Here is a 57,671-nt window from a genome sequence, read left to right as displayed (position 1 = left end):
GATGCTCGCACCCGGAAAACTCGAACAACACTACCGGCCCCTCGGCGGGCACGAAGGCATAGCGCGCCGGGTTGCGCGAGCTGTAGACCTGCATGTTTCTGGAACCGGTGGCATAGCGCACATGGGCCGGGTCAAACAGTACCGCGGCTGAAATGTCGCGCGACTTGAGCTGAGCCCGTACGCGAGCAAGCCGGTCAAGCAGGATCTGCGGGATCTCCTGCTGCGTCGGTTCACAGTCTTCGGGGCGATGGGTCGGGGGCAGGATGCCCATTGCGTCCAGATCCATATTCATCAGCGTTGCTCCCTGGGATTGAATGGCGAAGGGGCTCAGTCGAGCAGGCCATCGGCGCGTTCGGCCCGATCCTGTTCGGCCTGGATATGCAGCTCGGACACCCGGCCATACAGCTGGCGGGTGCGCTCGAGACGACCGACCACGCCAGGCGTCTTGGAATACGCAAAGATCGCCGTCAGTCGCGGCGTGTCACCCTCCACACGAGTCACGCGATGCAGGCTGAAGCGCCCCTTGAACAGCTGAAGATCACCGGGTTGCAGGTCCAGGCGACGCACGCCTTCACGTGTTTCGCCGCGAATCACCGCGCCGACTCCCTCGTAGTTCTCCTCCTGGGGCGTACGGATGTCCGGGCAGTACTCGAAGCTGCCGCCTTCTTCTGGCGCCTGGGTCATCATGGTGACGATGAATTCATTGGTGTCGTAGTGCCATGGCTGCTGGGTGCCGTCGGGCAGCACGTTGAGCACCAGCCCGGCATAGGGATCGGCATACTCATACACCTTGTCCTCGCCAAGGCAGCGGGCGACCAGCGACTTCATGCCTGGCGAAACGTACATGCGCTGCATGATGCGATCCGCCGTGATCATGTCGCGGGTCACGAAACCGCTGGTGCGGGTCATGAACAGCCGGCGAGGATCCTGCTCAGGCAACTCGGGATCGTCAGCGGTAAAGTAGGCGTTCACCTCACGGCTGTTGTAGAAGCTCTTCTGCGCCAGTTCATGGCACTCCTCGCGCATCTGCGCCAGTCGGTCCTGGCGCAGGAAACCGCGAAGCACCGCACAGCCCTCGCGATCAAGGTCCTTGCGGGCCGTGGCGATGGCCGACAGCAGGACAGGATCATCAGGACGATCGAGAGGATAGCGTTCGCTATCGACCAGGTCTGTCAGGTCATGGCGTTCGGCATCGGCCAGTTGCTGTGCAGTAAGCATCAGGGTTCTCCTCGGTGAGCCGGGGAAGGGACGACCAGTCGACGCTGGTCTCGTCTTGGGTTCAGCGGCATAGTGGGGAAACTTCAATCATCGAGGAAACGATTCGTTCCGATGCATTCCATCGACAAAACCGATGGGCATAGCCTGCCGATCCTGGACACCGAACTGCTCAGCGCCTTCGTGGCGGTGATCGAGAATGGGGGATTCACGGCGGCCGCCCGGCAGTTGCACAAGACGCAATCGACCATCAGCCAGCGCATTCGCACCCTGGAAGAGCGCGTAGGCAGTCCGCTGGTATATCGCACCAGCCGTCAACTCAGCCTGACCGAGGATGGCGAGATCTTTCTGGTCTACGCGCGCCGCCTGCTGCAGTTGCAGCGCGAAGCCATCAGCGCTCTCGGTCATGGGGATCGCGACGGGGTGATTCGTTTCGGACTGCCTGAAAACTACGCTGAGATCTGGCTGCCGCGACTGCTGGATCGCTTCGCTCAGCGCCATCCTCGTATTCGCCCGCATATCCACTGCCGCATGTCGAGCGAGCTGATCGAGGCACTCGAGGCCGGCGAACTCGACCTGGCGCTCACGGTGCGTCACGCCAATCATGGCAATGGGGACATCCTGGCCGCCGAATCCCTGGTGTGGGCCGCCCATCGCGACTTCGATCACGACCCTCAGGCAGCGCTACCGCTGGCGCTGTTCCCCGACCACTGCCCCTACCGGCAACGCGCCCTCGACAGCCTGACGCGCCAAGGTCGCCAGTGGTCGCTGCACTACACCAGCCAGAGCCCCACCGGCCTGCGCATGGCGGTGAACCAGCGCGACGCAGTGACCGTCGCTGATCGCCGCACCCTACCCGATGATTGGCGCATACTCGGCGACACCGATGGCCTCCCGCCGCTGCCACCGGCCGAGCTCGAGCTCCATCGTTCGCCAAGCTTCCAGCACCCCGCAGGGGACGATCTGATCATGCTGATCCGTGAACTGCTGACCTCTGACACAACGATCGGCTGAAGCGAATTGGCGCGTTTCCAGTGAGCATCGACGCCACACTCAGGCAGGTGGATCGCTGATCTCCTGGCGCAGCCAGCGACGAAACAGCGCCATGTTGGTGGAATCCTGCTGCTCTTGACGCGTCACCAGCCAGTAGGACTGATGGCCGGTGACCTCGACGTCCAGCAGTTGCACCAGATCCCCGCGCATCAATTCACGGCCGATCATGTGGCGATCGGCCACCGCCACCCCGATGCCATTGATGGCCGCCTGGATGGCGAGCTCGAGGACGTCGAAGGCCAGCCCCCCATCTGTCTCGACGCCTTCGATGCCTGCCGCTCGCAGCCAGTGCTGCCAGGTCTGGAAACGGTCATCGTCTCGAAGTACATGCAGCAGGGTATGACGAGTCAGATCCACCTCACGCCCTCGCCGCCCCTCCAGCAACTGCGGGGCACACACCGCCACATGGGATTCCTGCATCAGCAGCTCGGCGTCGAGCTCCGGCCATTCGCCGGCGCCGAAGCGAATCACGCCGTCCATCTCGGCATGATTCAACAGATCATCTTCGAATCGGGTGGTGATCGACAGGTCCAGCGAGGGGTGCAGCGCGTGCAGCCGACCGAGCCGCGGCACCAGCCAGCGACTGGCAAAGGTCGGCGGCACATTGATCCTCAAGTGGGATAACTGCTGCTGGTCCTCCAGCGCACCGACGGTCCAGGCGATCCGATCAAAGGACTGCCTGAGTACCGGCAGCAGCCGATTGCCTGCAGCGGTCAACCGCAATTGCCCGCCACTTCGGTCGAACAGCGCCACTCCGAGCTGCTCCTCGAGCAGCTTGACCTGGCGGCTCACGGCGCTCTGGGTCACACACAGGCGGGTCGCTGCCTGGGTAAAGCTCAGACACTGGGCGGCGGCCTCGAAGGCCTTGAGGGCGTTGAGTGGTGGTAGTGAACGCTGCATGGGCTCCCCTTAGAAAAACTCGTGACGAATCATCAATTCTGCACAAAACATCGAAGAATACCCCGATCTTCATGACTTTTACGAATGGTGCGACTGCAAAATGGTCGTTTGTTGCAGCGTCTGCTGCTGCCTAGGATGCCGACTACAGTTCATGACCTCGGGAGATTCACACGATGACAGAGCGCTCATTGACCGACTGGCAGCAACTGGCCAGTAGCCTGAGCCTGCCGCACCAGGCCTACCTGGGCGGTCAGTTCTGTGACGCGGCCGGTGGGGCGACCTTCACCGCCGAGAATCCCGCCACCGGCGAATCCCTCGTCGCCGTCGCCGCCTGCCAGGCAGAAGACGTCGATCGTGCCGTCACGATTGCCCGTGACACCTTCAATGCGGGGACCTGGCGCGACCTGCCACCCACCGAGCGCAAGGCTTATCTGCTGCGCTGGGCGCAATTGATCGAGCAACACACCGACGAAATTGCACTGCTCGAGACCCTCGAGACCGGCAAACCCATCTCTCAGACCACCAGCGTCGATATCCCTGGGCTGATCGGTGGTCTGCGCTACTACGCCGAGGCCCTCGACAAGCTCTACGGCGAGACCGCCCCGAATGGACCTTCCAGCGTGTGCATGATCGACCGGGAGCCGGTGGGCGTGGTCGCGGCGGTAGTGCCCTGGAACTACCCCTTGATCATCGCCGGCTGGAAGATCGGCCCGGCGCTGGGTGCAGGCAATTCCCTGATCCTGAAGCCCGCCGAGCAGTCCAGCCTGGCGACGTTGAAGGTTGCAGCGCTGGCCGCCGAGGCGGGTATTCCCGACGGTGCCTTCCAGGTCGTCACCGGACTCGGCCACGAGGCCGGTGAAGCCCTGGGGCGCCACATGGACGTCGATGCGGTTGGCTTCACCGGATCCACCGAGATCGGCAAGCGGTTTCTGGCCTACTCGGCGGAATCCAACATGAAGCGAGTCGGCCTGGAGTGCGGCGGCAAGAGCCCACATATCGTCACTCGTGACGTCGAGGATCTGGACAAGATCGCGATGTATGTCGCCTACGGCGTCTGGTACAACCAGGGCCAGACCTGCCACGCCGGCACGCGACTGATCGTCGACCGCGAGGTCAAGGAAGCCCTGCTGGAACGACTGGAAAGCTGGGCCGACAAGCTGGCACCCGGCGATCCCCTCGACCCCGCCAATCAGATCGGCGCCATGATCGAGCAGCCCCAGCTGGAAAAGGTCCAGCACTACCTGGCCGAGGGCCAGCGGGAAGGCGCGCGGCTACGCTTCGGTGGTGAACGGGTTCACCGTGACAGCGGCGGCTACTACCTGACACCGGCGGTGCTGGATGACGTCAGCAACGATATGCGTGTGGCCCGCGAGGAGATCTTTGGTCCCGTACTGGTGGTGCTCACCGTGGATTCACTCGATGAAGCCATCACCATTGCCAATGACACCGACTATGGTCTGGGCGCCGCTATCTGGACCGACAAATTGAGCGACGGCCATCGCGCCGCCAAGGCCTTGCGCGCCGGTACCGTGTGGGTCAACTGCTATGACCACACCTCCATCAACGCGCCCTTCGGCGGCTTCAAGCAGTCGGGACAGGGCCGCGACAAGTCGCTTCACGCCTTCGACAAGTACACCGAACTCAAGACCACCTGGATCGAGATCTGAGGAGCCCAGCATGCGACAGGACTACGCAAACGGCCGCCAGGCTCCCGTCTTCGCAGGCCCCGGCTGCCTATCTCGCCTCCCGGAACTGCGTCGACAGCACGCAGCCAAGCGCTACCTGCTGATTACCGACGCCGGACTCGAGGCCAGCGGTGTGCTCGCCCCCTTTGTGGCCGAACTGGAGCAGGATGCAGCGCTTAGCCGCTTCGTCGCTCCTCCTGGCGAGCCTACCGTGGCGACCGTCGACCAGGCGGCTCGGGTGGTCCGCGAGCTCGACGCTCCGCTGGTGATCGGCATCGGCGGCGGCACCGCACTGGACATCGCCAAGCTGGTGGCGGCTCTGGCGGGAAGCCCCGGACAAATGGATCAGTATCTGCTGGGCCGCAGCCCGTGGTGTGGCAGGGCACCGGCGGTGATGGTCCCCACCACCTCCGGAACCGGGAGTGAAGTCACCCGCACCTCGATACTGGCCGACGACACCGGACGCAAGATGTGGGCCTGGGGTGACGAGCTGCTGCCCGATGCCGTGCTGCTCGACCCGCGACTCACTTGCTCGCTGCCTGCCCCGCTGACCGCGGCGACGGGCCTGGACGCCTTCGTCCACGCCCTGGAGGCGACCACCGGCCGCAATCGCAACCGGCTGATCGAAAGCCAGGCACTGGCCGCCATTCGCCTGATTGGTGCCTCGTTGCCCGAGGCGGTGCATGACCCGCACAACCTCCAGGCTCGCCAACAGCTTCAGGAAGCCGCCTGCCTCGCCGGCATGGCCATCGACAACGGCGGCACCGGCATCGCCCACAACATCGGTCATGCCCTGGGCAGCCTCTACCATCTGCCCCACGGAGTGGCGGTGGCGATCGCCGTCGAGGCGACGCTTGGCTGGTCGGTCACCGGGCATGAAGCCATCTTCGCCCCCAGCGCCCATGCGCTGCTGCCTGGCAGCGGTGCCGAGGAGTTGCCGGCGCTGATCCGCGAACTCGCCGACGCCAGTGCCTTCGACCTGGCACTCGCGCCGTTTACCGGCGTCGAGATGGACGCCTCGCGATTGGCCGAGGAGATGCGCGACGAGGCCAACGCACCGATGGCCAACAACGCGGCACGCCGACCCGAAGGTGATGACTGGCAGACCCTGGCGGAACTCACCGTTACCAGCTTCCAGCGTCGCCGGCAGCGTCTGCAGCAGGGTTCGTCCGCCGAAGCGCAGGAGGCACTCGCATGACGACGCCGCGACTCAACGATATGCAGACCCCGCTCTTCACCGCCCCCGGCCAGGCGTGTCGAATTGCACGCATCGAAATCAGCCATCACCAGTTCGAGCTTGATCCCCCCTTTCCCGCAGCCTGGGACAGCCAACCGCGCCGTCGTTTCCCGGCGACCCTGGTGCGGGTGATCGACAGCGAAGGACGCGAAGGGATCGGCTCCGGGGATGTGATGTACGGCTTCGATGACTTTCGTCATCTGTTCATCGGCGAGGATCCACTCGATCTGGAGCGCCACGCTGGCGTGATCGATAACATCGGCTTCCACGCTGGCCGCTGCTGGCCCCTGGAGGTCGCCCTGTGGGACCTCGCCGGCAAGATCCTCGAGACCCCGGTCTGGCGCCTTATGGGCGGTGTCTCGAACCGTTTGCGTGCCTACGCCTCGAGCGGCACCCATCGTCCCCTCGACGAGGTGGTCGCTCTGGCAGAACAAGTGAAGGCGTCAGGCATTGCTGCCTTGAAGCTACGCTTCGGGCGTCCCCGTCTGGAAGAGGATCTGGCCGTGCTCGGCGCCGTTCGCAGTGCCGTCGGCGATGCACTGGAGCTGATGGTCGACTGCAACCAGGGATGGCGCATGCCCTGGGACGTCAAGGCACCCTGGCAGTTTTCCCAGGCGCTGGAAGTGGCCCGGGAGCTCGAGAACCAGGGCGTCTACTGGATGGAGGAACCTCTGTACCGCGGCGACTACGAGGGTATGGCCAGACTGAACGAGGCGACCTCGCTGCACATCGCCGGTGGCGAAATGACACGAGAACCCTACGAGTTCACTGAAATGCTGCGTCAGGGATGCCTCGATGTCTATCAGCCCGACGCCGTCTGCTCGGTGGGCATGCTGGGGTTGGCGCGCCTGGCCCGTCAGATCGTCGACGCCGGCAAGCTGTTCACGCCACATACCTGGGGCAACGGCATCGGCGTCATTGCCAACCTGCACCTGACCGCCGGTGCTGTCGGCCCGGCCGGCGCGCCCTATCTGGAGTATCCCTTCGACCCACCGGAATGGACACCGGAAAAGCGCGACTTCCCGCTGACAAGCCCACTACTGGCAGACAAGGAAGGATGGCTGACGCTGTCGGAGGCTCCCGGCCTCGGCCTTGACCTGGACGAAGAACGCCTGGCCGCCAACCGTGCCGACCAGGCCACCTACCAGTAGTTCGACCCACAGTCGTTCAACAAGGCTGGCACAGATCCAACTCGGCCGAGTTTGCACCACGCCGTCCTGCGTCGACGCCTGGCTTCCCCGCTCCACTGACTCTGGCAGGACGCCCCGTGGCGTCCTGCCAGGGCTTCGCCCTCGCCTCCACAATAAAAGGAGTCGCTATGTTCCATCGGATGCGACCTCTGGTCTTCTGGCCCCCCTTCATCCTGCTGATTCTGTCGCTCGCCGCCAGCATGCTCGATCTAGAGCGTTTTCTGGACGTCACCGGCGGCCTCAACAGCGCCATTCTCGACAACGTCGGCTGGCTGTTCTCCCTTACCTCACTGGTGATGGTGATGACTTGCCTGATCGTCTTCCTGTCCCCTCTGGGACGAACCCGGATCGGCGGCGAAAACGCCCTTCCCATCCTCTCGCCGTGGCGCTGGTTCTCGATCACCCTGTGCACCACGGTGGCGGTAGGCATCATGTTCTGGTCGACGGCCGAGCCGCTCTATCATCTGCATAACCCTCCGGCGTCGCTGGATATCACCGCCAATAGCCTGGATGCGACCCGCTTCTCGCTGTCGACCATGTTCCTGCACTGGTCGTTCACGCCCTATGCCATCTATACCGTTCCGGCAGTGATGTTCGCCATCGCCCACTACAACATGGGCAAGCCCTTCTCGCTGGGTTCCCTGTTCACCCCTATCCTGGGCGATCGCCTTATTGGTCGCCCCGGGCGCCTGCTGGATGCGCTGGCGCTGTTTGCACTGGTCTGTGGCATGGCGTCGTCACTCGGCACCGGCGCCATGACCCTGGCCGGTGGTGTCGACCGTTTCCTCGGCACGGGAACCGGGCCGCTGGCACTGGGCATCGTGACCCTGGCGATCGTGGCGGTGTTCACAGCCTCCGCCGCCAGCGGTCTGCAACGCGGTATCGCAATGCTGTCAGCCCTCAACGCTCGAGCCTTCTTCGCCTTCATGGCCTTCATCTTTCTGTTCGGGCCGACGCGTGACATCCTCGGTTACGGGGTGGAGTCCAGCGGTGCCTATCTCGGCCAGTTCATCGAAAAGAGTCTGTTTACCGGCGCCCTGGCCGATGACCCCTGGCCAAAGGACTGGAGCATCTTCTACTGGGCCAACTGGATGGCGTGGGCGCCCATCACGGCGCTGTTCCTCGGTCGCATTTCGCGAGGCTACACGGTGCGCCAATTCATGCTGATCAACCTGGTCGCCCCCGCACTGTTCGCCATTGCCTATGTTTCTGTCACCAGCGGCAGCATCCTGCACATGGATCTGACCTCGGGCGGCAGCATGCATGCCCTGCTTCAGGAAAGCGGTCCCGGGGCCATGGTCTACGCGCTCCTCGACGAGCTGCCGCTGGGTGGGCTCAGCGCCATCGCCTTTCTGACAATTGCCTTTCTCTCCTACGTCACCGCCGCAGATTCCAACACCGAGGCCATCAGCCAGCTATGCAGCAACGACAGCCAGGCCGCCCTCGCCGGCGATGGCAACGATGACAATGCCAGCTACCGTCTTCCGCTGAAGATCCTGTGGGGCTGCACCATCGGTGCGGTCGCCTGGATCATGACCAGCTTCGTCGGCGTTGATGGCATCAAGATGCTGTCCAACCTGGGCGGCTTCCCGGCACTGCTGATCGTCATCCTGGCCACGGCGTCATTGCTGCGCCTGGTCAGTATGGGTACCGCTGGCGCAGGCATGGAACGCACCCCCTCGCGCACCTACTCGCAGGAGGCCCACGAACGCTGGCAAAGACACCAGCAGCTCAACGAGGCCGTACCGCCCGATAACCAGTGAATCCTCTGTCCCGATTCTCAGGCAGGCCAAGGCAAGGCCTGCCCCATAAACTGAGAGCCTCGGCTCCCGCATCCTGTTCGGCAGGCAACCTCGATGCCGGGCGGCTCGACCCTTCACCGCCATCACGTCTTGTCTTTCTACGCCTAAAAAAATGGCCCGCTATTCGCGGGCCATGGTCGTCTCGGCGCGTCCGTCTTCAGGTTTCACAGAACTGCGCCACACCATCCCTGAACGACCAGTCGATGTCCTGGTTCTCGGTGATGGTGATCATGACGTTGTGCGGGGGGATGCCGGGGTTTTCGGCAAGTGACTCGACGACCCTGGCGTAGAACGCCTTCTTGTCGGCGTCCGGACGGCCACTTCGCATCACCAGGTGCATCATGACGCGATCAGAATCACGCCGTTGCAACTGCAGGTTCTCCGGCTCGCACTCATTGATCACCTGGTAGCGATCGTCGTCGGGGAAGCCCATGGTATCGATGACGGCGGCGTTGACCTGATCCGCCACGGCCCTGACGTAGTCTCTCGACTTCCCTTTCACTAGATTGATCGTCACAAACGGCATCCACCCCTCCTGTCCCGGTCAATGATTGACGCTCTGTATTCGACGCTGTTGGTCGTTTTTCGTCGCGAGCTCGGCCGACGTCTAGCGATGGCGAAAGACCGGCGCACGCTTCTTGACGAAGGCATTCATGCCTTCCTTCTGCCCCTCGGTGGCAAAGGCCGCCTGGAACAGCAGACGCTCCTGGCGCAGGCCTTCCGCCAGCGGGGTCTCGAAGGCCGCGTTGACCGCTCGCTTGGCCATCTTGACGGCTGGCGCGTTGTAGCCTGCGATGGTGTGCGCCGCCTCGAGGGCATTCTGCATCAGCTCATCCTTCGGCACGACTCGCGCCACCAGCCCGATCTCCTTGGCCTCCTGGGCGCCGATGTTGCGACCGGTCAGCACCAGGTCCATCGCCATCGCCTTGCCGACCGAACGTGCCAGTCGCTGGGAGCCACCGATGCCGGGCAGGATCCCCAGCTTGATCTCGGGTTGCCCGAACTGGGCGTCGTCGGAGGCGATGATCATGTCGCACAGCAGGGCCAGCTCGCAGCCGCCGCCCAGCGCAAAGCCGGCCACCGCAGCGATGATGGGCTTGGAAATCTGGCGCACCTCGTCCCAGGGGGCCAGGAAGTCATCCATGTAGAAATCGGTGAACGACTTCTCGGCCATCTCCTCGATATCGGCGCCGGCCGCAAAGGCTCTCGGGTTGCCGGTAATCACGATGGCACCGATGCCGGGGTCGGCGTCCAGCTCGCGCAGTACCGCGAGCGTTTCTTCCGCCAGTTGGCGATTGAGTGCGTTCAAGCTTTTCGGGCGATTCAGGATGATCAGCCCGACCCGTTCACGGCGTTCCACCACGATCATCTCTGGCTCACCGTTACCTGCCTCAAACGAAGCCTCCGAGGCGACATTCTGTGTTTGTTCTTCGACCTTCTTGTTCATCTCTTGTCTCCTGACGTTACCCGTAAACCAGCTGCGTATCGGTTCAATACGCTCCCACCTGCGGCCGCCACCTCGCCTGGTCGTGATGCGACCTGACAGCGCCGCGCCACACCGGATATTCACGACCCGGTATCGCCAAGCGGCGTACATCTGATGAAAAAACGCGTTTGACGACTATGGTTTTCCGACCCGCTTGCCCAGATCTCGAGCGGGTGCTTGACCCTGTTTGTCGGAGGCCGACTGGCCACCCTTTATCCGGGTGGCGGCGCTGCCACTCGCCTTGCGCGAGTCTTGCCTGGCCATCGCTGCTTGATCGCTCTGGGCTCCTTGACGTTGCCCCGAAGATGTCGCGCCGGCCTTGGCCGACCGCGCCTTGCCGGCTTGCCCTGGCGTGGAAGGCAGGCAATAGGAACCGTGACGCGCCATCAACTCATCGAGAATGGCCTGTCGATGTTGACCCAGGCCTGGCGCCACCAGCGGTGTGTCGCTGCCAAGGTCCACCCTGCCGGTCATCTTTATCGGGTTGCCCGCCGTCCTGAAGGGCTTCCCGGCGCTTCCCTGGACCTGGACGATCATGTTTCTCGCCTTCAACTGGGGATGATCGAGCAGTTTGTCGATGGTGTTGATCGGCGAGCAGGGAACGCCTTCCTCGTTGAGCAGGTCGACCCAGTGCTGCACGGGCCTGGTCGTCAGGATGCGTTCCATCTCCTCCACCAGTGCCGGGCGATTCTGGCAGCGAAGATCATTGGTGATGAACCGAGGATCGAAGGCCAGTCGCGAGGCGCCGATGGCATCGGCCATCAGCAGAAACAGGGTGTCGTTGCCGGCGGCGATGACCAGCTTGCCATCCTCGGCCTTGAAGCTTTCGAAAGGCGCCAGCGACGGGTGGCAATCACCGGTTCTATTCGGCACGACGCCTTCGATGTCGTAGCGTGCCAGCGCCGTTTCCATCATCGCCGCCTGGCAGTCCAGCATGCCGATATCGACACGGGTCCCCTGGGCGTCCTTGGTTCGGCTGTACAGCGAAGAAATGATGCCCACCGCCGCAAACAGGGCCGCGCTCAGGTCGCCAAAGCTGGTACCGACTCGGGCCGGTTCACCGTCCGGCCAACCGGTCAGACTCATCACGCCGCCCATGGCCTGCACCACCATGTCGTAGCCTGGCAACTCGCTGAACGGGCCGGTGTGACCGAAACCTGAAATCGAGGAATAGATCAGGTGAGGATGGGTCTGGGCGAGACGCTCCGGCCCATAGCCAAGACGCTCCATGACCCCGGGTCTGAAGTTCTCCACCAGCACATCGGCCTCGTCCAGCAGGCGCTCCAGCAACTCGCGATCACGCGGCGACTTGATGTCCAGTACGATGCTTTCCTTGTTTCTATTGAAGCAACTGAAGTAGGCACTTTCGTTTTCGACAAAGGGGCCGAACTCTCGTGTATCGTCACCGGTGCCGATCTTCTCGACCTTGATGACGCGGGCGCCAAGGTCCGCCAGGACCATGGTGCAGTAGGGCCCTGCAAGCACCCGCGAGAAGTCCAGTACCGTCACGCCGTCCAGAGGCCCTTTCTTTGGTTCGTCCAGTGGTGTGTTGGCCATCAACTTGTCTCCTGTGTTGTTGTATCGAGCGCCAGCGTCAGCTGGCGACTGGCCACACCGGAGGCACGGTGGCAGGCGTGCTGATGGCCCGGAGAGGCACGTTCACCGATCTGGCCAGCGACGAGATGGGAAGCGATAGCGGTCATGGGGATCGGCCCTTTATAAAATTTGTTTAATCTGCACCGAGGGGAATCGACCCTTGGCGGGGCTCCTTCTTGGTTATGCCTCAGAATATGGGGACCACAGACCAGTACAATTCAGTTATTCGCAACCCAGATATAAGTTTTGAAAATATCAAAACCCACTAAGTGAGAAGCCGATACGGTACTCACCGCCCGAGGCGCGCCAGCATCACGATGGTGTGCCCAGCCGATCGACATCACGACGACATCTCCCGCTGGTGAACATGTCCTGGCGTTGCATCTAAAGTTGAAGCCACAAACAACGACGCCCGGGGGACCGGGCGGTATTGGGCGTGCACGGGTTGGGGATGGTGTTCGAGCGCCGTTGCCTGGCCATCGGCGTGCAGGGGGCGGACAACTACCGCAAGGGGCTTGCCGTGGGGGCTGTTGAGCAGGCCGATGTGTCTTCATGGCCTGAAAACGGACGCGGACGGTCAGAGGAATCGCTTTCAGGCCCCAGCCGCGCCCTGTTGCAGATCTTAAATCGCCTGCCATGCCTCCGGCAGTTCCACATACCCACTCACTGCCGATCCGACAAAGGAGGCGGCAGCCTCGAGTCCGGCCAGCGCCATGGCGCCACCTTGCCAGCCGAAGATGCCGTCGCCCGAGGCACGAGAAGATTCAGCGCTGAAGGAAGCCTCGTCATCGAACAGGTTACCAAGGTGAAGGGCGTCGTCACGGGCCGCGGCCGAGAAGACGCTATCGCCGGCATCGGCAAGCGCGACCTCTTCCCTCGACCACTCGCCGCCTTGGCCTTCCTGAGGTGCATCGACGAAGGCAATATCGCGATCGAACCAATCGAATCGAAACTCGTCTTCCAGACGATCGTCTTCGATAACGTAGCGCAGGCCGGGACCGGCACCGCGAAAGCCGCCGCCATACTCGAACTCGATGCGCTCGATGCCGCTCGCCAGGGTCAGGGAATCATTGCCGGACACGCCAATCCGCCCATCATCCAGCCGGTAGACCTCGTAGTCGTCCGCCTCTCCCTCAAATAACAGGGTGTCGGTGCCCTGCCCCCCTTCGACCTGATTGGTGCCGGTCGAGACCCGGATCTGGTCGTCTCCGGCAAAGCCTTCGATGTAATCATCTGACGTGCCGTCACGCAGCAGGTCGTCAAAGACACTGCCGACAATAAAGGCCGGCTCGCCCGCGTGATTGGATGTCGGCGAGTCGACGTCGCCCACCCAGTGTATCGCGCGCCCAGCGGCACCAAGCGAGGACACCACCACTACGCTGTCCTGACTCATCAGCTCATAAAATGATGAGGAGACAATGCGCGCGACCGCGTCCGACGTGATGCCACCGAGATGCGCGCCCCAGGCGAAGGGATTCAGCCCGCTGTCGCTGGCCAACAGCCAGGGTGACTTGCTGTAGACAGCATCGAACAGCACCAGATTGTCCACGGAGCTTGAGTAGCTCTCATCGCTGTTCTCCAGAAAGCCATCGAAGCCCGCGAGCGCCGACTTCAGATCCTCGTGGTCACCGACGAAACGATGGATGACGTCGTTCTCGAAACCGATATTGAGCACATTGTCGGCTTCGAAGATCAGCGGTGACGCATGGCCAAGATAGTGACTGTCAGCGAAGAACCCGCCCGCCAACTGATCCGAGAAGCGCGCCTGGATATTGGCCAGCGCCCCACCCAGGCTATAGCCGGTAATGATGGCGTCATCACCCTCAAGCCCATGCTGGTCCATGAACGACGCCACCCCGGACAGCACGGGTGCCATGGTCTTCGCGATCTCCTTGCCGGAATTCAGAAAGGAGTAGTCGACGACATCTACCGGGGCATTGGTACCGGCATAGGCCACGCTGACGCGGCTGATGTTGCCCAGGGCGTCCTGCTCGGCCAGGACCTTGAGCTGCGGGCCACGGGAGACATTGCCGAGCAAGGGGCTCTGAAGCGTGATGTAGCCATCGACGTCCACCAGAGAGGATGGCAACCCCAGTTCGCTGGCCGAGACTTCTCGCCAGCCTCCCGGTAGGCCACTGGTGACCTGATTGGCTGAAAAGGTCCCCGGTCCTGCGATGTTGTCCAGGGTCACCAGCATCTGTCCAAGGGGTAGCCCGAGCGCACGGTCTGTCTGCGAGTAGGTCGCCAGCGCATGCGAGGTGACGGCGAGCTCGGCAGAGGCCGACGAGTCAAGTCCGGAGATCGTAAAAAGTGGCATAGAACATCCTCACCTGTGAACTTCCGCACAAGAAAAGACAACAGCCTAGCCCAGTTTCTACGCTTTCCGACCCCATCATTGCTTCACCGACTTTTCAGGCAAAGCTGCTGCGATAAAGCGTCGAAAAAAGAAGCGATATGGAAAGAAGATTCCTCCCATCCATCTTGTATTTTACGAGCTATCAAGACGGTGAGTTTTACCGGACCACCATGCCCGAACCAGTGTCGATCGCTGCGTAGATATGCCCGAACGGTGCCCTGGCAATGGCCCGCCAAGCACCTGGCCGGCTAGCGCTCACGGGCTATCGCGCTACCGGACCAGCTATGGTTCAGCCAAGGTTCAGCTAAAGTTCAGATAAAGTTCAGAAGAATGGAAATACATCGCTCTACGGGCGCACGAAGGGCGCAACTCTCACTCAGTCTTGGTCCGATGCCTCAAGCACGCGAGTAGCCCCTGAAGCGGATGTGGCAAGTGGGCGCCAGAAAACCGCCGAGCCTGGCAGCGACAGGAATAGCCGCTGGCCAACAGGCGTCCCTGATGATCCGGATCCTCGACTCGGGGCTGCCAGGATTGCGCATAGATAAGCGCAGACGTCTGGCGATGCTCCACTTCATGGCCGTAGGTGCCTGCCATGCCGCAACAGCCGCTTTGCAGCACCTCGAGCGACAGACCAAAGGCTTCGTACAGACGCTGCCAGTCCTTGGCCGCCCCGGACACATGGGTCGCCTCGGTGCAGTGAAGCAGCAACCGATAGTCCGGGTCCTTGACGACCGACGACCGTGCGGCTTGTTGCGCCGCTCGCGGCCTGCTCGTCAGCCACTGCGCCAGCCAGGAGCCCAGCAGTTGCACCAGGGGCACCGCAGCGGCGCCCAGTGCCTTCACGTACTCCTGGCGATAGGTCAGCGTCATGGCCGGGTCGATGCCGACCAGCGCCACCCCGGCCTCGGCCAGCGCCCGCAGGCGCTCGGCCTGCCGTGCGGCGGTGCGTTCGAAGGCTCCGAGAAAACCCTGGACATGCAGCGGCTTGCCGTTGGGGCCATGGGGGGCCACGAACACCCTCACTCCGAGCCCTTCCAACAACTCGACGGTATCCATCACCAGACGGGATTCGAAGTAGCTGGTGAAGGCGTCCTGTACCAGCACCACGCTGCGCGCCTTTTCCGCCTCGTCCAGGCGCTTGAGCGCCTCTGGCGTGGCCCGCTCGACCCCATGGCGATAGAGCCAACCATCAAGGCGCTCTGACGACAGCCGCGGACTGTCGACCACACCGAACACACTGGCCATCAGGCGCGAAACTCCTGGTATTCGCAGCGTGGCGTTGTACAGCGGCGCAAACCGCGAAAGTGTCGGCAGCATGACTTCCAGCCCGCCGACCAGGTAGTCCCGCGGCGCGCGCAGGTAACGGCTGTGATAGAGCTCGAGAAAACGCGCCCGGAAGCTCGGTACATCGACCTTGATCGGACACTGGCCGGCGCAGGACTTGCACGACAGACAGCCGGCCATGGCCTCATGCACCTGATGCGAGAAGTCTCGCTCGCCGCGACGGCGCCACAGGCTTCGCCCCAGCCTTGCGGGGAAGGCCTTGAGCGCCGCCCAGGCGCTGCGCTTGCGCAGCCGTCGGGACACGTCCAGCACATCGACACCCGCCAGTTGCTGCTGGCGTAGCCATTCACGCATCAGGCTGGCACGCCCCTTGGGTGAGTGGATGCGCTGCCGCGTCGCCTTCCACGAAGGGCACATGGCGTCGTCGGGATGATAGTTGTAGCAGGCGCCGTTGCCGTTGCAGTACACCGCCTCGCCGTAGGCCTGCCACACCCGCTCGTCGATCTGGCGATCGAACTGACCACGCAACGCCACCCCATCCACCGCGAGCAGCCCCGGGTCGCTCTCACGGCCCGTCGTCTGGTTGGCGTCGTCGAGTGGATCGGTGGGGGGATCAGTGAGCGGTGTCGCGATCTTGCCTGGGTTGAGCTGATTGCAGGGGTCGAAGGCGCCCTTGAGCCGTTGCAGGCTGGGGTAGAGCGGCCCGAAGAAGGCCGGGGCATATTCCGAGCGAATGCCCTTGCCATGCTCGCCCCACAACAGCCCGCCGTACTTGTGCGTCAGCTCGGCGACCTCATCGGTGATCTCGCGAATCAACGCCACCTGGGCGGGGTCCTTCATGTCCAGAGCCGGACGCACGTGCAGGACCCCGGCATCGACGTGCCCAAACATCCCGTACTCAAGCCCCCTGGCGTCGAGCAAGGCGCGAAATTCCGCGATGTAGTCCGCCAGGTGCTCGGGTGGCACGGCGGTGTCCTCGACAAAGGGCAGCGGACGCTTCTCGCCGGCCACATTGCCCAGCAACCCCACCGCGCGCTTGCGCATGGCATAAACCCGGGTAATCGCCTCGCGTCCCTGGGCCAGGGTGTGGCCCAGACGCCTGACACTCGAGTCTTCGTCCAGGTACCGGCAAAAGGCCTCGACCCGGCGTCCCAGCCGCGCCAGATCATCATCGTTGAACTCGACCAGGTTGATGCCCTGGGTCCGGATATCGCCGGTATCGGGGAAGAACTCGCTGACCGAGTCCCAGACATAGTCACCACGGGCCAGCTCCAGCACCCGCTCGTCCACCGTTTCGATGGAGGTGGGAGCAGCGTCGCTGGTCATCAACGCCCGAGCGTCACCCAGCGCCTCCATGAAACCGGCGTAGCGAACATTGACCAGGGTCGAGTGGGCCGGGATCGGCAGCACCCGGAGCACCGCCTCGCTGGTGATGGCCAGCGAACCCTCGGCGCCGCACAGCACGCTGTTGAGGTCGAAGCGGCCATCCGCCGTGGTCAGATGGGCAAGATCGTAACCGGTGAGGCAGCGATTAAGCGGCGGGAAGGTCTCGTCGATACGCTCACCTTCGCACTCGAGAATGTCGCGGACGACGCGGTGCACGCGGCCCACACCGTCCTTGCGAGCGCACAGCGCCGCCAGCTCGAACTCGTCCACTGGCCGGCTGACCAGGCGCTCGCCGCCCAGCAGAACGCTCTCAAGTTCCAGCACATGATCGCGGGTCTTGCCGTACTCGCAGCTGCCCTGGCCGCTGGCATCGGTGGCGATCATGCCCCCGAGGGTGGCGCGGTTGGAGGTGGACAGCTCAGGGGCAAAGAACAGTCCGTAGGGCTTGAGCGCGGCGTTGAGCTGATCCTTGACCACCCCGGCCTGCACGCGCACCCGGCGGCGTGCCACGTCGATCTCGAGTATGGCGTTCATGTGCCGCGACACATCCACGACCAGCCCATCGGTCAGGGATTGCCCGTTGGTGCCGGTGCCTCCTCCCCGGGGCGCCAGCACCACCTGGCGGAACGCTTCGCGCCCCGCCAGCTCGGCGATACGCACCAGATCCTCGGTCCCGCGAGGATAGAGCACCGCCTGGGGCAGGCGCTGGTAGATCGAATTGTCGGTGGCCAGCACCGTGCGATTGGCGTAGTCAGGGGCGACCTCCCCTTCGAAGCCCTGGCCCACCAGGGCTTCGAGAAAACGCCGATAGCTCGTGGCCACGTCCATCCCCGCATCATTCCAGGCGTGGTGGCGGGAGTCGTGGCGGGCGTCATCACGGAGGGCGATCCGGGCAATCATGGCGTGAGCGTCGCCAACGCGCGCTCCAGCCGCGCCATACCTTCTCTCAACACCTCAGGCTCTGCGGTCAGCGGGGCCAGCAGGCGCAGCACGTTGCGGCGACGCCCACTCGGCATCAACAGCACCCCCGCCTCGCGTCCGGCGGCCAGCAACGCGGCCAGGTGCTCGGCGCCGCTGGCCCCCGCGGTATCGTTGAACACGATGCCGCGCATGGCACCTACCCCGGTCAAGGCCCCCACCATCGGAAAGCGCTCCTTCAGGCGGGCGTGGGTCGCCACGATCAGTGACTCCTGGGCCTCGCTCCAGCCCGCCAAGCGCGCCTCGCTCATCACCTCCATCACCGTACGAGCCGCGGCACAAGCCACCGGGTTACCGGAGTAGGTCCCGCCGAGCCCACCCTTGGGCAGGGCATCCATGAATCGGGACTTGCCGGCCACCGCCGCCAGCGGCAGCCCCGCCGCCATGCTCTTGCCCATCAACAGCAGGTCAGGCTCGACGCCCAAATGGGTGAACGCAAAACGCCGACCGGTACGCCCGAATCCGGACTGAATCTCATCGAAGATCAGCGCCATGCCGTGGCGGTCGCAGAATTCGCGAAGGTGCGCGGCGAAGGTCGCATCGAGCAGGCGGAAGCCACCCTCGCCCTGCACCGGCTCGACGATGATCGCGGCGATCTCGTCAGCGGGCAGCTCGACCTCGAGCAGACGGTCGAGGGCGTGTATGGCCTGCTCGGTGCTGACATCGTTGTCCCGGCTCGGGAACGGCAAGTGATACACCGGCCCCGGCAGACTGCCGAGCCCGGTCTTGTAGGGCTTGACCTTGCCGTTGAGGTTGAGCGCCGCGAGGGTGCGGCCGTGAAAACCGTCATCGAAGGCGATGACCGCCTGACGACCGGTCGCCGCTCGCGCCACCTTGAGGGCATTCTCGGTCGCCTCGGCCCCGCAGTTGGTCAGCATGCACGACAGCGGGTAGGACACTGGCACGAAGGCATCGAGCGCCTGGGCCACCTCCAGATAGCCACGGTGGGGCAAGGCGTTAAAGGCGGAATGCATCAGCCGATCCACCTGGGCTTTCACCGCTTCCACCACCGCCGGATGTCCATGCCCCAGATTGAGCACGCCGATGCCGCCGATAAAGTCGACGTAGTGTCGACCGTCCTCGTCCCATAGCTCGGCGTTGCGCCCATGCTCCACACACAAGGGGTGAACGATGCCCAGCGAGGCGCTGACGTGAGGAAAGTCCATGTCCGGTACCTGTCGAATCGTCGAAAAATTCAGGACGACGATGTAACCAGCGGCACTGGAGCTCTTCAAACGAAAAAAAGCGTCTTATGCATTCCATAAATGAATACCAGGCGCGCCGATATCCTCTCGAAAAACTGCGGCATCGGCACGTAAATGAGCAAAAGGAATAGATCGAGTATTAGATTTCTTTTGTGGGTGATAAAGGCTCGTGGTAACAATGCCCGCCGCTCTGCTTGAGCCAGCAACAATAGCCAAAAAAACATGGCCAGAGAGCCACGACATCACCTCAACGACAGGAACGTCACATGACTCATCCCCTGAAGCCGGCCGCGATCGCCATCGCCGCATCCACTCTTCTCAGCGCCTGCAGCGACGGCGCCTCCTCTACCCCGAACGTCGCGATCGGCCCGCCCGCCAGCACCACCCAACTGGTGTCAAAGCTGCTGCTCGACGCCCACGGGGTGAAGGAAGATGACTACAGCGCCTATCAGGAAGGTTTCGGCGCGGCGCTCGACGGTGTCCAGGACGGCAATATTGACCTGTCGATCGGCATCCTCGGCTTGCCGTCCGGAAGCATCGAGAACCTTCAGGCAGCCGCCGGTGACGTTCGCATGATCGGCCTGAGCGACGACGCGGTGGACTATATCGAAGCCAATAGCGAGTACCGTCGCTTCGTCATCCCCCAGGACAGCTACGAGTTTCTTGACCAGGACGTGACCACGGTGACCGCCTACGCCGTGCTGGTGGGCAACACCCACAGCATCGACGAGGAGCTTGGCTATGAACTGGCTCGCCTGATGCACGAGAAGGCCGAAGAAAACACCCACGCCCAGTCCGCCTTCATGACCCTGGAGAACGCACTGAACGGCTCCGCTGGCATCCCGATCCATCCGGGTGCCAAACGCTACTACGAAGAGCAGGGACTGGAGGTGAGCAACCCGGTGGCTCAGCTCGAGATCCAGGGCGACAAGAGCGAGTACATCCTCGGTACCGGCAGCCAGGGCGGCACCTACTACCCGCTGGGTGGCGAGATGGCCACCATCTGGAACAACTATCTCGACGGGGCCAACTTCACCAACATCGAGACCGGCGCCTCCATCGAGAACCTCGTCAGCATACGTGACGACCGCATGGACCTGGGCATGACCGTGCATGCACCGGCCAAGGACGCGGTATCCGGCAACGGTGAGTTCGACGACAACGCCATCGGCAACGTCGCCTTTATCGGCCACATCTATCCGGAAGTCATCCAGATCGTGACCCGCGAAGACAGCGGTATCACCAGCCTCGACGACCTCGCCAAGTAAACCATGTCATCGTCAGGCGCCGGCGTGTCGGCGCCTGGCGATCATCGGGAGATTCACGCCATGGTCGAAAAAACAACGGCCGATGCCCCTCGGCAATTGCTCGAGAAGTACGACCGGGAGTCCAGCGTTCGCGCTCACCTGGGCCGCTGGGGCTGGGCGGTGTCGCTGCTCGGCATCGCGCTGACATCCTTTCACCTCTATACCGGCTACTTCGGTACCCTGCCATCGCAACAGCAAGGGGCGGTACACCTGGGCCTCGCGCTCGGGATGATCTTCCTGCTATTCCCCGCCTGTCGCGGCGAGCGCGCCCGCCGAGCGGTGCCCTGGTACGACGTGGTACTGGCCTTCACCGCCACCTTTGGCGCCTACTACAAGATCCTGTTCTACGACGAGGTGCTGCGCGCCCGCATCACCGGCTATTCCACCCTGGACCTGATCGTGGCCGGCGCCGGTGTGCTGTTCGTGCTGGAAGCGACGCGTCGCACCGTCGGCTTGCCCATCGTGATCGTGGCCCTGCTGGCGCTGGCCTATGCCCTGCTGGGCAACCATATTCCGACGGCGCTGCTGTCCCACCCCGGGTTCTCGCTCGAGCAGGTCGCTCCCTATCTGTGGTTCCGCGAAAGCGGCGTGTTCGGCACGCCCCTGCAGATCTCGGCGAAGTTCATCTTCCTGTTTCTGTTCTTCGGCGTGGTACTGATCCAGACCGGGGTCGGCCGCTTCTTCAATGACCTCGCCTTCGCCGCCACCGGTCGCTTCACCGGCGGGACCGCCAAGGCGGCGGTGATCGCAAGCTCGCTGCAGGGCATGATCTCGGGCAGCTCGGTCGGCAATACCGTGGCCTCGGGCTCTTTCACCATTCCGATGATGAAGAATGCCCGCTTCCGTCCCGAGGTCGCCGCCGCCACCGAGGCGTCGGCCTCCACCGGTGGGCAGATCATGCCGCCATTGATGGGCGCGGCCGCCTTCATCATGGTCGAGTACGTCGGCGTGTCCTATCGCGAGATCATGTACGCCGCACTGATACCGGCGCTGATGTACTTCACCGGTATCTTTATCGGCGTGCACTTCGAGGCCAAGCGCAGCCGTATCCTGGGCATCCCCAAGGACCAGCTTCCCAGCAAGCGCAAGCTGTTGATGCGTCAGGGGTACATGCTGCTTCCGCTGGCGGTGATCGTGACCACCGTCAGCGTCGGCTTCACCGCCCAGCGTGCCGCCCTGCTGGGCATCGCCGCAGCACTGGCGGTCAGCCTGCTGCGCAAGGAGACCCGACCGTCGCTTGCCGACCTGGTGCGCCTGCTGGACAAGGGCGCCAGGGTCGCGCTGCCGGTGATCGCCGCGGTGGCCACCGCCGGCATCATCGCCGGGGTGGTGGGCATGACCGGGCTGGGCGCCAAGTTCGCCGCTGGCATCATCAGCCTGGCCGACGGCACCCTGATCCTCGCCCTGATCTTCACCATGCTGGCCTGCATCGTGCTGGGCATGGGCCTGCCGACCACCGCCAATTACGTCGTCACCGCGACCATCGCCGCGCCGGCGCTGATCAACGAGTTCGGCCTGGCGCCCATGGCGGTGCACCTGTTCGTGTTCTACTTCGGGATCGTGGCCGACATCACGCCACCGGTCTGCCTGGCGGCCTACGCCGGCGCAGGGATTGCCGGGGCCAATCCGATGAAGACCGGAGTGACGGCGCTGAAACTGGCCATCGGCGCCTTCATCATCCCCTACGCGCTGATCTACAACCCGGCGCTGGTGATGATCGACGCCACACCGCTGGGCCTGGTACGCGATGTCGGCTTCCTGCTGGTGGGCCTGGTCGGCGTAAGCGCCGCTTTGATCGGCCACTTCGTGCGTGATGCCCTGATGTGGGAGCGGGCGGTGCTGCTGGCAGCGGGCCTGGCCATGGTGGCCCCGGCCCCCATCACCAGCAGCCTGGGGCTGGTGGCCCTGGCGCTGGTGGCATTGTGGCAGTCACGCCGCCCCGAGGCGCCGCTGGATACGGCAACGTCGGCCCAGCGCTGACGGCGACGGTGTCGATGAGCGCCAGTTCCCGGCGGCCCTGTTCCCGGTAGCCCAGTGGCCGCCGGGAACTTAAATGAGCACCTCAGCAGGAGGTCGTTTCGAAAAACGTACCGGCAACAGCGGTAGTCCCTCGGTTGGGGTAGAATGGCGGTTTTTTACGCTGGAGTCAGCGTTCGATGAAGGCCCGTCATCTCCCCTCGACCACCACGCTTCAGTGTTTCGAAGCCGCCGCCCGGCACCTGAGTTTCACCCGGGCGGCGGATGAGCTGAGCATCACCCAGAGCGCCATCAGCAAGCAGGTGGCCCAGCTCGAGGACTACCTTCAGCACAAGCTCTTCCGTCGACTCAGGCGCACCCTGGTGCTGACGCCGGAGGGCTCGCTGTACCTGACCGAGGTGCGCAAGATCCTGGCCCACCTCGAGATGTCGGCCAACGCCATCATGACCTACAGCGGCCACGGTGACGTGCTCAAGGTGGCCACGCTTCCCACCTTCGGCACGCGCTGGCTGTCGCTGCAGCTACCGGCCTTCTTCGAGGCTCACCCCGGTATCACCCTGCACCTGTCCGACCGCGTGGAGACCTTCGATCTGGAAAACGAAGGCATCGACATAGCGATCTTCCACGGCCACGGCAGCTGGCCCAACCTCGAATGTCACAAGCTGTTCGAGGAAGAGGTGATGGCGGTCGGCGCACCCGGCTATCTGGCGCGCCAGCGCATCGTCAGCCCCGCCGATCTGGCCAACTGCCGGCTGCTGCACCTGTCGACCCGCCCCGACGCGTGGCACCGCTGGTTCGACGAACAGGGCATTCGCACCGATCGCAGCTACCACGGTATCCGCTTCGAAACCTTTCAGACGCTGATTCGCACGGTCATGGCCGGCGGCGGCCTTGCCCTGATTCCACGCTTCATGATCGACCATGAACTGGAAGCCGGCGCCCTGGTCCCCGCCTGGCCCACCCTGTTGCGCGGTCCCGACGCCTACTACCTGGTCTATCCCGAGCACCTGGGAGAGCTCGCAAAGGTGCGCCAGTTCGTCGACCACCTCAAAGGCTGCGCCGCGCCACAGGCCCCAACCGAGTAGGCCCGGTCAAAGTAGTCCCCGCGCGAGTAATCCCCGTCCGAGCTAGCTCCGCCCGAGTAAGCCCCATCCGAGTAAGCCCCGCCCGAGTAGCTCCCAGGGGGGCAGCCGGCTGAGACCCTCCGTTTTCGGTGGCTCGGCGCATGGCCTGGCCCCTTCCCTGCTCCCGCACGAAAAGTTTTCTTCTGGTTGTAAGGTCCCGCTTTCAGATGCGACACAGCCTCCCACGGCGCTCGCCCATCGAGCGCCATCCCCTAGAAGACGACCAAGGAAGCTCAGATGCACACTGAAGGAAACGAGATGGCGGGCCTCAAGGGCGGGCTGCTGGCGATGCGTATCGGCATCTTTCTGGTACTGCTGGTCTGGACCCTGAGCAAGTTCATCAATCCAAGCCAGGGCAGCGGGATCATGGACAAGTACTTCGGCATCGCCGGCGTCGGCACCGCCGTCGTGGTGGCGCTAGGTGTGCTCGAACTGGTGCTGATCCTGGCCTTCGTCAGCGGCAGCTTCAAGCGCATAAGCTATGGTGGCGTGCTGCTGGTACACGGCGTCTCGACGCTGGTGACTATCCCGGCGATGGTGACCGATCCCTTCGGCCATATGCTGTTCTTCGCCGCCCTGCCGATGCTGGCCGCCTGCTACACCCTCTATCGACTGCGCGACCACGACACCCTGCTGACCCTGGAACGCCCGTCGCCCCTCGCCACCGCCTGAGGCGACGTCGCCAGAACAGACGCGCCCCCGATGAGCAACCACTTGCTCACCGGGGGCGCTTGATGTAGCGACTTCGGTAGCTCACTACTGGTCCAATGCGAGGCTCCAGACGCCTCTCGGGCTCACTGAGTGGTCACCCCAGGCACCCAAGTCTTCCGCTCGACCCAGCCAAGCAGGCTTGCCACACTGGACGTCAGCACAAGATAGATGATCCCCGCCCAGAGAAAGACGTGGAAAAAGTCCAATGTTCGCGAGCCGATATCCTGAGCAATTGCCGAAATCTCAACCACGCCGATGGTATAGGCAATGGAAGTGAACTTGAGCTCGATGATCGCTTCGTTGGACCACTGAGGTATCACCCTCCGTAACGCCTGCGGCAACATGACGTGTCGGATAGCCTGCCATTTGCTCATCCCGCACGCCCTTGCGGCGGTCAATTGCCCTGAAGGCACCGACAGGATCGAACCACGAAAGTACTCTGCCTGGTAGGCGGCACTGTTCAAGGTGATGGCGATCACCGCGGAGGTGAAAGCATCAAAGACAATGCCTACGTGGGGGAGACCCAGATAAATAAAGAACATCTGGACCAGCATCGGCGTCCCGCGAAAAAGCTCTATATATGCGGTACTGATCCAATACCAGACTCGCCCACCGTAGACACGCGCCCAACACAGCGCAAGCCCGAGAAAGAAACCGAGCGTGATCGCAATCACCCAGAGGGCGAGGGTGATCGGAACCCCTGTGAGGAGTTGCGGCAGCCACTCAAGGCCAAAGCTCAAAAAATCCATCATAGCGCTCACCCATGCTCTGCGATGACGTTGAGGAAAGCCCTGGTGCGCTCATTCTCTGCGCCTGTGAACAGGGTCTGCGGGTCACCCTGCTCAACGATATAGCCTTTCTCCATAAAGATGATCTCGTCGGCAGCCTGACGTGCAAAGCTCATCTCGTGAGTTACCACGACCATCGTCATCCCGTCACTGGCGAGTTGCTGCATGACTTTGACCACTTCCCCCGTCAACTCAGGGTCCAACGCTGATGTAGGCTCATCAAACAGCAGCACGTCAGGGTCCATCGCCAGCGCCCTTGCAATAGACACACGCTGCTGCTGACCACCCGAGAGTTCTGCCGGATAAGCATCTGCCCTGTCCGACAACCCCACTCGCTCCAACTCCTCATAGGCACGACGAGTCGCCTTATCTCGCTCGACTCCATTTACCCTGATTTGGCAAATTCGTACGTTGTCCAAGACGGTGAGATGGGAGAACAGGTTAAAATCCTGGAAAACAAAGCCGATCCGCGCCCGCATCTTGTCGATATTACTGTCGGTGACTTCTTCTCCCTTGAGGTAGACCTTTCCATCGTCGGGGTGAGTGAGATGGTTGATACTTCGCAAAAGCGTACTTTTTCCTGATCCGGATGGACCAATAAGAACTTTTGTTTCACCCCGATGAAGAGAAAAGCTGATACCTTTCAGGACCTCTACACCGCCATAGCTTTTCTTCACACCTTTTACATCGAGAACCAGATCGCTGTCCATAACATTATCTCTCATCTTATTTTTCGAACCCCGGAACCGACAATTTCCTTTCAAAAGCATAAAGGGCACTATTCCCGGCTCTATTTAGAATAAAATAGAGAAGAGCGACTACCGCAAATACGATGAGGACGTTTCCTTGGGTACTGGTAATTATATAGTGAGCTTGACGCGTCAGTTCGACAACACCGATCACGTACGCCAGCGACGTTTCCTTTATCTGAGATGAAAACTCGTTTGTCCAAGGCCCTATTGCGTGTCGTATGGCTTGAGGTAAAACGATATATGCAATCGCCTTGGAACTAGACATTCCCATCGCCCTCGCAGCCAGCATCTGGCCCTCAGGAACAGACTGGAAGGCACTACGAAAAATCTGAGATTGATAAGCAGCAGATCTTAGCCCCATTGCCAAAACTGCCGCAGCGAAAGCGGAGATATCGTATACACCAGATAATCCATAGAAAAAAATGAACAGCATTATAATGATTGGAATACCACGAAAAATTCGCTCGTAGACGATCAGCGGCCACTGAACAAAACGAGAACGTGGCCCGTACAGCTGTATCAAGCATATAGCCAGGCCAAGAAATAAACCTATAACCAAAAGACAGAACAAGAGGGCAATCGCGACCCCCAGCCCTTTCAAAAGAAAGGGAAAGTCTCTAATAAGCACATCATAGATATCCATGACATCTGCCCCGATGAAAAAAGGCGCTTCCGGTCGAGGAAGCGCCTACAGCAATATAACGCCAGATTTATTCGTTTCCGAGCTCGGGAAGTCCACTCACCGGCTTGTCATAGGTATCTACAAAACCCGGCATATGGCCAGGAATGGGAGGCGCCACAACCCCGGGGATATAGCTGCTTACGATTTCCTGCCACTCACCGGAGTCATAAATATTCATGATACCCTGGTTCAACTTTCCAAGGACCTCCTGCGAATCATCCTTGGTGACAGCCAGCGCCAAAGGAGCACGAATATAGATCTTGCCAGCCATTTTTACCGGTCGGCCAGAGTTGATATATTCCTGAGCGGACGTATCGTCCACAATGACCGATGAAATCCTGCCGATCGCCATGTCATCGACAGCGGTCACGTAGCTATCGTACTTGGAGAGAGAAACGTCAACATCGCTATTATTGATAACGTTCTCTTCCATCCATGCCTGCTGGGACGAACCACCTTGGACGCCGACACTAGCGCCGCAGCAGACTGCCGTAAAGACATTGGCGTCAGAATCTTCAGGAACCAACACAACATCGTTGGTTTCCCACCAGGGTATACTGAAATCGATGGCCTCTGCCCGCTCCTCTGTCACAGTCAGCCCAGTCGCCAATATATCAATCTTTTGAGCCGCCAGCGCTGGAATCAGAGAAGGGAACGGCATGTCCTGAAATTCAATCTCAAAGCCTTGATCTTCAGCGATAGCACTCATCGCATCGATGGCGATGCCCTTGAACTCACCACTTTCTACATATGCCCAAGGCGGAAAGGAGGCTTCAATACCCACCGTATATGGGTCTTGAGCCAATGCCGTCGAGGAAATTCCCGTTCCTGCAAGACCCACTGCTGCTAGAGAAAAATAGGTGACCCAGGATGGCTTCTTGTTATTCATAATTGCCTCATATTGTCTAACGAATTTATCGATTAACCAATTCAATATGGTGGCTATAAAGGCCGCATGTCAAGCCAGCGACCTTTCGTTAAAAATGAGTTTATGCATTATCGCGAATCAAACAAAAAAACCTTTGCTCTCCCGCTAAATACAGAAAAAATCCATACTCATTGCTGCTCCGACAAAAAAAATGGCAGGCTGGCGCTCCTTGCCATCTTCTTGGGCACTCACCCACGGTGACAGCCATACCCCGGAGCAGTTCACCATCCGGCATGCCCTGCCCTACCCCCGCCGTGCCGCCCTTTCCGCCAGCGTTGCCACCACCGAGCGCACCTGTTCGTAACCGGTCCTCAACAGGAAGGTGGGGGCACGGCCGTAGCTCTTGATGCCCAGGATATACAGCCCCTGCTCCGGATGGCGGAGCTCCTCGGCGCCGTGGGAGGGTACCGAGCCACAGCTGTGGACGTTGGGATCGATCAACGGCGCCAGACGAACCGGACTCTGGGTGGCCGGATCCAGCTCGAGGCGAAGCTCGGACAACAGCGACAGATCCGGCCGGAAGCCGGTAGCGACGATGACCTCGTCTACCGGCGGCAGGCTCTGACCTTCCCCGTGGATGAGCAGACCATCGGCCCCCTCCTCAAGTCGCTCGATCCTGACCCCGGGATAGACCTCGATCCTGCCATCGCTCACCAGGCGCTGAACCTCCAGCCCGAGCCGACCACGTTCCTCGAGAGGATCGTCGGCGCACCCGCAGAACATCCTGGCCAGTGAATCACCACGGATCGCCCACAGCACCCTGGTATCCGGGGCTGCCTCGCCAAGCTCGGCCAGATCGCGGAGTAGATTGAAGGCCGAATGCCCGGCGCCGACCACCAGCACACGACGGTTGGCGTAGCGATCGCGCCCCTCCTTCAGCACCGCCGGCAGACCGTAGGTCACTCGCTGTGCCCATCGCGCTTCCCCTAGCGCTGGCATGCCGTGGGCCCCCATCCAGTTGGGCTGGCCGAAGGTACCGGAGGCGTCGATGACCGCATCGGCCAAAAGGTCCCGATCGCCATCGGGGTCTTCGATCCTCAGGACGAACGGCGCCTCGCAGCGCCCCTTGTCCTTCAGCACATCGATACCAGCCCGGCTCACTCCCAGCACGCGGCTTTGCAAGTGCACGCGGTCTCGGAGCTCAGGCAAGTTCGCCAGCGGCTCCAGATAGTGCTCCACAAGCTCCTGGCCGGTCGGGCAAGCATTGCCGCCTGGTGGCTGCCAACCCCAAGCCTTCAACAGTGCGGCAGCGTGATGATCAAGATTGCATTCCCAGGGCGTAAACATTCGCACATGCCCCCACTGCCGCAGATGCTCACCGACGCCCGTACCCGCTTCGATGACTACCGGATCGAGTCCATGCGCTAGCGCATGGGCGCAGGCGGCGAGCCCGATGGGGCCACCTCCGATAATCGCGATCCTGCCGCTTGTCTGATTCATCTATCGCTCCTTCAATGAGTAGCATCTAGGCAGGAATGCCATCGCACCCGAACTTAGTTGCTAGTACCAACGAAATAGGCAAAAAAACTCAGGTCTCGTCCTCTACAGAACTCAGGGTCCCAGGCCCCGGACCACAGCGCCGATGCGCGGCCTGGGTCAACTGCCGTATCAGGGTCAGCGCCGCCTGACGCATATCCGGGGTGAGACCTTCGAGCATCGCCCGCTCTTCAGCGATCAGGTCGGCGCGAATCGTCTGGTACAGCGCTTCTCCCTGCACCGTGGGGCGAATCAGCGCGGCACGTCGATCTACTGGATCGGCAACCCGGTCGACATGTCCCTTGCGCACCAGGGCGTCCACCACGCGACTCGCCGTGCTCTTGTCCAGGTACATTTCGCTTGCCAGCCCCTGCAGGCGCAACGGCCCTTGATGAACCAGGGTCTCCAAGGCATAGCACTGGGCCACCGAGAGGTCATAGCCGCAGATGCGATCGCGATCTCGAAACTGATGGACCCGAATCAGTTGATTGAGCGCATCGTAGAGTGCTCGGGCATCCCGGTCGAGGTTCTCGCCGCTCGGAAGGTCGCGAGGGTTGTTGCTGTCGCTTTGGGGACGCATCGTGTCTCAGGCAGCTTAGTTGGTACCTGCAACGTAAATGACGGCCCTGCGTGGGTCAAGCCGCTCTCTTGCCCCTCCTTCTCCCCTTTTCTTCACACCGGGCGCCTGTTGCCAGTCCTGCGACCCCCGGCCCCCCGGGCCGAGCTACGCACTGATGATTCGATAGCTCCGCGCCTGCGGCGAGCGGCATCGCCATATAGAAGGGAACGAGAGAACGCTCAAGCAAGCTGCTACGACCTCATTGACAGCCGGTCACCTGCGGGATAGGTTGGGGTCTGCGCCGATTCGAATCTCAGCTTGCGGGCGCTTTAAAAAATGCAGCTAAAGCGACGCCAGAGGCCCGCTTTAGCTATTGCTGAGCGGGTTTTTTGTTGCCCGAACACTTTTTATTGCCGAACAACGTAACGCCGCCGATTTAAGCACCAACTTGCGGGCGGAATACAAGTGCAGCTAAAGCGGCGTGCGACTCCTAACCCCTGGGTCGGCGCTTGCCGACTCACAAGGGGACCAGGAGACAGACATGACCACTTCCACCCGCCCTGCTCGCAGCCTCACCACCTCTTCCAAGCCGTCCGCCCAACTCAAGACACTGTGTCTGACACAGGACGATCTGGTGCGCGCGGAATTTCGCAACGACGTGATTCTTGCGGGTCTCGACAGCCGCTTACGCCACCCCTCGCGCCACCATTCACGCCAAGGCTCGACACCGGATAACACTCGCGACAACTGGCGGCCGTAGAGGGCTCGAGCCTGAGCAAAACCGGGTTAGCTTGACGGCCATGAACCCATCTGTGCGTATTACAGCGTCTACCTCAGGCGTCCGGTACTGCCGGGCGCTTTGCCATCACGGGTATAAAGAAAATGCATGGTGGAGGATAAGCCAGCGCCTCTACTCCTTCGCCGGGAGATGGCTCAGCATGCGCGCCGAACGCTTGCCAGACACCGGAGACCCGCGATGCGAAAGCCAACCTCCCGCCCTGAGTTCGTCATCCACGAACAGCCCCCGGCCGTCGTTGTCGTCGACGGCCAGCAGTCACGCGAGATCAGCCCGCTGTGGCTGCGCGAACGTACCCAGGCGCCGGATCAACTGGAGCCGATGACCCAGCAACGGCTGTTCGACTCCCATGCCATCGACGCGAATCTGACGCTGACCCAGGCCACCCAGGTCGATGAGCAGCATGTGGCGCTGGCCTTCAGCGACGGCCATCGCGAGACCTACGATCTGCGCGTCCTGGCCGAGGAACTCGGAGAGAGCGAGCTGTTTCCGGCCGCCGAACCCTGGGACGCCTCGCTCGATCAGAACAAGGTACGCTTTGACTGGACCCAGGTGCTTGACGACCCCGACGTCTTTCGCGAGTCACTGGATGCCTATCTACGCTACGGCTATCTGGTGCTTTACAAGGTACCCACCGACCCGGAACGCATCCTTCAGGTCGGCAGCCACTATGGCTACGTCAAGGAAACCAACTTCGGTCGCTATTTCGAGGTCTATTCACGCCCCAGCGGCAATGACCTGGCCTATCGCAGCGTGGCGCTTGGTCCCCACACCGACAACCCCTACCGCAACCCGGTGCCGGGTATCCAGCTGCTGCACTGTCTGGTCAACGAGACCAGCGGCGGCCTGTCCACCCTGGTCGACAGCCTCAAGGTTCTCGAGCGGCTACGCCAGGAGACTCCCGAGGGCTACGAGCTACTGAAACATACCCCGGTACGCTTTCGCTTCGTCGACGCCGGCACCCAGCTGGTGACCCAGCGCACCATGATCCAGACCGATGACGACGGTCGCCCCACCGGCGTTCACTACAGCCCGCGCCTGGATGGCCTGCCGCTGCTCTCCGACGCCGAGACACGGCTGTTCCACCGCGCCCGCCAGCGCCTTGGCGAACTGTTTGCCGACCCGACCTACGAGGTACGCTTCGCGCTCGGCGCCGGCGAACTGATGCTGTTCGACAACAGTCGCGTACTACACGGCCGCACCAGCTATGACAGCAACGAAGGACAGCGCCACCTGCAGGGTTGCTACCTGGATACCGACGGCCCGCGGGAGCGTTTCGCCAGTCTCTTGAAGCAACATGCGTCCATCGAGGAGGTCGCCTGAATGGAAAAGGTCACGTTTCGCCAGATGAAGGACGGGACTCGGGAGGAATACGTCTTTCTCGAGCAACTCGAAGATAACTTCAACCAGGGGTTGGTCGACCGCCTGCTGGACGCGCTGCGCCGACTCGAGAACAGCCTGAGCGGCTACCAGGTGACGCGCCTGGAACACTCGCTGCAGTCGGCGGCACGGGCCGAAGCCGACGGTGCCGACGAGGACATGATCGTGGCCGCGCTGCTGCACGATCTCGGTGACGACCTGGCGCCCTACAACCACTCCCAGCTAGCCGCCGCCATCATCCGGCCCTATGTGCGCGCCGAAGTGACCTGGGTGATCCATCACCACGGACTGTTCCAAAAAGTGTACTATGCGCACCACTTCGGAGAGGATCCACACGAACGCGATCGCTACCGGGACCATCCCTGGTACCAGAGTTGCGTGAACTTCTGTGAACGCTACGATCAGGCGGCGTTCGATCCGGACTATCCGACGCCACCACTGGAACACTTCGAGCCCATGCTGCGGCGCATCTTCGCTCGCCAGCCCTTCGATCCGGAGGTGATCGGCGAGGAGCATCCGCTGGAGCCATGAGCCACAGGTCTGACGCGGCGGCTCGCCCCGAGCCGCCGCGCCGACAAGGCCGCTCACGGTAGCGGCAGCGGGATCGCCGGCCCGAGGTCCGGCTCAAGAGGACACAGACTATCGCTACTCCAGAATCATCTTCCCCGGGGTCTCCCCCCGACGACAATCCCCACGCGGTAATGGGCACCGACTACAAGGTGACCGAACTCGAACAACGCGGCCCCTTCCAGGGCATGCACCGCGGCATGACGATCACGTCAGGGGCGCTGATCCTGCTCTTCGTACTGTTCACCGGTCTCAGTTCCGACACCGCCGCCGTGGTCTTCGGCACCGCACGCGCCTGGATCGAGGGCACCTTCAGCGGCTACTACCTGGTGACCGTGGTCGCCCTGCTGGTGGTCTGCGCCTTTATCGTCTGCAGTCGCTACGGCAGCATCCGTCTGGGCACCGACGACAGCCGACCGGAGTTCAGCAACTTCGCCTGGTTCTCGATGCTGTTCTCCGCCGGCATCGGTATCGGCATCCTGTTCTTCGGTGTCGCCGAGCCGATCTTCTATCTCGATAATACCGACTCCTTCGGCTACCCCAACAACCCCCACGCCGACATGGCCGGGGCCACCGCCATCGGGCATGAGCGCGCCATCGACGCGCTGCGGGTGACGGTCTTCCATTGGGGGCTGCACGGCTGGGCGATCTACGTCATCGTCGGCATGTCGCTGGCCTACTTCGCCTACCGCAAGGGCCTGCCGCTGGCGTTAAGATCGGCGCTTTACCCCTTTATCGGCGATCGCATCTTCGGGCCTGCCGGGCACCTGTTCGACATCTTCGGCGTGCTTGGCTGCGTGTTCGGTGTGGCCACCTCGCTGGGACTCGGCGTCAGCCAGATGGGCGTGGGACTGGAAAAGCTGTTCGGCATCGACGATGGCCTGCCGACCCAACTGGTGCTGATCGCGGTGATCTCGACGCTGTCGATCATCTCGGTGGTCAGCGGCGTGCAGAAGGGCATCCGCATCATCTCGGTGCTCAACATCTGGGTATCCGCGGTGGTGATCGGCATCTTCCTGTTCGGCGGGCCGACCCTGTGGCTGATCCAGACCTTCGGCGAGACGCTGGCGGACTACGCCACCGAGGTCATTCCCATGGGCCTGTGGTACGCCGAACAATCCGGTACCAGCGAATGGCAGCAGGCCTGGACCATCTTCTACTGGGGCTGGTGGCTCGCCTGGGCTCCCTTCGTCGGGCTGTTCATCGCGCGCATCTCCAAGGGCCGCACCCTGCGCGAATTCGTCCTCGGTGTGCTGCTGGTACCGACGCTGCTGGCCTTTGTCTGGCTGGTCATCTTCGGCGGCAACGCCATCCACCAGGAGCTGAACGCCGCCGGTGGCGCCGGCACTGCCGGCATCATGGAGATGGTGCGCGCCTGGGATCTGCCGTCTGCGCTGTTCGCCACCGCGGACGGGATCGTCGGCTCTGGCGTCTTCGGCTGGGTACTGTCGGCCATGATGGTGTTCCTGCTGATGAGCTGGTTCATCACCTCATCCGACTCCGGCACCCTGGTGCTGACCACCATCCTGTCGCTGGGCGATGACGATCCGCCCAAGCTGTTCCGCGTCTTCTGGGGTGTGGTGATCGGCCTGGTGGCCGCCGTGCTGCTGGTGGTCGGTGGGCTTTCCGCCCTGCAGACCGCCCTGATCGCTGCCGCCCTGCCGGTCAGCGTGGTCATCCTGGTCATGACCCTCGGCGTGCTGCTCTCGCTGTTCCGCGAACCGGGCGATCCCTATCGCCAAGGCTTCCGACTGCGCCCGCGCCGGCGCTGACAGGCCGCCCCGTGCCCACATCGGGCACGGGGTCCTGGGCCCCGCCCCTCTCTATCCTCGTCACCTCTCTTCCTCTCTTCCTCTCTGCACCTTTGCCATCACCATGGCGAACGCATCCACGCCCAACGCATGCCCTGCTTTGCGTCAGTGCGTCTTATCTACCCCGATCTGGCGCCCCCTCAGCGCAACCGCCCCGGGTCTCCCGAGGTGGCTCCCTCACCACGATGCACCGCGTCCAGCAGCCAGTCCCTGACCGGCTCCGTGACCGCGCTGCGCTGGTGTTTGACGCTCAGCCAGTAGCCATAGTCTTCCCGCGTGACCTGCGGTCCCAAGGCAGTGAGCTGGCCGGTGACCAGATACTCCTCGACCAGGTTCGACCAGCCCAGCGCCACGCCCTGATGCGCCAGCGCCGCGTTCAGCAACAGCGCGTAGTTGTGGTAGGCGAAGATATCCTCCGCCGGGGGTGGAGTGAGCCCCGCATGGCGGCACCACTGGGCCCAGTCGAGCCAACGCGGATTCCTGATGTCCTGGTGCAACAGCGAGAGCCGTGACAGGTCCTGTGCCGACAGGGGGCCGGATAGCCCATGTGCCTGCGCGTAGTCTGGGCTGCACACCGGGAAGACCGCCTCCCGGGCCACCAGCCGCCCTTCTTCCTGGGGCAGATAAGGCCCGAAACGAATCGCGATGTCGGCGGCCAGCAGCTGCGGATCGTCCGAGCGGTCGATCGGCATCAGGTGAAAGCTGAAGTCGGGAAAGGCCCGCTTGAGCGCCGGTAGCCGGGGCAACAGCCACAGGTGGGTAAAACCCGCGTCGGCTGCGATGACGACCGTTGGCGCTGGCCCCTGGCCGTGGCGCACGAAGCGATCACAGGTGTCTCTGAGGGTGGTGAGACTCGGCGCCATCTCGCGGTAGAAGCGCTCGCCCTCGACGGTCAAGCTCAGCCGGCCACCGTGCCGGTCGAACAGTACCAACCCCAGGTATTCCTCCAGCCCCCGGATTCGCTGGGAGATGGTCGGCTGGGTGGTTCGCTCGGCCTCCGCAGCGGCGGTCATGGAGCCGAGCCGGGCCGTGGCCTCGAAGGCGATCAGCGACTTCATGGAAGCGGGGTTGGGGTTCATAGGCAGAAGATGTGATGGGCCGGGTAGTTGGCAGGGACGCCCCTGGGGTGACAGACAGCGGCAGACAACGGCAGATAGCACCAGCCATCCAGTGCAAGGCAGGCGGTTGGCGAGCGCGCCGCGAAGGGTGCGGTGATCTGAAGGGGGTATGGTGAGGGAATCGGCAGGCAGATGCCAAGTCGCCTCCTGTCTCCCACATTCCTGTGTGTCAGTCTGGGACCCCAGTAGCTAGCCAGCGGGTCAGACGCGTACAATGCGCCCTCCACTTTGGTCGAAGCCCCTTGCCGTGCCGGCCCAAGTCTCTCATTCATGTTCATCCCGCGAGATACTCCGCCGTGCTCTCTACCGCCAACATCACCATGCAGTTTGGCCCCAAGCCGCTGTTTGAAAACGTTTCTGTCAAATTCGGCCAGGGCCACCGCTACGGTCTGATCGGCGCCAACGGCTGTGGCAAGTCGACCCTGATGAAGATCCTCGGGGGCGACCTCGAGCCGACCAGCGGCCAGGTGATGAAGGACGCCACCACTCGCCTGGGCAAGTTGCGCCAGGACCAGTTCGCCTTCGAGGACGAACGTGTCATCGACACCGTCATCATGGGCAACGAAGAACTCTGGAGCGTGACCGCTGAGCGCGAGCGCATCTACTCCCAGGCCGAGATGAGCGAAGAAGACGGCATGGCGGTGGCAGACCTCGAAGTCCGCTACGCCGAGCTCGACGGCTACACCGCCGAGGCTCGTGCCGGTGAGCTGCTGCTGGGTCTGGGGATTCTGCTTGAGCAGCACGACCAGCCGATGAGTGTGGTGGCACCGGGCTGGAAACTGCGCGTACTGCTGGCCCAGGCGCTGTTCAGCGACCCCGATGTGCTGCTGCTCGATGAGCCGACCAACCACCTGGACATCAACACGATTCGCTGGCTCGAGGATATTCTTCGTGCGCGCTCGTCGACCATGATCATCATCTCCCACGATCGCCACTTCCTGAATAGTGTGTGCACGCACATGGCGGATCTGGACTACGGCGAGCTGCAGCTGTTCCCCGGCAACTATGACGAGTACATGACCGCGGCCACCCAGGCGCGTGAACGTCTGCAGTCCGAAAACGCCAAGAAAAAGGCAGAAATTGCCGAGCTCAAGCAGTTCGTCAGTCGCTTCTCGGCCAATGCCTCCAAGGCCAAGCAGGCGACCTCACGCCAGCGTAGGATCGACAAGATCCAGCTCGACGAGATCAAGCCGTCGTCACGGGTCAGTCCGTTCATTCGCTTCGAGCAGAACAAGAAGATCCACCGCCAGGCGCTGGAAGTGGAAGCGCTGTCCAAGGCCTGGGACGACAATGTCCTGTTCGAGCGCTTTGGGCTGCGTATTGAAGCCGGAGAGCGGGTCGCCATCATCGGCCCCAACGGCATCGGCAAGACCACCCTGCTCAACTGCCTGGTCGGCGCGATGGAGCCCGACGCCGGTGAGGTCAAATGGACCGATGCCGCCGAAGTGGGCTATTTCGCCCAGGACCACGCGGCGGACTTCGAGGGGGGCGAAACCCTGTTCGAATGGATGCAGCAGTGGACCACCGCCGGTGAACAGATCGTGCGCGGCGCCCTCGGGCGGATGCTGTTCTCCAATGATGATATCGGCAAGTCGGTGAAGGTGATTTCAGGCGGCGAACAGGGACGCATGCTGTTCGGCAAGCTCTCGCTGCAGAACCCCAACGTGCTGGTGATGGACGAGCCCACCAACCACCTCGACATGGAGTCCATCGAGGCGCTCAACCTGGCGCTCGAGCACTATCCCGGCACCCTGATCTTCGTCAGCCACGACCGCGAGTTCGTCGGCTCACTGGCCACCCGCGTCATCGAGATGAAGGACGATGGCATCGTCGACTTCAGTGGCAGCTACGACGACTACCTGCGTAGCCAGGGCGTACTCGGATAAGTCACCACTCACACACGCAGGGCGGCGGATGCTGCCCTGTGTCGATAGTAAGTGGAGACTCTACTGAGAAGCCGCCAGAAGTTTGAAAAACTCGATACGACTATCACATCGACAAAGCCCCCCTGCCGGCACGCACCGGCAGGGAGGCCTGGCCCTTTGTCAGCTCAGGTAATCTGACCCAGGAAGTTCTGCAGCCGTTCGTTCTGCGGGTTGGTGAAGAACCCGGTCGGTTCGTTGATCTCGACGATCTTGCCCGCGTCCATGAAGACGATACGATCGGCCACGGCCTTGGCAAATTCCATTTCATGGGTCACGCACATCATCGTCATGCCCTCCCCAACTAGACAAAACAGTCTGAGCCAATCGGCCAGCATAAACTTGCATCAAAACCGCACGTTTGTTGCACTACCCTTCCCCCTTCTTCTCGTGAATGGGATCAAAAAAAGGCGCGGCGACGAGTATCTTGTTCTCCTGGCTGACCAGGTACCCCGCCTCGGCGCTTTTCGCAAGATACTCCTTCCACTCCGGGTCTGCCTGTAGCTTCTGGCGCTTGGCTGCGCGGTCGGCCGCATCCTCGTACATCCACACATGAACATAGGAGTTGACATCACCCGTTTCAACCGCCCCATAAACAACGGGATAACCCAGGTGTTTACTCTGTACCTTCCACCCGTGGTCTTCATAGAGCTTCATGTGTTTCTTGATGGTACCCGGGCGGCATGTGTATGTTCTTAGATCGTAGATCATCCTACTTCTCCTTCATCATGGTGAAAAATGGCGCTTTAACGTCCGCGATCGATTCAAACAGATCACGCAATGAGTAAATCATCATCAATGTTCCCGAGATGGGGGTAGCGGCATAGAAAAGCCCCGTTGGAAGGTTCAGTACAGGCGTTACTGCACTGCTCCGTGCCGTCAGCTCCCATCCGTACCACGTCATGGCGAGCATGAATCCAAGGGATAGCAATGCCAGAAAGGCCCTGAGCAAAGGTGCCGCACGCTTTTGCCCTATCACCTGCTCGAGCCAATCTACTCTGAAGTGTCCCCGCTCTCGCCATAAGGCAGAGGAGCCCATGAATACCATCCAGGAAAACAAGCCCCTTACCACCTCATCCAGCCATGCGAAGCTCGCAAGTTGAAAGCTGCGCGCAATGACGCTTGAAAACAGCAGGATGAATAACGCTGCCAAACAGAACGAGGCAATCGCGCGCAGGAGTTGGCCCACCACTCGATCAAGTTTATTCATGAGTTCATCACCAGATCAGGCAGCCATGTCGATATCGCTGGAATCATGACGACGGCCATCAACACCACGAAAAGACCAATCAAGTAAGGCGTCAAGGCACGCGACAAGCGGCCGACGCTGATTTTGGCTATCGACGATGTAGCAAAGAGAACCATACCCAAGGGAGGCGTCAGCAAACCGACCATCGAACACATGATCATGATCACACCGGCCTTTAGCCTCAAATTAGTTTATGTCAGTTTGTCTGACAACTGTTTTTAATGCTACCTTTGTCGCACTAGCCCCTTACAGGTCGCATGGCCTACGCTTCAACGACGCGTCGCAGCTTGAGCTGTTCAGACGATCAGGAAGACATCCCAATGCAGGATTTTGAAATCTATGGGCGTATTGATCGCCCTCGCCGGCTACCTGATGAGGTCGCGGTAGCCCTGACCAAGGCGATCGAAGGAGGCCAGCTTCAGCCTGGCGACCGCCTTCCCACCGAGGCGGTACTTTCCAAGAAATTTGGCGTCGCGCGCACGGTGATCCGCGAGGCGATTTCGCTTCTCAAGTACGATGGCGTCGTCGACTCTCGACGTGGCGTCGGCACTTTTATTACGGAAACCACCAATCGGTCGGCGTTTCGCATCAGCCCGGGATGTTTCGAAAAACGCAAGCAGATCATAAAGTTGCTTCAGCTTAGAGCAGAGGTGCAGGCAGGAGCCTCGGCGCTTGCCGCTGGAACACGCACGGCTGAGCAAATGCAGGCTTTAGAAGAACTCTTTGCAGAAATCGAGCGACTCGACGCACTCGGTCCAGATGGAGCGCTTGAGCAAAGAGTCGACACCGAGCTCGAATTCTATCGCCGCATTACCGAAGCTTCTGACAATGAATATTATGTCGAGGTTATCGGCATGATTGAGGGGAATATACAGAGCAACCTGCGCTCGGCCTTTCTGAAGAATGCAGCGGCTTCTGAATTCGGCCCTTCCATTCTGGATGAACATCGCGCGGTGAGAGATGCACTGGCAATACAGGATGCGTCGCTCGCCCGCAGCGCGACACGCCTACGCTTCGAACGCGCGGCTGAGCGCCTGGCAGCTCGCGAAGACTTTCTATAAGAACAAAGGTCTAGATTTATGAGTGAACAACCGTCACGTCATGGTGGAAAAGTTCTCGTCGAAGCCCTCGAGGCACAGGGGGTGGAACGGGTATTTTGTGTGCCTGGAGAAAGCTACCTGGCCGCTCTTGATGGGCTTTTCGATTCCGGCGTGGACACCATCGTGACGCGACACGAAGGCGGGGCCTCGCTGATGGCCGAAGCCGATGGGAAACTTACCGGGCGTCCCGGCATCGCTTTCGTCACTCGGGGCCCCGGCGCCACCAACGCTTCCTGTGGCGTACATGTCGCCTACCAGGACTCGACGCCCATGATCCTCTTCATTGGGCAGGTGGCGAGCGATCAGCGCGACAGAGAAGCATTCCAGGAAGTCGACTACCGGGCCATGTTCCATCCATTGGCAAAATGGGTCGCGGAAATTGATCGCGTCGACCGGATTCCTGAGTACGTAAGCCACGCCTTCCATGTCGCTCAAAGCGGCCGTCCGGGTCCTGTTGTGCTCGCACTTCCCGAGGACATCCTTTCATCAGACTACACTGGCGCCCCGGCTGTACCGGCTGCCACGCTTCCTTCGGGCAAGGCGGCTGAGAGCGATGTCGGCGCCATTGTCGACATGCTGGCGAAGGCCGAACGCCCGTTGGTTATCGTCGGCGGTGGGCCCTGGTCCCAGAAAGCCGCCAATGCGCTCGGACGATTTGCCGACAAGGCCGCGCTACCGGTGGGAGCCTCTTTTCGCTGCCAGGACTATCTCGACAACCGACATTCACACTATGTTGGCGACGTTGGTATCGGCATCAACCCCAAGCTCGCGGAACGCGTCAAGAATGCCGATGTCATTCTCTCACTCGGTGCTCGACTGGGCGAAATGACGACCAGCGGCTACACCTTGCTGACGCCTCCCCTGCCGCGACAGACCCTCATACACGTCCACGCAGACGCTGCGGAAATTGGTCGCGTCTATCGACCGGCCCTCGGCGTCGTCGCGAACGCTGCTGAGCTCGTCTGTCAGCTGGCCGATGCAGCAAGGTCGCCGGAGACACCGCGTGATCAATGGATCACCAGCGCGCGCTCGGACTACGAGGAGTGGCAGCAACCACAGCAGAGCCCCGGTGACCTGAAGATGGAACAAGTCATCTCTCACCTCAACGAGGCGCTCGGTGAGGATGCCATCCTGACAAATGGTGCCGGGAACTACTCCGCGTGGCTTCATCGCTACTATCGCTATCGCAACTGGCCCACCCAGCTTGCCCCCACCAGTGGCTCAATGGGCTACGGCTTGCCGGCAGCGATCGCCGCCAAATTGCGCCACCCCGAGCGAGACGTGGTCTGCCTGGCAGGGGATGGCTGCTTTCAGATGGTGATGCAAGAGTTTGGTGTTGCCTGTCAGTACGGCGCAAATGTCATCGTTCTGGTGTCCAACAACGGCATGTACGGCACCATTCGCATGCATCAGGAACGAAAGTATCCGGACCGCCCCTCGGGAACACGAATGCACAATCCCGACTTCGCTGCATTCGCCAGAAGTTACGGGGGCTTTGGCGCAACCGTGACAAGCGATAGCGAATTTCCAGCCGCACTGCAGGCAGCTAGAGAGGCAGGGGTTCCCGCGATCTTGGACTTGAAGGTAGACCCTCACGCCCTGTCGCCCAAGCTGACCCTGGCCCATCCATGAAGGCAGTAGCCAAGAGATACCCGCGCGGACCTGAAGCAGCCCTACCATCGCCAGGGTAGGCCTGACTCACCGCGACGACCCTGCCGGGCCGCAGCAGCATCTCAGTCTCAAGCTGCACTTAGTAGGAAGCAGCGCTCGCGTAGAAAGCTGCACTCGCGCAGAAAGCCGCACTCGCGGCCCGGGATCGGTTAGCTTGATGGCATCTGATGTACAGCTTGGACTATGGCATCGGCGGCGAGCGAGGATGGTATTTCACAGACCTTTCACTGGTAAGTGATCCACCGCCAATGCGAAAAGCTCGCCACACGTATTTCGATAGCCGGTGATCTTGCGGTACGGGAAATGATCACCACCAGGCCGGTTTGACGCGCCTTTCCACACCACCGCGGGGTGAGATCAGCCCCCTCGTCAGGCCTCTCTGCGCAGGGCGTAGACGTAGGCCTCGACCCTACCGCCATCATCGAGGCTGACGGTGACTGGGGTACGTTGGTACTCGGGCCCCTCAAACTCGTCCAGGGCCGCCCTGTGTTCCGGTAGTGCGTCGGACACGAAGACGTGGCCTTGGATATCGTCGCCGGCGTCATCCAGCACCAGGCCAGGGAAGCCCATCTCGGCGCCCCAACCCGCCTGGTGCAGCCGTCCCTTGATGCTGCCCGGTTGCCAATGGCCGCCGATGGCCTGCATGACATGTTCGTTGGGTCCGCCCGGCCCCAAGGTCCCGTAGATAAATAGGTGTGCCATAAACACCTCCGTGGCCTCCATTATGGGGATTATTGAGATATCCGCTCCAATTGGACCACTTCAATCACTACCCGTCTCGGATGGTGCTTTTAGCATGTGACCGGTGATACCAATGCGGGAGGCGCCTTTCTCAAGCTTCGCCGAGACTGAGAATGCCTGCTGGTTCGCCGTGCCGCCGGCGGGAGAAAGCCGCTCGAGTCTGGCGCCCAAGGAGGCCTCACCCGACAACATCGTCCAAGTAGTCATGACACCTCGTTAAACGCCGAGACTTGAATGACGCGCATGCCCGGCCATGTCGAGATCTTCACCGAACAGGCAGATGCCACCCGCAGGAGAGCTACGCCGCTTACATGCCGCGTGGCAATGAACCATCGCGATGGACTCGCTGAGTCCATGGCGACCGTCAGTGCCCCCCGCAACTCGGCAGCCCCCTTCAGGCCACGATCGATCACCCGCTCCTGGCTGACATCAATCATGCTGCGCAGGCCCTTGGCCGTAGTATATTCATGGGCGAGCTACGGTTTACCCCTCTCGCAGGGATCTCAGTTCGACTCCCGGCCCTGCTCATCCAGGCCATCCACCGTTTGGTTCGGTGCATCATCGCCCACCAGCGTGGGTTTACCGTCCTGCCAAATCACAGCGTACTGGCCCAGACGCCGTTTACGCTCCAAAGTCTCGGAGGCTGCATCACGGAGGCAGTCGAGCATGGCCTGGGTATCCGGTGTCAGTTGAGTCATGGTCGTGCCTCCTTGACGATGGTGTTGAAGTGGCGGTCATCGAGAATCAAACGCTGTGAACCTGTCTGCTCGAACACCGGCTCAGGAGTGCCCCCGGCGTTCATGATCCTGAGACAACACATGAAGGAAGCCCTCGGACTGGTGGAGATCCGGGTCATCGACCTCATTGTGGTGGGTAGCGAAGGGTGTGGGTCCTTTGCGGAGCTGGGATACCTGTGATTCTCATGGAGCCACATAATGCCAGGACTGCCTTATGGCAGTCCTGGCATACCAACGCTTCATGTTTTTTTCAGGAGAGGCCTCTACTCCAAGCGCCAGCTCTCCTGCATCACCAAAGTTGACGCCTCGACCGCCGCCGAGAAAACTAATGGCGGCGCCTGGTCACGCTGAAGAGCGGCCCCAGGCATCTTGCCGTTTGAGGTATTCGGCCACCGGGGCAACTCGGCCTTACTACAGCAATGTCGGGGGGCACGGATCTAATCGCCACTGATCGCCTCACTGGCCAAGACCGGCAATATGGCAAGCGTCTTGCTATGCAAGAGTAATGCCAATCCCGTCGAGAACACCGATATCTGGATACCGCACCTGGTGTGGCAGCTCAACGGGAGCACCGTGGTGCAGGTTCGGATGCACATCGGCGACGGCTTCACGGGCAACGACACGTTGGAGAACCTGACGGGGGCAACTTCTAGTATCTGGACCAGCAGTGCAGCCACACTTACCTTCAGAAGCCGCCCCTGCCTGTACCGCCCGCCGGGAGGCCCTCCCGCCAGCCTCATAGGCCAGTCCATCGATTGCTGGTGGTAACATCAGATAAATGATGCTTTGGTGTGTAAAACGAGACCGATAACGAACAGGGAGAAGGCGTGTGGAGGGGATATGGCTCATCATGCTCGCCATTGTGGGGATCTGGTTCTTAAGCCGCTTGTTCGGTGGGACGCGTAATGGAGGTAGCAGGCCCCCTAGGGTTCGCTCATCTCCCCCGGAGTGCTCAGATCCGAAGCCGCGCTTCACCATCGAGGTGCGCTATGGCCGACATGACGAGGACGACGATCCCTTGCCGAATGCGAAAGTTACCGCGCAAAGCTGCTGGGTGCCGGCCGGAACCAGCAAAACTGTGTGCGGCATTACGATTACATGTGGTCGCATCTTCGTGGGTAGCGGGCTTGCCGCCGGGAATGGCTTGAGCGTCGAGCCCGCCTTGGTCAACCCCGACCTGACGGTGGACTGGCATAGCGCCGATGCCCAGGGCCTCGAGCTTGGCTACTGGCCGCAATATCATAAGATCGGAGCCGAGGCGAGAGCAGGATACCTTCAGTACTTGGCCACGGATCGTGACGATCCCCAAGCTCCTATGGGGTTCGTGTTTCTTTATTTTTACGGATTGGAGCGTCGTTTGCTCATTGACGCCCAGTCTCCCGGGATCGATGACGCGGAATACCGTGAGCTTATTGCCGAAATCGAACGGTTGTTAACCGTCTACGACCATAGTCGCAGTTTCCGCGAATATGCGAGCGGACTGCTCGATTTCCTTCGGGTCCGGGGCACCTCGCGGGACCAGCCCGGTAAAGCTCCTGTAATGCCTGAGCAAAGTCGCGACGTGCCTCTCTCCCTGCAGGTTGACTTAGGGATATTCTCGATTAATCAACGCCCTATCCCTCCCGAGTGGGCATATGCATGGATCATGCAAGATTCGCAGTTCCAGTTCTGGAAACGCAAAGCTGCCGAGCGGTGCACCGAGGAGCTCCGGGAGCTATTCAAGGTCCTCTATCGTCAGCGTCACGGCGAGGGGATCGTCGTGAAGCCGAACAAGACGTTCATTAAGGCTGAATACCATCCAGCCAGCCCTGGGCTTAGGCATGTTTCCGAGCCCCTGGAACTGCCTAACATATCCATCCTGAAGGGCCCCACCAAAAAACTGGCCGCGTTGATCGACACATGTTGCGAGCAGCTGGCTGCCTACAGCCGTTTCATTGGGCGCCACCCTGAACGCAAGGACAGTCTCGAAGCCCTCTCGTTGCTGCCCGCACCGCTGGCCGCCGAGAGAAAATCCGCAGACGTGGCAACACTGGAGGACGCGCTAAGACAGCGGCTGAATGGGCAGGCCTTCTGTCGCGTGCCCTTTTCCGAGCTGACTCTAGGCGAGGCTTCGACCCGCGACAGCAAGCCGACCGCAAAGAACATGCGGGGACTAGCCGGTTTATTGGAACATTCCGGCATCGGCATAGAGCCGGATGCACGCTACACCGGTGCTGTGCCCGACCCAGAAGGCGACTGCATTCTCTTTTCCGTTGAGCGGGGGAGCGAGCTTCCTCCGAGTGAGGCTTTCGAGCACGTTGCCGTGGTCATGCGGCTCGCGGGCTTTGTACTGTACGGGCAAGCCGACACTCTGGGCGATCGGCATACCGCCGTCATCCATGAGTTCCTCGGCGACTTCGAGTCGCTGACGCCCTTGGAGATCCAACATCTCAAGGCCTATTTCTTCTGGGGCATGGGACGGAAGTCGACACTCGCCGGTATGCGCCAGCGGGTGGAGGGCATGAGCCATGAGGATAGAGCCGAGCTCGAGCGGGTGCTGGTGAGGCTAGCCAGTGCAGACGGTGTCGTCGATTCCCACGAGCTCAAGAAGCTCAGGCGCACCGCTAGCCTGCTGGGCCGGGATCCCGAGGCCTTGTATTCGCAAATCCACTCGGCGATGGCCGAACCCACCTTAGTGCGACCTGCCAACGGCAGCTCGAAGGGGTTCCGTATTCCTACTCCTGCACCTGAGCCGGCCGCTGCGTCATCAGATCGTAAGCCCCTGGATGCGGCGGCCATACATCACAAGCGCCAGGAAACCGAGCACATTTCCGATGTGCTGCAGGGGATTTTCGGTGAACAAGCTTCATCGGACGAGGGTGACAGGACGGCCGCACCCGTTACTAAGGAGCCCCAGACAGCGAAGGACGATGCCTCCGATGCGACGGTTGATAACGCATCGAGCGGGGCTTTGGGTGGGCTTGATGCTTCGCATCGTTCCCTCCTGGAGACGATCGCCCAACAAGCGGACGGGCTACCTCGTGGAGAAGCAGAAGCCAAAGCTGCAGAACTTAAGTTGATGCTAGCTGGCGCACTGGACCTGATCAACGAGACCGCTTTCGAGATGACCGATTGCCCGGTTGTCGAGGAGGCCGATGGGGCGCTAGTGGTGGACTTAGATATACTGGAGGAGATGCGAGGGTGAGTCGACTACGCGAACGAGAAAGGCAAGCGATCCTGAATTCCCTGCGGACAGGGGTTGTACCCCGTGTTGGGCAGCAGCATATCCAGGTCGGACGAGCGGCCGAACTCAAGGCTTTGATTGCAGACATCGCCACCCTCGCTGATGGGGGATCGGCAGTCCGCTTCATTATCGGTGAGTACGGGTCGGGTAAGACCTTCTTCCTGAATCTGGTGGGGGCGATCGCCCGGGAGAAGAAACTGGTGACGGTGTCGGCCGACCTTTCCCCCGATCGGCGCCTTCATGCCACCGGCGGTCAGGGGAGGGCCCTGTACGCCATGCTGATGCGCAACATGGCGACCAGGTCAAAGCCTGACGGCGGAGCCTTGGCGAGTGTCACCGAGCGCTTCGTCACCCTGGCCCTGCAGCGGGCCGACCAAGCGGGCATCAGTCCCGAGGCGGCGATCAAGGAAGGCCTCGACAGCCTAATGGAGATGCACGGCGGCTATGCCTTCGCCGAAGTGGTACAAGCCTACTGGCGCGGCCATGACACCGGCAATGTCGAACTGCAGCAGGCGGCGACCCAGTGGTTGCGCGGGGAGTTCAGCACCAAGACCGAGGCGCGTCAGGCGCTGGGGGTGCGGACCATTATCGACGATGCTAACGTCTACCAGAGCCTGAAGCTGATGGCCCGGTTCGTGCGCCTGGCGGGCTTCGAGGGGCTGCTGGTCACCTTGGATGAGATGGTCAACCTCTACAAGCTCTCCAATAGCCAGGCCCGCAACGCCAACTACGAGCAGATTCTCGGCATCGTCAACGACGCCCTGCAGGGCAGTACCGAAGGACTGGGTGTGATGTTCGGCGGGACCCCCGAGTTCCTCATGGACCCTCGCCGGGGGCTGTACAGTTACGAAGCGCTCCAGTCGCGTCTGGCCGAGAACCGCTTCGCCCGGGACGGGCTGGTGGATCTCTCCGGGCCGGTGATTCGTCTCACCAACCTCACCCAGGAAGATCTCTACCTGCTGCTGCTCAACATTCGCCGGGTGTTCGCCCGTGGAGAGTCCGGCCAGGACCTGCTGCCCGACGAGGGGCTCGAGGCCTTCCTCGACCACTGCCACAACCAGATCGGTGACGCCTACTTCAAGACGCCTCGCAACTCGGTAAAGGAGTTCACCCAGTTCCTCTCCTTGCTCGAGCAGAATCCCGGTGTCCGCTGGGACAGCCTGATCAATCGGGTGGAGGTGGCGCCGGAGTCGCCCGACCAGATCCCCGAGGCACCTTCATCGCAAAGTGGCTCACCGTCAGCTGAGGCGCCCCCAGCGCCGGCGGCTTCCCCCGCGCATGCCGGGCAGAGGGATGACGATGACGACGACAGCTTTGCGACATTCAAGTTGTAGGGAAGACAGGGCATGAGCGAAGCCGCCTCCAGCAGTTACTCGCTGCTAGACCCTCACATCCAGCGCTGGATATGGCGCCAACAGTGGGAACACCTGCGCGACGTGCAGGAGCAGGCCATTCCGGTCGTGCTGGCGGGTGAGCAGGATGTGCTAATTGGCGCCGCCACGGCCTCCGGCAAGACGGAGGCGGCCTTCTTCCCCGCACTGACCGGCTTACTCCAGGCCCGTGATGCGGGTCAGGCCCCGGCACCTCTGCTGCTCTATGTGGCGCCCCTCAAGGCCCTGATCAATGACCAGTTCGGCCGGCTGGAGCTGCTGACCGAGGGCACTGACCTGGCGCTGACGCCTTGGCACGGCGATGTCTCGGCCAGCCGCAAGACCCGTTTTGGCAAGACGCCGGGGGGAGTGCTGCTCATTACCCCTGAGTCGCTCGAGGCGCTATTCGTTCGGCGGGGAACCGAGATCGCCCGGTTGTTTGGCGGGCTGCGACAGATCATCATCGATGAATGGCATGCCTTCATCGGCACCGAGCGCGGGGTCCAGCTGCAGTCCCAGATGAATCGCCTGGAGGTTGTCCTGCAACGACGTATCCCTCGTGTCGGGCTCAGTGCCACCTTGGGGGACATGTCACTCGCCGCGAACGAACTGCGGCCGGGAGAGGGGGAAGCCGTCATCCCTATCGTCTCGACTCATGACGAGCAGGCCTTACACGTCCAGTTGCGGGGCTACGAGCGACTGCCCCCCAAGACCTCCGCCAAGGAGGCCGAGGCGCTGAGCCGACAAGGCAAGGATGTCCCGATCGAGGATGTCACCCATGGCGACGAGCTGGTCATCCGTGATCACTTGTTCCGGCACTTGCGGGGGCAATCGAACCTGATCTTTGCCAATCGCAAACGTGACGTGGAGCTCTATGCCGAGCTACTCAGGCGCAAGAGCCAGGAGCAGCGTCTCCCTGAGGAGTTCTTCGTCCATCATGGCTCGCTGTCGCGGGATCTTCGGCACCACGTCGAGCAATCGCTGAAAGTGGGGAAGCCGCTGAGCGTGGTCTGTACCTCGACCCTCGAGATGGGCGTGGATATCGGCAGCGTCGCCAGTATCGCGCAGATTGGCCCGCCCCATCAGGTGGCCAGCCTGCGTCAGCGTCTGGGGCGTTCCGGGCGACGGGGAGATCCGGCCGTGCTGCGGCTCTATGTCACCGAATCGAGCCTGTCCCCTCACACCCCCTTCCTGGATCGCCTACGCCCGGGGGTGTATCAGGCCGCGGCTATGGTCGAACTTTTGGTCGAGGGGTGGTGTGAGCCGCCTCCCAGCGGTTACCTGCATCTCTCGACACTGATCCAGCAGGTCATGTCGCTGATTGCCCAGTATGGCGGGGCCTCGGCGGGCGACTTGTGGCGCTCACTAATCAAGTCGGGGCCTTTCCGCCAGTTGAGCCAGGCGCAATTCACGGCCCTACTGCGTGCCATGGGAACGCACGAGTTGCTGGTCCAGTCCACGGATGGGCTCTTGCTACATGGCCCGGTTGGTGAGCGCCTGGTCAACCATTACGGCTTCTATGCGGCCTTCTCCGCCCCGGAGGAGTACACGCTCTATCATGGCGCCAAGATCATCGGGAAGCTGCCGATTGACTCCCCTATCGAGACCGGCGGCTTGCTGGTGTTCGCCGGCAGACGCTGGCTGATCCAAGACATCGATGCCGACCGCAAGGCGATTTCCCTGGTGCCTTCCGCGGGTGGCATCCTGCCGCTCTTCGGCGGCAATGCCGGCTTGATCCGGCGAGAGATCCGCGAGCGCATGCGGACACTCTATATTGAGGGTCTGACGCCCAGTTTCCTCAACCGTGGGGCCGCGCGATTGTTTGCCCAAGGCGGTGCGTTCTTTCGTGATGCTCAGCTCGAAACCACTCCGATCGTGCAGGAGGCGGACCAGACACTGCTGCTACCCTGGCAGAGCGATCAGGTGCTCAATACCCTGGCGCTGCTACTGCGTCGCTGTGGCTTGACGGCCGAACGAGAAGGGATCGCCGTCACGGTCCAGAAAAGCGATAGCGACATGGTGCGGCGAGGACTGGAGCACGCTGTCGCTCACCCGCCGACGTCGGCGGTGGAACTGGCCACAGTGGCGGAGAACAAGATCAACGAGAAGTACGATGAATATCTCCCCGAGGAACTACTGTGCAGTGAGTTTGCCTCGCGGTTTCTCGACTTGGAAGGTGCCTTGCAAACCGCAGGCACGCTGCTGGATCGCCCATGAGTGAAAGCTCGCAGACCGCAGACCTCCACAAACCTACCGATAAGTCTCTGGCAGTGCAGAGCGAAAAGATCCGTTTTCGTCCCGGCCAATTCCTGTTCCCTCAGCCGAGCCATGCGTGCGGCCACACTACCGAACACTAGATCGGTCAGGCGTCGATGGGCTCGATCAGTTCCGCATCATCGTGAGTGGGCTTGTTCACCCGCGTACTCACCGGCCAGTGGGTGATCAGCTCGGCGGGCAGGTGGTGCACCACGTGGCGGATCGTCTCGCGGTCGGTCAGGTAGGGATCGAGCCAGGGCTCCAGGCTCTCTGCACCCAGGGCCAGCGGCATGCGCGAGTGGATCTCCGCCGCCACGCCGCGGGCCGGCTCGGTGAGGATGGTGCAGCCGGGCTTGCCGTCCAGCCGCTCGTTCCAGATGCCCGCCAGCCAGGTCGGCTCGCGATCCTCGCGGCACAGGAAGTGCGGCTGCTTCCTGCCTTCCACCGGCAGCCACTCGTACCAGCCATCCGCCGGTACCAGGCAGCGGTGATGGCCAAACGCCCCGCGGAAGTAGTTGGAGGTGGCCACCTTCTCGACAGTGGCGTTGATGGGCTCGGGCGCCTTCTCCTTCGCCCAGTGCGGCCGGTAGCCCCACCACACCTCGTCCGTCACCAGCGGCGCGTCATCGCTCGGATGACGCACCGCGATGATCCAGGTGCCCGGCGCCACATATAGCGAGGCGTCAGCTCTCCCGGCTCCAGCGGCAAGCGTAGAGCCTGGGAGAGCTTGGGATACGGGCTATAAAGAGCGAAGCGGCCGCACATAATGTCCGGTTGTTTCTTCAGCGCCCATGAGGAGTAAAAGATTCGCCAAGATCACTAGCCACATATTTCACTTCTTTATTATAAACTGAAAGCGGCCAGTTACTCCAAAAGTAGGTCATGCCATAAGCTGAAATGACATAATATACAAAGAGAACGATCGGCTGCCTAAAGAAATAAAACTCTCCATAACGATCCTCAACAAAATGCCTAATGAATTTCTTCTTATCGAAAATCTCTCTTAGTTTCTCCGAAGAAAACTCTTCAACTGCATCTGCATAACTTTCCAAAATCGCAAAGTGCAGCTGTCTGTCAGGCTCAGCAACCTGCAACCCAAAGTCTTCTGCAAAAACTTTCTCCAAGTCCTTTATCACGAAATCCCGCTTATAGTTCTCCTCCTGAAGCTTTTGCAAAGCAGTACAAAATATTTCATCCGTGGTTTCCATCAAAGCCATGCTTCTTGAAACATATCTTTCAGCTGACGAAGGCACCACCCCTTTAGCTTTATAGATATTATCATGCACTAGCTCAGCATATGCGTGCTGAAGCAGAGTCCTGACTTGAACTTCGCAACAAATAAAATCAGGAACCCTTAGACCATCGACTTCAAAATCCTCCTTAGGCCTAACCTCGTAATGTTTAGATTGGTAGTCAAATACTTTTGGATTCACCTCTATATCGAGCGCAAAATCTTTAGATACTTCCCAGCTCCAATCTTGATACTCTATAATTTTTTCAACAAGGCATAGGTCATCTGTAGTGAGGACAACAAACCTTACCCCAACGAGATCCGTCATCTGCGTCTTAGGGTCATCATACCGTTTTATACTTATTTTGTTCAAAGCCGAATTAACGGCTTTTACTCTTGGAGTAGCGTCAATTTTCAAAAACTGGGGAGATAGAGCGCCAAGCTCACAAGAAATTTCATTCTTAACTATTTCACTGACATAGTTTCCCCAAGCCTGCAAAGCAGGCCTGATAGACTCCAGATACTCTGTAAACTCTTCTTCAGTAGTCATCCTAGGTCACTTACGATACCCTGAATCCTAACTAAAGTATCGTTCTCACCACGTTCCTCTACTGTAACCAAATCCTGGAAGTCGTCAGAGGGTCCCGTGATGGAAACGCCGGAGGTAAAATTAACCTTTCTTTTCTTCCTGAGCTTAGACTCAATATACTCTACATCTTTCTCAACGCCACCCTGAGGAAAGCCTCGATCCTTCATGTAATCAACATAGGTTTCCGAGTGATCTTCTTCAAGATACTTTTCGGCAAAATCTGCTGAGCTAACAATAGCAGTTTGACTTTTCAGCTCTGCCCTCAACGATTCGACATAATCAAATTTTTTATCTTCATCAACATCTAGAGAATTGATGTAGTCAACAGTATACTCATAAAAATTTTGTGTTAACTTTTTAGAAGAAGAGCTAATCCCCATGCCAAGAAAAGTATTGTAAAAATATGAAGCTGCAGTTCGCGTCTCAACACTGGTTAGCAAGTGATCGAACAAAAACGCTCTATAATTTGACTTATTATACTGCCCATTTCCTGGGGGAGCCGAAACAACCTCAACTAAGCAACCAATCTTATAGAGCTTCTGAGTTTCAGTGAGAAAAATATCTCTAACATAGTTCAAAGCTACCGTTTGATCATCTACAGACTCAGTGGTAAACCCATCTTGAAACTCTGCTTTTATTACTGAGACAAACGGTCTGGCATGCTCCCCAACCCGCCCAGAGATAATCGCCATAACTCCGCCTGGAATTCTTCTTGTCAGAGCATCCGTCAGATTGTTTGCTAAAACCTCTGAAAGCTCAATAAAGCGGTCTTTTTCACAGTGCAACATTTCTGCTGAAATTTGAAAAAAGCTCCCTTCATCCGCTTGATCTATACTCATCTCAATGCCATGAGACCTATTGCCAAGCGCTGCAGTTACACGGCTCTGAAGAGCCGACTTCTCTTCAGCATTCAAATTAATAAAATGCTTTTTAACTGCAGGCGGCACCCGAGTCTTATCCTCAGCTGGCGCAAACACACGGTGGATCATCAGCTTTTCAATGATCACACCTTCAAAAGGAAAGTTGCCAGTCAAAACATTTACAGCTTGATTCATAAGCCCTCCCTTGCGTCACAAATAATTCATTAATAATTATTGAACTACTACGAACCCTTAATTTATTTTTCCAATCCGTATCTCATACCGCCCTAGGATCTCTACACCCTTCACCCCCTTCATATCCTGCGGCTTGATCAATTCCTTCTCATAGCGCGGGTTGTCGCTGAGCAGCAGCCAGGCGCCGCCGGCGACGCGCTGCACGCGCTTGATGCGCCACTCGCCGTGCACGAGCAGCAGGAACACGCAGTTCCCGGCCATCCTGACGCTCTAGGCGGCTTGCCTTCCTGCATCGTGGATGCATTTGAAGAAAAATCTGACATCGCCAATGCCCGAGCCTAGTCGTTCTCATAACACTTAGGGCGACACTACCTGAGAGAGGTACGGCCTGTCATGCCTGAATTAGGAAGCGACCGACCGAGGTGGGTGGTAGCAAGATCGAGAATATAGAAGGCGTGGGGGACAGTAGAAGGACACACTGTCCAACAGTATCCTGAGAAGGCTAGAGGAAGCCAGACACAAAGTATGGGCTGAGGTATGGGCCGCGAGGGTACAGAAAAAGAAAAAGCCGCTGATTTCTCAGCGGCTTTCTTAAATTCTGTGGCGGAGGGGGAGGGATTCGAACCCTCGAAGCCTTTCGACTTACACACTTTCCAGGCGTGCTCCTTCGACCACTCGGACACCCCTCCGCATTGTCATCTCGAGAAACATGATGCCCGCGTTGCGCGGTGCTTATCCCTCAAGACGGCGCATACTTTATCGCCTTAAGTTCTCGATTGCAAGCCGTTTTTCGGCTTACATCAGATTCGTCGTGTGGCAGTTCGGGGTCTGATGGCAAAGCGGCGCGATGGCGTCAGCGTGCTGCGATGGGAGGTTCGCTGGCCAGCACGGCGTAGTCACCCCTCGCTTCCAGGCAAAGGGTGTCGCCGCACCACAGCTGCTGGACCAGGGCAATGCGGCCCTTGCCGCGTTCCGCCAGGCGCTGCTCGAGCGCCGCTTCGGCGCCTGTTTCCCTGCTGACCTGCCCGGCACTACCCGGCCCTGCCGCACCACTGGCATCAACGTCTGCGGAGCTGCTTGCCTCGGGTCGGCAGATCAGGCGGTAGTCGCCGGTCACCGGGGCGAGAAAGCGCTGGCTGGCCTCGGCCACCACTACGTCGCGGTTGTAGCCTCGACGGCGCAGCCACAGGGTGGTCCAGCACCAGCCGAGCAAGGTGGTCTGGGCGGCCAGCGAGCCGCCAAAACCGGTGCCCTTGTCGTTGAGGTTAGGGGTCAGGGCAAGCTCCCAGCGCAGCGAGTCCTGGTCGCGCGCCATACGGGTGATGCCAAGCGACCCGACCAGGGGGATGGCCTCACCCAGCCAGTCGAGAAAGGCCCCGGGGTCGTCCTCGCCTCCCTCGGGCGGCAAGACGGGCCGCGGGTGGGCCGTGCCAACGCGTCTGATCAATTCATCCATGAGGGGTTAGTCCCAGCGCTCGACAAAATCCTCACTATCGTGACAGGCGATGGGCTTGTGGCGGCCTCCGAGCTGGCCGATGTAGATAAAGGCGACCAGTTCGTCGTCGTCGCCGAGCCTGAGGCCCTTGCGCACGGTGTCGTCGAAGGCGTACTTGCCACTGCGCCACATGGCGCCGAGCCCCAGGGCGTGGGCGGCCAGCAGGATGCCGTGGGCAGCGCAGCCAGCGGAGATGACCTGCTCGATCTTCGGCACCTTGGGCACGTCCGGGTTCACCTTGGCGACGACGCCGATGATCATGGGTGCGCGCTTGGGCTTCATTCGAGCGCTATTGAGGCACTCGTCTGTCGCCTTGGGGTCTTCGCGAAATTCGGCCTCGGCGAACAATTCACCCAGGCGATCGAGCCCCTCGCCGGAGAACTCGATAAACCGCCAGGGTCTGAGCTCCTTGTGATCCGGTGCGCGCAGGGCGGCGCAGTAGATCGCCTCAAGCTGCTCACGGCTGGGCGCCGGCCCCATCAACTTGCCCATGGAGCTGCGCTCGTGCAGCAGTGTCATTGCATCCATCGTGTCACTCCAGAGGGTCCGAGCCCTGTCACTGTTCAGCGATCGAGAATTCTTCGCATTACCCTACCAGATCACTCGGGTATTGTCTGTGGCGCTGTCGCTATCGCCCGGAGCCATTGCCGACTACTGGCGCGCCAGGCGCAGCGGCGTGGGCGGTGCCTCGCCGAGGGTACCGCGCCAGGGGCTGATATCGAGACCACCGCGGCGCACGTAGCGTGCCAGCACCAAGAGTCGTTCTGGGCGAGCCTTGTCCATCAGGTCCATGAAGATATGCTCGACGCAGTGCTCGTGGAAGTCCTGGTGCTGGCGATAGCCGACGATGTAGCGCAGAAGGCCTTCGCGATCGAGCCGGGGACCGCGGTAGCGGATCATCACGCTGCCCCAGTCGGGCTGGCCGGTCACCGGGCAGTTGGACTTGAGCAGGTGGGACGTCAGCGTTTCCTCGACGATCTCGTCACTGACCGAAAGGTGCTCCGGGCTCGGCGTATAGTCGCTGATCTCGATGTCCTGATCGTCGATGCACTCCCCCGGCAACGGGCGCGGGTTGAGCTCGGCGTCGTCCACCGCCAGGATCTCCACGCTGAGCTCGGCACCGGCGGCCTCGCTCAAGTCGCGCTTCAGCGTTTCGATCAGTTCGTCGTGGCCAGCAAAGCGGGTCTGATTCAGGCTATTGAGGTAAAGCTTCCAGGACTTGGACTCGATCAGCCGAGGCGAGCTTGCCGGCAGACGAAAGCGTGCCACGGCGACACAGGGCTTGCCCCTGGGCGTCAGCCAAGACAGCTCGAAGGCGTGCCATTCATCCTCGCCGACGAAGGGCAGCGCCCCCTCCTCGATTCCCAGCGGTTTGCGGTTGGCGGCGCGTTCGATGGGAAACAGAAGCTGCGCATCGTAGCGCTCGGGATAGTCCGCCTCCCGCCCCAGCGGCGCATCGGTCAGGGTGTCGGGGCGGTGGTGGGGATCCCGGGGGATAGTGGACATGGCAATACCTGAACAAGAGAGAGTCCGAGAGACAAACGGCTACCGGCCGCCCGAGGCGGCCGGTGCGATCAACTGCGAATGCCCTTGCCGTTTTCCAGCATCCACAGGGCGATGGCGAACAGTGCCACGATAAAGCCGAAGATGGCGGCGAGCGCCCAGCCGACCGGGATGTCGGAGACACCAAGGAAACCGTAGCGGAAGACATTGACCATGTAGAGGATGGGGTTGAGCATCGAGGCGCCCTGCCAGAAGGCCGGCAGCAGCGAGATCGAGTAGAAGACCCCACCCAGGTAGGTCAGCGGCGTCAGCACGAAGGTCGGCACGATGGAGATATCGTCGAACTTCTTGCCGAGCAGAGCATTGATGAAGCCGCCGGTGGCGAACAGTGCCGCGGTCAGGATCACCACCCCGATGGTCAACAGCGGGTGGGCCACCTCGATACGGGTGAAGAACAGCGACACCCCGGTGACGATGATGCCGACACCGAGCCCGCGCGCCATGCCGCCGAGGATAAAGCCCGCCAGTATCACCCAGTTGGGCATCGGCGAGACCATCATCTCCTCGACGCTGCGCTGGAACTTGTTGGAGAAGAACGACGAGGCCACGTTGGAGTAGCTGTTGGTGATCACCGACATCATGATCAGCCCCGGGACGATGAAGTCCATGTAGCTGTAGCCGTCCATCTCACCGATGCGCGAGCCGATCAGGTTGCCGAAGATGATGAAGTACATCGTCATGGTGATCGACGGTGGCAACAGGGTCTGCGGCCAGATCCGGGTAAAGCGCCGGACTTCCTTGGCTACCAGGGTCCACAGGGCGATCGCGATCTGACTCGGGTTCATCCTCTCAGCTCCTTGTCGGCGTTGCCGCTTTCCACCATGGACACGAACATTTCCTCCAGCCGGTTGGCCCGGTTGCGCATCGACAGCACCCGCACGCCGTCTGCCTTGAGGGCATCGAAGACGTCGTTGAGGCACTGCCCGCGATGCACCATCACCGATAGCTGGGCGCTGTCCACCTGCTTGACCTCGAAGCCGTCGATGGCGGGGGCATGATCGATGGGTTCGGCCAGATCCAGCAGGAAGGTCTCGGTGTCGAGCTCACTCAGTAGCTCGCGTACGCTGGTGTTCCTGACGATCTCGCCGTGGTTGATGATGCCCACGTTGCGGCACAGGCTCTCCGCCTCTTCCAGATAGTGGGTGGTCAGGATGATGGTGGTGCCTTCCTCGCGGTTGATACGCCGCATGTACTCCCACATGCTGCGACGCAACTCGATATCCACCCCGGCGGTGGGCTCATCGAGGATCAACAGCTTGGGACGGTGCATCAGCGCGCGGGCGATCATGAGGCGGCGCTTCATGCCGCCGGACAGCATGCGCGCACTACCGTTGCGCTTGTCCCACAGGCTGAGGTCCCTGAGCAGACTTTCCGCCCGAGGCAGGGCTTCACGGCGAGGCATGCCGTAGTAGCCGGCCTGGGCCAGCACGATATCGATGACCCGCTCGAACTGGTTGAAGTTGAACTCCTGCGGCACCACCCCGAGATGGTACTTGGCCCGGGCGAAGTCCTCGTCGATATCGATGCCGAAGATCTTTACCTGGCCGGCGGTCTTCTGCACCAGCGAACAGACCACTCCCAGAGTGGTGGACTTGCCCGCCCCATTGGGGCCAAGCAAGGCGTAGAAGTCGCCCTGCTGAACGTCGAGGTCGATGCCCTTTAGGGCCTTGAAGCCATTGCCGTAGACCTTGGTCAGGCCTCGAATGGACAGAGCCGGTTCGGCCATGAGGGATCCTTGGTGTCAGGGTTGAAAGCTTGGGCTTTGAAGCATGAGATCGGACGCCAAGCGCTGCACGCCTTCGCTAGCTTGCCTGTCGCGGGTGACTCGACGTTGACGGTTGGCATCAGCTTGCCCAACCCGTCGCGATCGCGCCGTGCCGAGCGACGGGATTCGCTATTCGATAGAAGGCTTAGCATATGGGGTCGGTCGGGAGCATCTTCAACCGGACAAAGCGGCAAATGCGGCGTCGACGCAGGGGGCACTCGATGGTCTTACGCCGGACTCGCTTCGCGCAAGCACAAAAAAATCGCCGATCAACGCGATGATTCGCGTCGCTCAGGCGACTGTTGCTGCTTCTGGCGATGTGCTTTTCACAGGTATTTGAGACGCTTCTCGATAC

Annotated in this window: 51 protein-coding genes, 1 tRNA gene and 1 pseudogene (1 of these 53 running past the window's edge); 19 read left to right on the top strand and 34 right to left on the bottom strand. The window is 61.1% G+C overall.

The genetic code is table 11. From position 1 onward, the window contains the following. Both C6W88_RS04815 and C6W88_RS04810 read right to left on the bottom strand, forming a co-directional pair. A protein-coding gene (locus C6W88_RS04815) for a M24 family metallopeptidase (RefSeq protein ID WP_108131689.1) crosses the window boundary here: on the bottom strand, positions 1-292 show its 5' portion. 959 nt of this gene lie to the left of the window's left edge; only the first 292 of its 1,251 coding nucleotides appear in the window; it begins with the start codon at positions 290-292; its stop codon lies beyond the left edge, outside the window. A 35-nt stretch (positions 293-327) separates the two neighbouring features. Continuing rightward, positions 328-1,218 carry a HalD/BesD family halogenase gene (locus C6W88_RS04810; protein WP_045990942.1) on the bottom strand — a complete coding sequence of 297 codons (891 nt, stop codon included), beginning with the start codon at positions 1,216-1,218 and terminating at the stop codon, positions 328-330. 111 nt (positions 1,219-1,329) lie between these two features. On the opposite strand from C6W88_RS04810, the gene C6W88_RS04805 reads away from it, so the two are divergent. Continuing rightward, positions 1,330-2,229, top strand: coding sequence for a LysR substrate-binding domain-containing protein (locus C6W88_RS04805; protein WP_108131688.1), 900 nt, complete (start codon positions 1,330-1,332; stop codon positions 2,227-2,229). Positions 2,230-2,268: 39 nt separating this feature from the next. On the opposite strand, the gene gcvA is transcribed toward C6W88_RS04805, so the two are convergent. Then, a complete protein-coding gene (gene gcvA, locus C6W88_RS04800) occupies positions 2,269-3,168 on the bottom strand; it encodes a transcriptional regulator GcvA (RefSeq protein WP_045990944.1) in 900 nt (299 codons plus the stop codon). Between the two features lie 173 nt (positions 3,169-3,341). Here gcvA and C6W88_RS04795 point away from each other — a divergent pair, with 173 nt between their 5' ends. From C6W88_RS04795 to C6W88_RS04780, 4 genes are all read left to right on the top strand, one after another. After that, positions 3,342-4,835, top strand: coding sequence for an aldehyde dehydrogenase (locus C6W88_RS04795; protein ID WP_045990945.1), 1,494 nt, complete (start codon positions 3,342-3,344; stop codon positions 4,833-4,835). A gap of 10 nt (positions 4,836-4,845) precedes the next feature. Further along, complete coding sequence (locus C6W88_RS04790) at positions 4,846-6,051, top strand: iron-containing alcohol dehydrogenase (RefSeq protein WP_045990946.1); 1,206 nt, start codon at positions 4,846-4,848, stop codon at positions 6,049-6,051. Next, positions 6,048-7,241, top strand: coding sequence for a mandelate racemase/muconate lactonizing enzyme family protein (locus tag C6W88_RS04785; protein WP_231498532.1), 1,194 nt, complete (start codon positions 6,048-6,050; stop codon positions 7,239-7,241). Before C6W88_RS04790 ends, C6W88_RS04785 begins: the two co-directional genes overlap by 4 nt. Positions 7,242-7,408: 167 nt before the next feature. After that, positions 7,409-9,043, top strand: a complete 1,635-nt coding sequence (locus C6W88_RS04780; RefSeq protein WP_108131687.1) for a BCCT family transporter — start codon at positions 7,409-7,411, stop codon at positions 9,041-9,043. 196 nt (positions 9,044-9,239) lie between these two features. On the opposite strand, the gene C6W88_RS04775 is transcribed toward C6W88_RS04780, so the two are convergent. The 7 genes from C6W88_RS04775 to C6W88_RS04750 form a co-directional block, all read right to left on the bottom strand. Next, positions 9,240-9,608, bottom strand: coding sequence for a tautomerase family protein (locus C6W88_RS04775; protein ID WP_045990948.1), 369 nt, complete (start codon positions 9,606-9,608; stop codon positions 9,240-9,242). Between the two features lie 81 nt (positions 9,609-9,689). Beyond that, positions 9,690-10,529, bottom strand: coding sequence for an enoyl-CoA hydratase (locus C6W88_RS04770; RefSeq protein ID WP_181248555.1), 840 nt, complete (start codon positions 10,527-10,529; stop codon positions 9,690-9,692). A gap of 174 nt (positions 10,530-10,703) precedes the next feature. Further along, the gene (locus C6W88_RS04765; protein ID WP_231498531.1) at positions 10,704-12,125 is read right to left on the bottom strand and encodes a CaiB/BaiF CoA transferase family protein; all 1,422 of its coding nucleotides are present in this window, start codon (positions 12,123-12,125) and stop codon (positions 10,704-10,706) included. Next, positions 12,125-12,271, bottom strand: a complete 147-nt coding sequence (locus C6W88_RS21495) for a hypothetical protein (RefSeq protein ID WP_156088600.1) — start codon at positions 12,269-12,271, stop codon at positions 12,125-12,127. The genes C6W88_RS04765 and C6W88_RS21495 overlap by 1 nt, the downstream gene beginning before the upstream one ends. Positions 12,272-12,786: 515 nt before the next feature. Next, a complete protein-coding gene (locus tag C6W88_RS04760) occupies positions 12,787-14,481 on the bottom strand; it encodes a hypothetical protein (protein WP_108131686.1) in 1,695 nt (564 codons plus the stop codon). A 411-nt stretch (positions 14,482-14,892) separates the two neighbouring features. Continuing rightward, the gene (gene ydiJ / locus C6W88_RS04755; protein WP_108131740.1) at positions 14,893-18,018 is read right to left on the bottom strand and encodes a D-2-hydroxyglutarate dehydrogenase YdiJ; all 3,126 of its coding nucleotides are present in this window, start codon (positions 18,016-18,018) and stop codon (positions 14,893-14,895) included. A gap of 68 nt (positions 18,019-18,086) precedes the next feature. Next, positions 18,087-19,334: a 2-aminoadipate transaminase gene (locus C6W88_RS04750; RefSeq protein ID WP_108131685.1), complete on the bottom strand. Its 1,248-nt coding sequence runs from the start codon at positions 19,332-19,334 to the stop codon at positions 18,087-18,089. Between the two features lie 305 nt (positions 19,335-19,639). Here C6W88_RS04750 and C6W88_RS04740 point away from each other — a divergent pair, with 305 nt between their 5' ends. The 4 genes from C6W88_RS04740 to C6W88_RS04725 all read left to right on the top strand — a co-directional run bounded on the left by C6W88_RS04740 (position 19,640) and on the right by C6W88_RS04725 (position 24,453). Beyond that, the gene (locus tag C6W88_RS04740; RefSeq protein WP_108131683.1) at positions 19,640-20,641 is read left to right on the top strand and encodes a TAXI family TRAP transporter solute-binding subunit; all 1,002 of its coding nucleotides are present in this window, start codon (positions 19,640-19,642) and stop codon (positions 20,639-20,641) included. Between the two features lie 60 nt (positions 20,642-20,701). After that, the gene (locus C6W88_RS04735) at positions 20,702-22,660 is read left to right on the top strand and encodes a TRAP transporter permease (protein WP_108131682.1); all 1,959 of its coding nucleotides are present in this window, start codon (positions 20,702-20,704) and stop codon (positions 22,658-22,660) included. A 176-nt stretch (positions 22,661-22,836) separates the two neighbouring features. Beyond that, positions 22,837-23,742, top strand: a complete 906-nt coding sequence (locus C6W88_RS04730) for a LysR substrate-binding domain-containing protein (RefSeq protein ID WP_108131681.1) — start codon at positions 22,837-22,839, stop codon at positions 23,740-23,742. Between the two features lie 276 nt (positions 23,743-24,018). Continuing rightward, positions 24,019-24,453, top strand: a complete 435-nt coding sequence (locus C6W88_RS04725; RefSeq protein ID WP_231498530.1) for a hypothetical protein — start codon at positions 24,019-24,021, stop codon at positions 24,451-24,453. A gap of 122 nt (positions 24,454-24,575) precedes the next feature. On the opposite strand, the gene C6W88_RS04720 is transcribed toward C6W88_RS04725, so the two are convergent. From C6W88_RS04720 to C6W88_RS04695, 6 genes are all read right to left on the bottom strand, one after another. Then, positions 24,576-25,244: an amino acid ABC transporter permease gene (locus C6W88_RS04720; RefSeq protein WP_108131680.1), complete on the bottom strand. Its 669-nt coding sequence runs from the start codon at positions 25,242-25,244 to the stop codon at positions 24,576-24,578. Positions 25,245-25,249: 5 nt separating this feature from the next. Continuing rightward, positions 25,250-25,990: an amino acid ABC transporter ATP-binding protein gene (locus C6W88_RS04715; protein ID WP_156088599.1), complete on the bottom strand. Its 741-nt coding sequence runs from the start codon at positions 25,988-25,990 to the stop codon at positions 25,250-25,252. 16 nt (positions 25,991-26,006) lie between these two features. After that, positions 26,007-26,675 carry an amino acid ABC transporter permease gene (locus C6W88_RS04710; protein WP_045990953.1) on the bottom strand — a complete coding sequence of 223 codons (669 nt, stop codon included), beginning with the start codon at positions 26,673-26,675 and terminating at the stop codon, positions 26,007-26,009. A 67-nt stretch (positions 26,676-26,742) separates the two neighbouring features. Beyond that, positions 26,743-27,603, bottom strand: coding sequence for a transporter substrate-binding domain-containing protein (locus tag C6W88_RS04705; protein ID WP_108131678.1), 861 nt, complete (start codon positions 27,601-27,603; stop codon positions 26,743-26,745). A 282-nt stretch (positions 27,604-27,885) separates the two neighbouring features. Next, positions 27,886-29,082 (bottom strand): NAD(P)-binding domain-containing protein, encoded by a 1,197-nt coding sequence (locus C6W88_RS04700; protein ID WP_108131677.1) that lies wholly within the window; start codon positions 29,080-29,082, stop codon positions 27,886-27,888. An 88-nt stretch (positions 29,083-29,170) separates the two neighbouring features. Further along, positions 29,171-29,698: a MarR family winged helix-turn-helix transcriptional regulator gene (locus C6W88_RS04695; RefSeq protein ID WP_108131676.1), complete on the bottom strand. Its 528-nt coding sequence runs from the start codon at positions 29,696-29,698 to the stop codon at positions 29,171-29,173. Positions 29,699-30,218: 520 nt separating this feature from the next. Here C6W88_RS04695 and C6W88_RS04690 point away from each other — a divergent pair. From C6W88_RS04690 to C6W88_RS04675, 4 genes are all read left to right on the top strand, one after another. Further along, on the top strand, positions 30,219-30,437 hold the full coding sequence (locus C6W88_RS04690; RefSeq protein ID WP_108131675.1) for a hypothetical protein: 219 nt from the start codon (positions 30,219-30,221) through the stop codon (positions 30,435-30,437). 216 nt (positions 30,438-30,653) lie between these two features. Continuing rightward, positions 30,654-31,796, top strand: a complete 1,143-nt coding sequence (locus tag C6W88_RS04685) for a TauD/TfdA family dioxygenase (protein WP_108131674.1) — start codon at positions 30,654-30,656, stop codon at positions 31,794-31,796. Beyond that, positions 31,797-32,384 carry an HD domain-containing protein gene (locus C6W88_RS04680; protein ID WP_108131673.1) on the top strand — a complete coding sequence of 196 codons (588 nt, stop codon included), beginning with the start codon at positions 31,797-31,799 and terminating at the stop codon, positions 32,382-32,384. It begins immediately after the preceding gene. Between the two features lie 170 nt (positions 32,385-32,554). Continuing rightward, complete coding sequence (locus C6W88_RS04675) at positions 32,555-34,192, top strand: BCCT family transporter (RefSeq protein ID WP_181248556.1); 1,638 nt, start codon at positions 32,555-32,557, stop codon at positions 34,190-34,192. A gap of 179 nt (positions 34,193-34,371) precedes the next feature. On the opposite strand, the gene C6W88_RS04670 is transcribed toward C6W88_RS04675, so the two are convergent. Further along, entirely contained in the window at positions 34,372-35,310 is a 939-nt protein-coding gene (locus C6W88_RS04670; RefSeq protein ID WP_108131672.1) for a LysR substrate-binding domain-containing protein, read from the bottom strand. A gap of 335 nt (positions 35,311-35,645) precedes the next feature. Between C6W88_RS04670 and C6W88_RS04665 the strand changes: the two genes are divergently transcribed. Next, a complete protein-coding gene (locus C6W88_RS04665; RefSeq protein ID WP_108131671.1) occupies positions 35,646-37,235 on the top strand; it encodes an ABC-F family ATPase in 1,590 nt (529 codons plus the stop codon). Positions 37,236-37,399: 164 nt separating this feature from the next. Here C6W88_RS04665 and C6W88_RS04660 read toward each other — a convergent pair. From C6W88_RS04660 to C6W88_RS04645, 4 genes and pseudogenes are all read right to left on the bottom strand, one after another. Continuing rightward, positions 37,400-37,579 (bottom strand): annotated as a pseudogene (locus C6W88_RS04660) (amino acid ABC transporter ATP-binding protein); the annotation flags it as partial. Between the two features lie 61 nt (positions 37,580-37,640). Then, a complete protein-coding gene (locus C6W88_RS04655) occupies positions 37,641-37,982 on the bottom strand; it encodes an NIPSNAP family protein (RefSeq protein ID WP_108131670.1) in 342 nt (113 codons plus the stop codon). 1 nt (position 37,983) lies between these two features. Then, on the bottom strand, positions 37,984-38,481 hold the full coding sequence (locus C6W88_RS04650; RefSeq protein ID WP_108131669.1) for a TRAP transporter small permease: 498 nt from the start codon (positions 38,479-38,481) through the stop codon (positions 37,984-37,986). Then, positions 38,478-38,687: a TRAP transporter large permease subunit gene (locus C6W88_RS04645; protein ID WP_258183870.1), complete on the bottom strand. Its 210-nt coding sequence runs from the start codon at positions 38,685-38,687 to the stop codon at positions 38,478-38,480. Before C6W88_RS04645 ends, C6W88_RS04650 begins: the two co-directional genes overlap by 4 nt. A gap of 153 nt (positions 38,688-38,840) precedes the next feature. On the opposite strand from C6W88_RS04645, the gene C6W88_RS04640 reads away from it, so the two are divergent. Together C6W88_RS04640 and C6W88_RS04635 are read left to right on the top strand one after the other, a co-directional pair. Then, positions 38,841-39,581 carry a FadR/GntR family transcriptional regulator gene (locus C6W88_RS04640; protein WP_108131667.1) on the top strand — a complete coding sequence of 247 codons (741 nt, stop codon included), beginning with the start codon at positions 38,841-38,843 and terminating at the stop codon, positions 39,579-39,581. Positions 39,582-39,599: 18 nt separating this feature from the next. Further along, positions 39,600-41,252: a thiamine pyrophosphate-binding protein gene (locus C6W88_RS04635; protein ID WP_108131666.1), complete on the top strand. Its 1,653-nt coding sequence runs from the start codon at positions 39,600-39,602 to the stop codon at positions 41,250-41,252. Between the two features lie 408 nt (positions 41,253-41,660). On the opposite strand, the gene C6W88_RS04630 is transcribed toward C6W88_RS04635, so the two are convergent. From C6W88_RS04630 to C6W88_RS21490, 3 genes are all read right to left on the bottom strand, one after another. Then, on the bottom strand, positions 41,661-41,993 hold the full coding sequence (locus C6W88_RS04630; RefSeq protein WP_108131665.1) for a gamma-glutamylcyclotransferase family protein: 333 nt from the start codon (positions 41,991-41,993) through the stop codon (positions 41,661-41,663). Between the two features lie 542 nt (positions 41,994-42,535). Further along, positions 42,536-42,730: a hypothetical protein gene (locus C6W88_RS04615; RefSeq protein WP_108131662.1), complete on the bottom strand. Its 195-nt coding sequence runs from the start codon at positions 42,728-42,730 to the stop codon at positions 42,536-42,538. Next, complete coding sequence (locus tag C6W88_RS21490; RefSeq protein ID WP_156088598.1) at positions 42,727-42,888, bottom strand: hypothetical protein; 162 nt, start codon at positions 42,886-42,888, stop codon at positions 42,727-42,729. The genes C6W88_RS04615 and C6W88_RS21490 overlap by 4 nt, the downstream gene beginning before the upstream one ends. Positions 42,889-43,619: 731 nt before the next feature. On the opposite strand from C6W88_RS21490, the gene C6W88_RS04600 reads away from it, so the two are divergent. Genes C6W88_RS04600 through C6W88_RS04590 form a run of 3 tightly spaced genes read left to right on the top strand, consistent with a single transcriptional unit; the run spans position 43,620 to position 49,579 of the window. Then, positions 43,620-45,953 (top strand): tellurite resistance TerB family protein, encoded by a 2,334-nt coding sequence (locus tag C6W88_RS04600; protein WP_146164635.1) that lies wholly within the window; start codon positions 43,620-43,622, stop codon positions 45,951-45,953. Next, positions 45,950-47,326 carry an ATP-binding protein gene (locus tag C6W88_RS04595; RefSeq protein WP_108131659.1) on the top strand — a complete coding sequence of 459 codons (1,377 nt, stop codon included), beginning with the start codon at positions 45,950-45,952 and terminating at the stop codon, positions 47,324-47,326. Before C6W88_RS04600 ends, C6W88_RS04595 begins: the two co-directional genes overlap by 4 nt. A gap of 12 nt (positions 47,327-47,338) precedes the next feature. After that, positions 47,339-49,579, top strand: coding sequence for a DEAD/DEAH box helicase (locus C6W88_RS04590; protein WP_108131658.1), 2,241 nt, complete (start codon positions 47,339-47,341; stop codon positions 49,577-49,579). Positions 49,580-49,724: 145 nt separating this feature from the next. Here C6W88_RS04590 and C6W88_RS04585 read toward each other — a convergent pair whose 3' ends face one another. The 10 genes from C6W88_RS04585 to C6W88_RS04540 form a co-directional block, all read right to left on the bottom strand. After that, positions 49,725-50,261: an SOS response-associated peptidase gene (locus tag C6W88_RS04585; protein WP_231498528.1), complete on the bottom strand. Its 537-nt coding sequence runs from the start codon at positions 50,259-50,261 to the stop codon at positions 49,725-49,727. Between the two features lie 139 nt (positions 50,262-50,400). Then, a complete protein-coding gene (locus C6W88_RS04580) occupies positions 50,401-51,399 on the bottom strand; it encodes a GTP pyrophosphokinase (RefSeq protein ID WP_108131657.1) in 999 nt (332 codons plus the stop codon). Further along, entirely contained in the window at positions 51,396-52,493 is a 1,098-nt protein-coding gene (locus C6W88_RS04575) for a nucleoid-associated protein (protein WP_108131656.1), read from the bottom strand. Before C6W88_RS04575 ends, C6W88_RS04580 begins: the two co-directional genes overlap by 4 nt. Before the next feature lie 57 nt (positions 52,494-52,550). Continuing rightward, complete coding sequence (locus C6W88_RS04570; RefSeq protein WP_146164634.1) at positions 52,551-52,739, bottom strand: S24 family peptidase; 189 nt, start codon at positions 52,737-52,739, stop codon at positions 52,551-52,553. Positions 52,740-53,094: 355 nt separating this feature from the next. Continuing rightward, positions 53,095-53,182: transfer RNA gene (locus C6W88_RS04565), tRNA-Ser, on the bottom strand. A 164-nt stretch (positions 53,183-53,346) separates the two neighbouring features. Then, positions 53,347-53,949 (bottom strand): YiiD C-terminal domain-containing protein, encoded by a 603-nt coding sequence (locus C6W88_RS04560; protein WP_108131654.1) that lies wholly within the window; start codon positions 53,947-53,949, stop codon positions 53,347-53,349. A 6-nt stretch (positions 53,950-53,955) separates the two neighbouring features. Next, the gene (locus tag C6W88_RS04555) at positions 53,956-54,516 is read right to left on the bottom strand and encodes a nitroreductase family protein (RefSeq protein ID WP_108131653.1); all 561 of its coding nucleotides are present in this window, start codon (positions 54,514-54,516) and stop codon (positions 53,956-53,958) included. Positions 54,517-54,639: 123 nt separating this feature from the next. After that, positions 54,640-55,494, bottom strand: coding sequence for an NADPH-dependent 7-cyano-7-deazaguanine reductase QueF (queF, locus tag C6W88_RS04550; protein WP_108131652.1), 855 nt, complete (start codon positions 55,492-55,494; stop codon positions 54,640-54,642). A 68-nt stretch (positions 55,495-55,562) separates the two neighbouring features. Continuing rightward, the gene (locus tag C6W88_RS04545; RefSeq protein WP_108131651.1) at positions 55,563-56,336 is read right to left on the bottom strand and encodes an ABC transporter permease; all 774 of its coding nucleotides are present in this window, start codon (positions 56,334-56,336) and stop codon (positions 55,563-55,565) included. Continuing rightward, positions 56,333-57,277 carry an ABC transporter ATP-binding protein gene (locus C6W88_RS04540; protein ID WP_108131650.1) on the bottom strand — a complete coding sequence of 315 codons (945 nt, stop codon included), beginning with the start codon at positions 57,275-57,277 and terminating at the stop codon, positions 56,333-56,335. Before C6W88_RS04540 ends, C6W88_RS04545 begins: the two co-directional genes overlap by 4 nt. Between the last annotated feature and the right edge of the window lie 394 nt (positions 57,278-57,671).

This window comes from Halomonas litopenaei, from assembly GCF_003045775.1.
In the GTDB taxonomy this organism is placed as follows: domain Bacteria; phylum Pseudomonadota; class Gammaproteobacteria; order Pseudomonadales; family Halomonadaceae; genus Halomonas; species Halomonas litopenaei.
Note: the sequence above shows the minus strand (reverse complement) of the source record. Positions and strands in the feature narration are given on the sequence as shown.

Coding starts and splice junctions, on each gene's coding strand:
- C6W88_RS04810 (WP_045990942.1), bottom strand. CDS start 1,218: ATGCTTACTGCACAGCAACTGGCCGATGCCGAACGCCATGACCTGACA.
- C6W88_RS04805 (WP_108131688.1), top strand. CDS start 1,330: ATGCATTCCATCGACAAAACCGATGGGCATAGCCTGCCGATCCTGGAC.
- gcvA (WP_045990944.1), bottom strand. CDS start 3,168: ATGCAGCGTTCACTACCACCACTCAACGCCCTCAAGGCCTTCGAGGCC.
- C6W88_RS04795 (WP_045990945.1), top strand. CDS start 3,342: ATGACAGAGCGCTCATTGACCGACTGGCAGCAACTGGCCAGTAGCCTG.
- C6W88_RS04790 (WP_045990946.1), top strand. CDS start 4,846: ATGCGACAGGACTACGCAAACGGCCGCCAGGCTCCCGTCTTCGCAGGC.
- C6W88_RS04785 (WP_231498532.1), top strand. CDS start 6,048: ATGACGACGCCGCGACTCAACGATATGCAGACCCCGCTCTTCACCGCC.
- C6W88_RS04780 (WP_108131687.1), top strand. CDS start 7,409: ATGTTCCATCGGATGCGACCTCTGGTCTTCTGGCCCCCCTTCATCCTG.
- C6W88_RS04775 (WP_045990948.1), bottom strand. CDS start 9,608: ATGCCGTTTGTGACGATCAATCTAGTGAAAGGGAAGTCGAGAGACTAC.
- C6W88_RS04770 (WP_181248555.1), bottom strand. CDS start 10,529: ATGAACAAGAAGGTCGAAGAACAAACACAGAATGTCGCCTCGGAGGCT.
- C6W88_RS04765 (WP_231498531.1), bottom strand. CDS start 12,125: ATGGCCAACACACCACTGGACGAACCAAAGAAAGGGCCTCTGGACGGC.
- C6W88_RS21495 (WP_156088600.1), bottom strand. CDS start 12,271: ATGACCGCTATCGCTTCCCATCTCGTCGCTGGCCAGATCGGTGAACGT.
- C6W88_RS04760 (WP_108131686.1), bottom strand. CDS start 14,481: ATGCCACTTTTTACGATCTCCGGACTTGACTCGTCGGCCTCTGCCGAG.
- ydiJ (WP_108131740.1), bottom strand. CDS start 18,018: ATGGACGTGGCCACGAGCTATCGGCGTTTTCTCGAAGCCCTGGTGGGC.
- C6W88_RS04750 (WP_108131685.1), bottom strand. CDS start 19,334: ATGGACTTTCCTCACGTCAGCGCCTCGCTGGGCATCGTTCACCCCTTG.
- C6W88_RS04740 (WP_108131683.1), top strand. CDS start 19,640: ATGACTCATCCCCTGAAGCCGGCCGCGATCGCCATCGCCGCATCCACT.
- C6W88_RS04735 (WP_108131682.1), top strand. CDS start 20,702: ATGGTCGAAAAAACAACGGCCGATGCCCCTCGGCAATTGCTCGAGAAG.
- C6W88_RS04730 (WP_108131681.1), top strand. CDS start 22,837: ATGAAGGCCCGTCATCTCCCCTCGACCACCACGCTTCAGTGTTTCGAA.
- C6W88_RS04725 (WP_231498530.1), top strand. CDS start 24,019: ATGCACACTGAAGGAAACGAGATGGCGGGCCTCAAGGGCGGGCTGCTG.
- C6W88_RS04720 (WP_108131680.1), bottom strand. CDS start 25,244: ATGATGGATTTTTTGAGCTTTGGCCTTGAGTGGCTGCCGCAACTCCTC.
- C6W88_RS04715 (WP_156088599.1), bottom strand. CDS start 25,990: ATGGACAGCGATCTGGTTCTCGATGTAAAAGGTGTGAAGAAAAGCTAT.
- C6W88_RS04710 (WP_045990953.1), bottom strand. CDS start 26,675: ATGGATATCTATGATGTGCTTATTAGAGACTTTCCCTTTCTTTTGAAA.
- C6W88_RS04705 (WP_108131678.1), bottom strand. CDS start 27,603: ATGAATAACAAGAAGCCATCCTGGGTCACCTATTTTTCTCTAGCAGCA.
- C6W88_RS04700 (WP_108131677.1), bottom strand. CDS start 29,082: ATGAATCAGACAAGCGGCAGGATCGCGATTATCGGAGGTGGCCCCATC.
- C6W88_RS04695 (WP_108131676.1), bottom strand. CDS start 29,698: ATGCGTCCCCAAAGCGACAGCAACAACCCTCGCGACCTTCCGAGCGGC.
- C6W88_RS04690 (WP_108131675.1), top strand. CDS start 30,219: ATGACCACTTCCACCCGCCCTGCTCGCAGCCTCACCACCTCTTCCAAG.
- C6W88_RS04685 (WP_108131674.1), top strand. CDS start 30,654: ATGCGAAAGCCAACCTCCCGCCCTGAGTTCGTCATCCACGAACAGCCC.
- C6W88_RS04680 (WP_108131673.1), top strand. CDS start 31,797: ATGGAAAAGGTCACGTTTCGCCAGATGAAGGACGGGACTCGGGAGGAA.
- C6W88_RS04675 (WP_181248556.1), top strand. CDS start 32,555: ATGGGCACCGACTACAAGGTGACCGAACTCGAACAACGCGGCCCCTTC.
- C6W88_RS04670 (WP_108131672.1), bottom strand. CDS start 35,310: ATGAACCCCAACCCCGCTTCCATGAAGTCGCTGATCGCCTTCGAGGCC.
- C6W88_RS04655 (WP_108131670.1), bottom strand. CDS start 37,982: ATGATCTACGATCTAAGAACATACACATGCCGCCCGGGTACCATCAAG.
- C6W88_RS04650 (WP_108131669.1), bottom strand. CDS start 38,481: ATGAATAAACTTGATCGAGTGGTGGGCCAACTCCTGCGCGCGATTGCC.
- C6W88_RS04640 (WP_108131667.1), top strand. CDS start 38,841: ATGCAGGATTTTGAAATCTATGGGCGTATTGATCGCCCTCGCCGGCTA.
- C6W88_RS04635 (WP_108131666.1), top strand. CDS start 39,600: ATGAGTGAACAACCGTCACGTCATGGTGGAAAAGTTCTCGTCGAAGCC.
- C6W88_RS04630 (WP_108131665.1), bottom strand. CDS start 41,993: ATGGCACACCTATTTATCTACGGGACCTTGGGGCCGGGCGGACCCAAC.
- C6W88_RS04615 (WP_108131662.1), bottom strand. CDS start 42,730: ATGACTCAACTGACACCGGATACCCAGGCCATGCTCGACTGCCTCCGT.
- C6W88_RS21490 (WP_156088598.1), bottom strand. CDS start 42,888: ATGACCCGGATCTCCACCAGTCCGAGGGCTTCCTTCATGTGTTGTCTC.
- C6W88_RS04600 (WP_146164635.1), top strand. CDS start 43,620: ATGCTCGCCATTGTGGGGATCTGGTTCTTAAGCCGCTTGTTCGGTGGG.
- C6W88_RS04590 (WP_108131658.1), top strand. CDS start 47,339: ATGAGCGAAGCCGCCTCCAGCAGTTACTCGCTGCTAGACCCTCACATC.
- C6W88_RS04580 (WP_108131657.1), bottom strand. CDS start 51,399: ATGACTACTGAAGAAGAGTTTACAGAGTATCTGGAGTCTATCAGGCCT.
- C6W88_RS04575 (WP_108131656.1), bottom strand. CDS start 52,493: ATGAATCAAGCTGTAAATGTTTTGACTGGCAACTTTCCTTTTGAAGGT.
- C6W88_RS04560 (WP_108131654.1), bottom strand. CDS start 53,949: ATGGATGAATTGATCAGACGCGTTGGCACGGCCCACCCGCGGCCCGTC.
- C6W88_RS04555 (WP_108131653.1), bottom strand. CDS start 54,516: ATGGATGCAATGACACTGCTGCACGAGCGCAGCTCCATGGGCAAGTTG.
- queF (WP_108131652.1), bottom strand. CDS start 55,494: ATGTCCACTATCCCCCGGGATCCCCACCACCGCCCCGACACCCTGACC.
- C6W88_RS04545 (WP_108131651.1), bottom strand. CDS start 56,336: ATGAACCCGAGTCAGATCGCGATCGCCCTGTGGACCCTGGTAGCCAAG.
- C6W88_RS04540 (WP_108131650.1), bottom strand. CDS start 57,277: ATGGCCGAACCGGCTCTGTCCATTCGAGGCCTGACCAAGGTCTACGGC.